General features: G+C 75.6%; 48 protein-coding genes and 1 riboswitch (2 of these 49 running past the window's edge). Of the genes, 23 read left to right on the forward strand and 25 right to left on the reverse strand.

Going from position 1 to position 57,671, the window contains the following annotated elements:
* Together FB586_RS10470 and FB586_RS10475 are read left to right on the forward strand one after the other, a co-directional pair.
* On the forward strand, window positions 1–650 hold the 3' portion of the coding sequence (locus FB586_RS10470; protein ID WP_136519259.1) for a malate dehydrogenase. 340 nt of this gene lie to the left of the window's left edge; 650 of the gene's 990 nt are visible here — the last part of the coding sequence; its start codon lies beyond the left edge, outside the window; the stop codon is at window positions 648–650.
* Between the two features lie 19 nt (window positions 651–669).
* Window positions 670–930 (forward strand): DUF167 domain-containing protein, encoded by a 261-nt coding sequence (locus FB586_RS10475; RefSeq protein WP_246036687.1) that lies wholly within the window; start codon window positions 670–672, stop codon window positions 928–930.
* A 30-nt stretch (window positions 931–960) separates the two neighbouring features.
* Here FB586_RS10475 and FB586_RS10480 read toward each other — a convergent pair whose 3' ends face one another.
* A complete protein-coding gene (locus FB586_RS10480; RefSeq protein WP_136519261.1) occupies window positions 961–2,292 on the reverse strand; it encodes an alkaline phosphatase in 1,332 nt (443 codons plus the stop codon).
* A 234-nt stretch (window positions 2,293–2,526) separates the two neighbouring features.
* Here FB586_RS10480 and pulA point away from each other — a divergent pair, with 234 nt between their 5' ends.
* The 6 genes from pulA to FB586_RS10510 all read left to right on the forward strand — a co-directional run bounded on the left by pulA (window position 2,527) and on the right by FB586_RS10510 (window position 15,021).
* Entirely contained in the window at window positions 2,527–8,457 is a 5,931-nt protein-coding gene (gene pulA, locus FB586_RS10485) for a pullulanase-type alpha-1,6-glucosidase (protein ID WP_136519262.1), read from the forward strand.
* A gap of 360 nt (window positions 8,458–8,817) precedes the next feature.
* Entirely contained in the window at window positions 8,818–9,954 is a 1,137-nt protein-coding gene (chvE, locus tag FB586_RS10490) for a multiple monosaccharide ABC transporter substrate-binding protein (protein ID WP_136519263.1), read from the forward strand.
* A gap of 109 nt (window positions 9,955–10,063) precedes the next feature.
* Window positions 10,064–11,611 (forward strand): multiple monosaccharide ABC transporter ATP-binding protein, encoded by a 1,548-nt coding sequence (gene mmsA, locus FB586_RS10495; RefSeq protein WP_136519264.1) that lies wholly within the window; start codon window positions 10,064–10,066, stop codon window positions 11,609–11,611.
* Window positions 11,608–12,843 carry a multiple monosaccharide ABC transporter permease gene (gene mmsB / locus FB586_RS10500; protein ID WP_136519265.1) on the forward strand — a complete coding sequence of 412 codons (1,236 nt, stop codon included), beginning with the start codon at window positions 11,608–11,610 and terminating at the stop codon, window positions 12,841–12,843. Before mmsA ends, mmsB begins: the two co-directional genes overlap by 4 nt.
* Window positions 12,844–12,883: 40 nt before the next feature.
* Entirely contained in the window at window positions 12,884–14,158 is a 1,275-nt protein-coding gene (locus tag FB586_RS10505) for an ROK family transcriptional regulator (RefSeq protein WP_136519266.1), read from the forward strand.
* Window positions 14,159–14,223: 65 nt separating this feature from the next.
* Complete coding sequence (locus tag FB586_RS10510) at window positions 14,224–15,021, forward strand: ATP-binding cassette domain-containing protein (RefSeq protein ID WP_136519267.1); 798 nt, start codon at window positions 14,224–14,226, stop codon at window positions 15,019–15,021.
* 24 nt (window positions 15,022–15,045) lie between these two features.
* Here FB586_RS10510 and FB586_RS10515 read toward each other — a convergent pair whose 3' ends face one another.
* Both FB586_RS10515 and purU read right to left on the reverse strand, forming a co-directional pair.
* Window positions 15,046–15,546: an aromatic ring-opening dioxygenase LigA gene (locus FB586_RS10515; protein ID WP_136519268.1), complete on the reverse strand. Its 501-nt coding sequence runs from the start codon at window positions 15,544–15,546 to the stop codon at window positions 15,046–15,048.
* A 260-nt stretch (window positions 15,547–15,806) separates the two neighbouring features.
* Window positions 15,807–16,673, reverse strand: coding sequence for a formyltetrahydrofolate deformylase (gene purU / locus FB586_RS10520; protein ID WP_136519269.1), 867 nt, complete (start codon window positions 16,671–16,673; stop codon window positions 15,807–15,809).
* A gap of 48 nt (window positions 16,674–16,721) precedes the next feature.
* On the opposite strand from purU, the gene FB586_RS10525 reads away from it, so the two are divergent.
* The 3 genes from FB586_RS10525 (at window position 16,722) to FB586_RS10535 (ending at window position 18,912) form a co-directional block, all read left to right on the forward strand.
* On the forward strand, window positions 16,722–17,228 hold the full coding sequence (locus FB586_RS10525) for a GNAT family N-acetyltransferase (RefSeq protein WP_136519270.1): 507 nt from the start codon (window positions 16,722–16,724) through the stop codon (window positions 17,226–17,228).
* 65 nt (window positions 17,229–17,293) lie between these two features.
* A complete protein-coding gene (locus FB586_RS10530; protein WP_136519271.1) occupies window positions 17,294–17,932 on the forward strand; it encodes a SigE family RNA polymerase sigma factor in 639 nt (212 codons plus the stop codon).
* Window positions 17,929–18,912, forward strand: coding sequence for a hypothetical protein (locus FB586_RS10535; RefSeq protein WP_136519272.1), 984 nt, complete (start codon window positions 17,929–17,931; stop codon window positions 18,910–18,912). Before FB586_RS10530 ends, FB586_RS10535 begins: the two co-directional genes overlap by 4 nt.
* A 57-nt stretch (window positions 18,913–18,969) precedes the next feature.
* Here FB586_RS10535 and FB586_RS10540 read toward each other — a convergent pair whose 3' ends face one another.
* A complete protein-coding gene (locus FB586_RS10540) occupies window positions 18,970–19,914 on the reverse strand; it encodes a DMT family transporter (RefSeq protein ID WP_136519273.1) in 945 nt (314 codons plus the stop codon).
* A gap of 39 nt (window positions 19,915–19,953) precedes the next feature.
* On the opposite strand from FB586_RS10540, the gene FB586_RS10545 reads away from it, so the two are divergent.
* The 6 genes from FB586_RS10545 (at window position 19,954) to FB586_RS10570 (ending at window position 24,993) form a co-directional block, all read left to right on the forward strand.
* A complete protein-coding gene (locus FB586_RS10545) occupies window positions 19,954–20,475 on the forward strand; it encodes a MarR family winged helix-turn-helix transcriptional regulator (RefSeq protein ID WP_136519274.1) in 522 nt (173 codons plus the stop codon).
* A 65-nt stretch (window positions 20,476–20,540) separates the two neighbouring features.
* Window positions 20,541–21,101 (forward strand): hypothetical protein, encoded by a 561-nt coding sequence (locus FB586_RS10550; protein ID WP_136519275.1) that lies wholly within the window; start codon window positions 20,541–20,543, stop codon window positions 21,099–21,101.
* Window positions 21,102–21,135: 34 nt separating this feature from the next.
* Window positions 21,136–21,225, forward strand: a riboswitch (ZMP/ZTP riboswitch).
* 76 nt (window positions 21,226–21,301) lie between these two features.
* Window positions 21,302–22,582, forward strand: a complete 1,281-nt coding sequence (gene glyA / locus FB586_RS10555) for a serine hydroxymethyltransferase (protein ID WP_136519276.1) — start codon at window positions 21,302–21,304, stop codon at window positions 22,580–22,582.
* A gap of 14 nt (window positions 22,583–22,596) precedes the next feature.
* Window positions 22,597–23,478, forward strand: coding sequence for a bifunctional methylenetetrahydrofolate dehydrogenase/methenyltetrahydrofolate cyclohydrolase (locus FB586_RS10560; RefSeq protein WP_136519277.1), 882 nt, complete (start codon window positions 22,597–22,599; stop codon window positions 23,476–23,478).
* 145 nt (window positions 23,479–23,623) lie between these two features.
* Entirely contained in the window at window positions 23,624–24,103 is a 480-nt protein-coding gene (locus tag FB586_RS10565) for a VOC family protein (protein ID WP_136519278.1), read from the forward strand.
* Between the two features lie 77 nt (window positions 24,104–24,180).
* A complete protein-coding gene (locus FB586_RS10570; RefSeq protein ID WP_246036688.1) occupies window positions 24,181–24,993 on the forward strand; it encodes an exodeoxyribonuclease III in 813 nt (270 codons plus the stop codon).
* A 51-nt stretch (window positions 24,994–25,044) separates the two neighbouring features.
* Here FB586_RS10570 and FB586_RS10575 read toward each other — a convergent pair whose 3' ends face one another.
* The 17 genes from FB586_RS10575 to FB586_RS10655 form a co-directional block, all read right to left on the reverse strand.
* The gene (locus tag FB586_RS10575) at window positions 25,045–26,250 is read right to left on the reverse strand and encodes an ABC transporter permease (RefSeq protein ID WP_136519280.1); all 1,206 of its coding nucleotides are present in this window, start codon (window positions 26,248–26,250) and stop codon (window positions 25,045–25,047) included.
* On the reverse strand, window positions 26,247–27,044 hold the full coding sequence (locus FB586_RS10580) for an ABC transporter ATP-binding protein (protein ID WP_136519281.1): 798 nt from the start codon (window positions 27,042–27,044) through the stop codon (window positions 26,247–26,249). The genes FB586_RS10575 and FB586_RS10580 overlap by 4 nt, the downstream gene beginning before the upstream one ends.
* Window positions 27,041–28,069: a permuted SH3 domain-containing protein gene (locus FB586_RS10585; RefSeq protein WP_136519282.1), complete on the reverse strand. Its 1,029-nt coding sequence runs from the start codon at window positions 28,067–28,069 to the stop codon at window positions 27,041–27,043. Before FB586_RS10585 ends, FB586_RS10580 begins: the two co-directional genes overlap by 4 nt.
* Window positions 28,070–28,160: 91 nt before the next feature.
* Complete coding sequence (locus FB586_RS10590; RefSeq protein WP_136519283.1) at window positions 28,161–29,408, reverse strand: ABC transporter permease; 1,248 nt, start codon at window positions 29,406–29,408, stop codon at window positions 28,161–28,163.
* Entirely contained in the window at window positions 29,405–30,124 is a 720-nt protein-coding gene (locus FB586_RS10595; protein WP_136519284.1) for an ABC transporter ATP-binding protein, read from the reverse strand. Before FB586_RS10595 ends, FB586_RS10590 begins: the two co-directional genes overlap by 4 nt.
* On the reverse strand, window positions 30,121–31,746 hold the full coding sequence (locus tag FB586_RS10600) for a hypothetical protein (RefSeq protein WP_246036689.1): 1,626 nt from the start codon (window positions 31,744–31,746) through the stop codon (window positions 30,121–30,123). The genes FB586_RS10595 and FB586_RS10600 overlap by 4 nt, the downstream gene beginning before the upstream one ends.
* 20 nt (window positions 31,747–31,766) lie before the next feature.
* Entirely contained in the window at window positions 31,767–32,765 is a 999-nt protein-coding gene (locus tag FB586_RS10605) for a hypothetical protein (RefSeq protein ID WP_136519285.1), read from the reverse strand.
* A 233-nt stretch (window positions 32,766–32,998) separates the two neighbouring features.
* Complete coding sequence (galK, locus tag FB586_RS10610) at window positions 32,999–34,255, reverse strand: galactokinase (protein ID WP_136519599.1); 1,257 nt, start codon at window positions 34,253–34,255, stop codon at window positions 32,999–33,001.
* A 32-nt stretch (window positions 34,256–34,287) separates the two neighbouring features.
* The gene (galT, locus tag FB586_RS10615) at window positions 34,288–35,493 is read right to left on the reverse strand and encodes a galactose-1-phosphate uridylyltransferase (RefSeq protein ID WP_136519286.1); all 1,206 of its coding nucleotides are present in this window, start codon (window positions 35,491–35,493) and stop codon (window positions 34,288–34,290) included.
* A complete protein-coding gene (locus FB586_RS10620) occupies window positions 35,490–36,323 on the reverse strand; it encodes a DeoR/GlpR family DNA-binding transcription regulator (RefSeq protein ID WP_136519287.1) in 834 nt (277 codons plus the stop codon). The genes galT and FB586_RS10620 overlap by 4 nt, the downstream gene beginning before the upstream one ends.
* 92 nt (window positions 36,324–36,415) lie before the next feature.
* Window positions 36,416–37,588 (reverse strand): Mrp/NBP35 family ATP-binding protein, encoded by a 1,173-nt coding sequence (locus FB586_RS10625; RefSeq protein WP_136519288.1) that lies wholly within the window; start codon window positions 37,586–37,588, stop codon window positions 36,416–36,418.
* Window positions 37,589–37,645: 57 nt separating this feature from the next.
* Window positions 37,646–38,182, reverse strand: a complete 537-nt coding sequence (locus FB586_RS10630; protein ID WP_136519289.1) for a DUF1003 domain-containing protein — start codon at window positions 38,180–38,182, stop codon at window positions 37,646–37,648.
* Window positions 38,175–39,479, reverse strand: coding sequence for a magnesium transporter MgtE N-terminal domain-containing protein (locus tag FB586_RS10635; RefSeq protein WP_136519290.1), 1,305 nt, complete (start codon window positions 39,477–39,479; stop codon window positions 38,175–38,177). The genes FB586_RS10630 and FB586_RS10635 overlap by 8 nt, the downstream gene beginning before the upstream one ends.
* Before the next feature lie 47 nt (window positions 39,480–39,526).
* A complete protein-coding gene (locus FB586_RS10640) occupies window positions 39,527–40,342 on the reverse strand; it encodes a siderophore-interacting protein (protein WP_136519291.1) in 816 nt (271 codons plus the stop codon).
* 61 nt (window positions 40,343–40,403) lie between these two features.
* Window positions 40,404–41,204, reverse strand: a complete 801-nt coding sequence (locus FB586_RS10645; protein WP_246036690.1) for an energy-coupling factor transporter transmembrane component T family protein — start codon at window positions 41,202–41,204, stop codon at window positions 40,404–40,406.
* Complete coding sequence (locus FB586_RS10650) at window positions 41,201–42,940, reverse strand: ABC transporter ATP-binding protein (protein ID WP_136519292.1); 1,740 nt, start codon at window positions 42,938–42,940, stop codon at window positions 41,201–41,203. The genes FB586_RS10645 and FB586_RS10650 overlap by 4 nt, the downstream gene beginning before the upstream one ends.
* On the reverse strand, window positions 42,937–43,566 hold the full coding sequence (locus FB586_RS10655; protein ID WP_168800523.1) for an ECF transporter S component: 630 nt from the start codon (window positions 43,564–43,566) through the stop codon (window positions 42,937–42,939). Before FB586_RS10655 ends, FB586_RS10650 begins: the two co-directional genes overlap by 4 nt.
* A 154-nt stretch (window positions 43,567–43,720) precedes the next feature.
* Between FB586_RS10655 and FB586_RS10660 the strand changes: the two genes are divergently transcribed.
* On the forward strand, window positions 43,721–44,419 hold the full coding sequence (locus FB586_RS10660; RefSeq protein WP_246036691.1) for a YflT domain-containing protein: 699 nt from the start codon (window positions 43,721–43,723) through the stop codon (window positions 44,417–44,419).
* A gap of 76 nt (window positions 44,420–44,495) precedes the next feature.
* On the opposite strand, the gene FB586_RS10665 is transcribed toward FB586_RS10660, so the two are convergent.
* Window positions 44,496–46,055, reverse strand: a complete 1,560-nt coding sequence (locus FB586_RS10665) for an aminopeptidase P family protein (protein WP_370741064.1) — start codon at window positions 46,053–46,055, stop codon at window positions 44,496–44,498.
* Between the two features lie 92 nt (window positions 46,056–46,147).
* Here FB586_RS10665 and FB586_RS10670 point away from each other — a divergent pair, with 92 nt between their 5' ends.
* Window positions 46,148–46,990, forward strand: coding sequence for a PHP domain-containing protein (locus FB586_RS10670; RefSeq protein WP_136519294.1), 843 nt, complete (start codon window positions 46,148–46,150; stop codon window positions 46,988–46,990).
* Entirely contained in the window at window positions 46,987–47,610 is a 624-nt protein-coding gene (locus FB586_RS10675; protein ID WP_136519295.1) for a MarC family protein, read from the forward strand. The genes FB586_RS10670 and FB586_RS10675 overlap by 4 nt, the downstream gene beginning before the upstream one ends.
* A gap of 125 nt (window positions 47,611–47,735) precedes the next feature.
* On the opposite strand, the gene FB586_RS10680 is transcribed toward FB586_RS10675, so the two are convergent.
* Entirely contained in the window at window positions 47,736–49,607 is a 1,872-nt protein-coding gene (locus FB586_RS10680; RefSeq protein ID WP_370741065.1) for a DEAD/DEAH box helicase, read from the reverse strand.
* Between the two features lie 308 nt (window positions 49,608–49,915).
* On the opposite strand from FB586_RS10680, the gene FB586_RS10685 reads away from it, so the two are divergent.
* Window positions 49,916–50,674, forward strand: a complete 759-nt coding sequence (locus FB586_RS10685) for a ferritin-like fold-containing protein (protein WP_136519296.1) — start codon at window positions 49,916–49,918, stop codon at window positions 50,672–50,674.
* 88 nt (window positions 50,675–50,762) lie between these two features.
* Here the strand turns inward: FB586_RS10685 and FB586_RS10690 are convergent, their stop codons facing one another.
* On the reverse strand, window positions 50,763–50,990 hold the full coding sequence (locus tag FB586_RS10690) for a DUF3107 domain-containing protein (protein ID WP_136519297.1): 228 nt from the start codon (window positions 50,988–50,990) through the stop codon (window positions 50,763–50,765).
* 59 nt (window positions 50,991–51,049) lie between these two features.
* The gene (locus FB586_RS10695) at window positions 51,050–51,760 is read right to left on the reverse strand and encodes a TetR/AcrR family transcriptional regulator (RefSeq protein WP_136519298.1); all 711 of its coding nucleotides are present in this window, start codon (window positions 51,758–51,760) and stop codon (window positions 51,050–51,052) included.
* A 136-nt stretch (window positions 51,761–51,896) separates the two neighbouring features.
* Here FB586_RS10695 and FB586_RS10700 point away from each other — a divergent pair, with 136 nt between their 5' ends.
* Together FB586_RS10700 and FB586_RS10705 are read left to right on the forward strand one after the other, a co-directional pair.
* On the forward strand, window positions 51,897–55,157 hold the full coding sequence (locus tag FB586_RS10700) for an ATP-dependent helicase (RefSeq protein ID WP_136519299.1): 3,261 nt from the start codon (window positions 51,897–51,899) through the stop codon (window positions 55,155–55,157).
* Window positions 55,154–57,671: the 5' portion of an ATP-dependent helicase gene (locus tag FB586_RS10705; protein WP_222928342.1), read on the forward strand. 842 nt of this gene lie beyond the right edge of the window; 2,518 of the gene's 3,360 nt are visible here — the first part of the coding sequence; its start codon is at window positions 55,154–55,156; the stop codon falls past the right edge of the window. The genes FB586_RS10700 and FB586_RS10705 overlap by 4 nt, the downstream gene beginning before the upstream one ends.

The following is a 57,671-nucleotide window of genomic DNA, read 5'->3' on the forward strand; positions in this document are numbered from 1 at the left end:
GCGCGGCGATCAACGCGGGCGCGGCGGACGACGTGCGTGTGCTGGTGGTCGGCAACCCCGCGAACACGAACGCGTACATCGCGGCCGCGCACGCCCCGGACGTGCCGAAGGACCGGTTCACGGCTATGACGCGTCTCGACCACAACCGTGCGCTCGCGCAGCTGCGGCAGCGCACCGGCGCGTCGATCGACGACATCCGCCGCGTGACGATCTGGGGCAACCACTCCGCGACGCAGTACCCGGACCTGACGCAGGCGACGATCGGCGGCCGGCCCGCCCTCGACGTGGTGGACGACCGCGCCTGGGTCGAGGGCACGTTCATCCCGACGGTCGCCAAGCGCGGCGCGGCGATCATCGAGGCGCGCGGTGCGTCGTCGGCGGCGTCGGCGGCGAACGCGGCGGTCGACCACGTGCACACGTGGGTGCACGGCACCCGCGAGGGCGACTGGACGTCGGCGGGTGTCGTCTCCACGGGGGAGTACGGGGTGCCCGAGGGGCTCGTCTCGTCCTTCCCGGTGACGGCGTCGGGCGGGTCCTTCACCGTCGTCCCCGACCTGGAGCTCGACGAGTTCTCCCGGGCCCGCATCGACGCGTCGGTCGCCGAGCTCGTCGAGGAGCGCGAGGCGGTGCACTCGCTCGGCCTCGTCTGAGGCTCCGGTGCGGCTCGCGGTGCGGGTGCGCCCCGGCGCCTCGCGCTCGCGCGTCGGCGGCACGTACGACGACCGGCTCGTCGTCGCCGTGACGGCGCGGGCGGTCGAGGGGGCGGCCACCGAGGCCGTGCTGCGCGCCGTGGCCGACGCGCTCGGCGTGCGGCCGCGGCACGTGCGCCTCGTCTCGGGCGCGACGAGCCGCGACAAGGTGCTCGACGTGGACGAGGACGCGGTGACCGCGCCGGTGCTCCACGCCCTGGCGCGCCTGCGGGCGGGCTGACCGGGAGCCCCCGGTCAGCCCGCCCGTGCGTCAGCGGCGCCCCCGCATCGCGTCGAGGACGACCCTGAACACGTCCGTGTTGTCCTGCGCGCGGGCGAGACGCTCCGCCCGCGGGCCCTCGGCCGACAGCGGCGTCGCGGCGCCCGTGTGCCCGCCCGTGGTCCAGTCCACCGTGAACTGCAGGTCGCTGCCGGCGATCGGGAACGGGCCGTCCTCGAGGCTCTGCAGGACGCCCGGGTCGGTGGCCGCGGGGTCGCCGGACTCGTCCTCCGCGTCGACGTTCTCGATCGCGAGGCCGCCCGTCTCGTGGTCGCCCACGACGACGACGAGGGTGTCGCGGTGCCGCGCCGCGAAGTCGCGCACCACCGCCACGGTCTCGTCGAACGCCTGCCCGGCCTCGATGGTGAGGGCCGCGTTGTTGGCGTGCGCCATCTCGTCGATGCCCTCCTCCTCGACGAGGAGGAAGAAGCCGTGCCGGTCGCGCGCGAGCACGTCGAGCGCCTTCGCGGTCATGGTCGCGAGCGGCACGACGGGCGCGTACTCGTCGCCCTGGCCCTCGGGCGCCTGCTCGAACATCTCCTCGTTGGCGAACAGCCCGAGCACGCGGTCGGCACGGGTCGCGGCGAGCTCCTCGGCGGTCGTGACGTAGTCGTACCCGATCGCCTCCGCGCGGGCCACGAGGTCGCCCTCGGTGCTGCGGCTGACCTCCGGCCGCGGGTCCGCGGGGTCGTCGGGGTACGCGCCCTCGTCGCCCTCGGGGTACCACCAGTCCTCGCCGCCGCCGAGGATCACGTCGGGGCGGGTGTCGTCGAGGTACTGGCGGGCGATCTCGCTCTGGTCGCCGCGGTCGGGCACGTGCGCGCCGAACGCCGCCGGTGTCGCGTCGGTGACCTGCGCGGTCGTGACGAGCCCGGTCGCCTTGCGCAGCCGCGCGGCGTGCTCGAGGAGCGTGGGGACCGGGTTGCCGTCGACGTCGACGGACACGGCGCCGTTGTACGTCCGCACACCGGTGGCGAACGCGGTCGCGCCGGCGGCCGAGTCGGTCACCGCGTCGTCGGGGTCCGCGGGGTCGGTGCGTGTCCACCCCGCGTACCGCAGACCGTCCATCGCGAGCTCGCCGTCGCGTCCGACCGTGGCGAGCCGGATCGCGTCGCGTGCGGCGATGCCGAGCCCGTCGCCGACCAGGAGGACGACGTTGCGGGCCGGCCGTGAGCCGCCGCCCCACCAGCCGCCGTCGGGGCCGGCGCCCCGCTCACCCGTCCCGTCCGCGGCCCCGGTGGCGCCGCTCGCCGCGAGCACCAGCGTGAGGGCCGTCGCCCCGACCGCCGTGACCCGTCCCCGTGCCGTACGCAGACCGCCCATCGTCCCGCCCCCGTCGTCGAACCTCGTCGTTCACCGTGACGTCGGCCGGGGGCACGCGGCCCCCCTGCCGCCATGCTCCGTCCGTCCTCCCCGGGCCGCAAGGGTCTGCGGGGCGTCCGGATCGACCGGTACGACGACTTCGCCGGAATCTCTTGCTGAAAGTTGACGCAAACGGTTACGGTCGCCGGACTGCCCACCTCCGGCACGACGTCGTGCCGTGACGAAGGAGTCCCGATGGTCGGCGCCCGCCCGCGTCCTGGCTCGTCCCTGCCCCCCGGCCGGCCCCGCCCGGCCCCGTCCCACCGTCCCCGCCTCGGCCGCCGGCTCTCGGCCGCGGGCACCGCGCTCGCCGTCGGCGCCGTCGGCGCGATCGCGGCGCTCGTGCCCACCGCCGCCTCGGCGGCGCCCGGCGGCGTCGCACTCGTCGGGAGCCTCCAGAGCGAGCTCGGCTGCGCGGCCGACTGGGACCCCGCCTGCCCCGCGACCGAGCTGGCCCCGACCGACGTCCCCGGCCGGTTCGCCGCCACCTTCGAGGTGCCCGAGGGCGCCCACGAGTGGAAGGTCGCGCTCGACGACGCCTGGGACGCGTCGTACGGCGCGGACGGCACCGACGCGAACACCCCGCTCGTGCTCGCGGGCCCGGCGCGCCTGACGTTCACGTACGACGACACGAGCCACCGCACGGTCGTCACCGTCACCGACCTGCGCGGCGGGTACACGGACGCCGACGCGGACCTCGTCGCGGAGCCGGTGCGCGACCCGGGCGCCGGCGAGCAGTTCTACTTCGTCATGACGGACCGGTTCGCCAACGCGGACCCGTCCAACGACACCGGCGGGCTCGAGGGCGACCGTCTCGTCACGGGGCTCGACCCGACCGACAAGGGCTTCTTCCACGGCGGCGACGTCGCGGGGCTGCGCGAGCGGCTCGACTACGTCGAGGGGCTCGGCACGACCGCGATCTGGCTGACGCCGTCGTTCCTCAACCGGCCGGTGCAGGGCGAGGGCGCGGACGCGTCCGCCGGCTACCACGGCTACTGGGTCACCGACTTCACGCGCATCGACCCGCACCTCGGCACGAACGAGGAGCTCGAGGCGCTGATCGACGAGGCCCACGCGCGCGGCATCAAGGTGTACTTCGACATCATCACGAACCACACCGCGGACGTGATCGACTACGCCGAGAAGCAGTACACGTACGTCGAGCAGTCCGCCGAGCCGTACCGCGACGCCGCCGGCGAGGCGTTCGACCCGGCCGACTTCGCCGGCACCGACGACTTCCCCGCGCTCGACCCGGCGACGTCCTTCCCGTACACCCCCGTCGTCGACCCGGCCGACGCCGACCTCAAGGTCCCGGCCTGGCTGAACGACCCGACGCTGTACCACAACCGCGGCAACTCGACGTGGACGGGGGAGTCCGTCACCTACGGGGACTTCGACGGGCTCGACGACCTCATGACCGAGCACCCCGACGTCGTCCAGGGCTTCGTGGACGTCTACGAGGCGTGGGTGGACCTCGGCATCGACGGCTTCCGCATCGACACCGTCAAGCACGTGAACGGCGAGTTCTGGGAGACGTTCACCGCGGGCATCGCGGAGCACGCGGCGTCGGTGGGCAACCCCGACTTCTTCATGTTCGGCGAGGTGTACGACGCCGACTCCGCGAAGACCGCGCCCTACGTCCGCGACACGGACATGAACGCCGTCCTCGACTTCTCGTTCCAGGCCGCCGCGGCGAACTACGCCAAGGGCCTGCCGGCCGCCGGCCTGCAGGCGCTGTACGCGAGCGACGACCGGTACACGACGCCGACGGGCAACGCGCAGGCGCTGCCGACCTTCCTCGGCAACCACGACATGGGCCGCATCGGGTACGCGGTCAAGGACGCCGGCAGCGCGCAGGACCGCTCCGGTCTCGCGCACACGCTCATGTACCTCACGCGCGGCCAGCCGGTCGTCTACTACGGCGACGAGCAGGGCTTCGTCGGCGCCGGCTCGCTCGGCGGGAAGGACAAGGACGCGCGGCAGTCGCTGTTCGCGACGCAGGTGCCGGAGTACGCCGACCAGGCGCTGCTCGACGGCACGACCGCCGGGTCCGTCGACCGGTTCGGGACCGACACGGCCCTCTACCGGCACATCGCGCGCCTCGCGGAGCTGCGCGCATCCACGCCGGCGCTGACGGAGGGCGCGCAGGTCGAGCGGTACGCCGACGGCCCGGTGTACGCGTTCTCCCGCGTCGGCGACGACGACGTCGAGCACCTCGTCGCGACGAACAACGCCACGACGGCCGCGACCGTCACGGTCGACACGCTCACCCCCGGTGCGACGTTCACGCCGCTGCTGGCGACCACCGGCACGACGACGGCGGACGGGCAGCCGGTCACCGCCGCGGCGGACGGCACGGTGGAGCTCGCCGTCCCGGCGCTCGGTGCGGTCGTGCTGCGTGCCGACGCCCCCGTCGCGGCGGGCGACGACGCGATCACGCTCACCGTGCCCGGTGCGGGCGCGGCGGTCACGGGCTCGGCCCCGGTCGTCGCCGACGTCGCCGACGACGTCCTCGCGACGACGTCGTTCGCGTACCGCGTCGTCGGCTCGGACGGGTGGACGCCGCTCGGCACCGCCGAGACGACGAGCCCGCGCGTCTACCACGACGTCGACGACCTGGCCCCGGGCACGCTCGTCGAGTACCGCGCGGTGCGCGAGGACGTCACGGGCGGGCGCAGCGCGGCGTCGACGTACGCGAGCGTCGGCGTGGCCGTCGACGGCGTCGTGCCGCCGACCGACCCGACGGACCTCGTCGTGAGCGTCCCCGGCAGCCACAACGCCGCGATGGGGTGCCCGGGCGACTGGCAGCCGGACTGCGAGGCCGCGCGCCTCGAGCAGGTCGCGGGCTCGGTCTACGCCGGCACGTTCACGCTCCCGCCCGGCTCCTACGAGTACAAGGTCGCGATCGGCGGCACGTGGGACGAGAACTACGGCGCCGGCGGTGCGCCCGGCGGCGCGAACATCACGTACACGGTGGCCGGCGACGCGCCGCAGCAGGTGACGTTCGTGTACGACCACGCCACGCACCAGGCGACGTCGTCCGCGCAGGGCGCGCTGATCACGCTTCCCGGCAGCGCGCAGAGCGAGCTCGGGTGCGCCGCGGACTGGGACCCCGCCTGCCTGGCGGCCGTCCTCATCGACGGCGACGGGGACGGCAGCGCCGTCTTCACCGCCCCCGACCTGCCCGCGGGCACCTACGAGGTCAAGGTCGCGCACGGCCTGAGCTGGGCCGAGAACTACGGCGCCGGCGGCGCGGCCGGTGGCGCGAACATCGCGTTCTCGACGCCCGGCGGGCAGCCGGTGACCTTCACGTACGACCTCGCGACGCACGTGCTCACCGTCGGCGTGGCCGACCCGCCGCTGCCCGGCACGGGGCAGGCCGCGGCGTACTGGGTCGAGCAGGACCTGCTCGCGTGGCCGACGTCGCTCGTCCCCGCGGGCACGGACGCCGCGGACCTGACGTTCACGCTGCACGGCGACCCCGCCGGTGCCCTCGAGGTCGTCGAGGGCGAGGTGACGGGCGGCGAGACGCACGCGCTCGCGGTCGACCCCGACGGGCTCGGGGCGGGCGTGCTCGCGCGCTTCCCGGCGCTCGAGGGGTACCTCGCCCTGCGCCTCGCCGACGCGGACCGGGCCACCGTCGAGCGCCTGCTCACCGGTGAGCTGCTGGTCCGCCAGGCCGGTGCCGACGGCGCCGGCCAGGCCGTGACCGGGGTGCAGGTGCCGGGTGTCCTCGACGACCTGTACGCGGACCGGGCGACGGACCGCACGCTGGGCACCACGTGGCGCAAGGGCGCCCCGAGCCTCGCGCTGTGGGCCCCGACCGCGCAGGACGTGGACCTGCTGGTCTGGCCCGCCGACCGCCGGGGACGCCTCGACACGTCGGCCGAGCCGACGCGGGTTCCCGCCGAGCGGCAGCGCGACGGCGCATGGACGGCCTCCGGCCCGAAGGCGTGGGCGGGCGCGGCCTACCTGTGGGAGGTCAGCGTCTACGCGCCCACCACGGGGAAGGTCGAGGTCAACCGGGTCACCGACCCGTACGCGGTGGCGCTGACGCTGAACAGCACGCACGGCGTCCTCGTCGACCTGGACGACCCCCGGTACCGGCCGAGGGAGTGGGAGCGCACGAGGCAGCCGGTGGTGCGGCCCGTGGACCAGACGATCTACGAGCTGCACGTGCGCGACTTCTCGATCTCGGACGCGACGGTGCCCGAGCGGCTGCGCGGCACGTACGGGGCGTTCGCGGTGCGCCGCAGCGACGGGCGCGACCACCTGCGCCGGCTCGCCGACGCCGGGCTCACGACCGTGCACCTGCTCCCGACGTTCGACATCGCGTCGATCGAGGAGGACCGTGCGCAGCAGGCGACGCCGCAGTGCGACCTCGCGTCGCTGCCGCCGGACTCGCCGGAGCAGCAGGCGTGCGTCACGGCCGTCGCCGGGCGGGACGCGTTCAACTGGGGCTACGACCCGTGGCACTGGACGGTCCCGGAGGGCTCGTACGCGGTCGACGCGACGGGCGGCGCGCGCATCGCCGAGTTCCGGTCCATGGTCGGCGCGCTGCACGCCGACGGCCTGCAGGTGGTCCTCGACCAGGTGTTCAACCACACCGCGGCGAGCGGCCAGGACGCGAAGAGCGTGCTGGACCGGGTCGTGCCGGGGTACTACCACCGGCTGAACGCGACGGGGCAGGTCGAGACGTCGACCTGCTGCCAGAACGTCGCGACCGAGCACGCGATGGCCGAGAAGATGATGGTCGACTCGGTCGTCACGTGGGCCCGGGACCACAAGGTCGACGGCTTCCGCTTCGACCTCATGGGCCACCACTCCCGGCAGACGATGGAGAAGGTGCGGGCCGCGCTGGACGACCTGACCCCGCGCCGCGACGGCGTCGACGGCTCGAAGGTGTACCTGTACGGCGAGGGCTGGAACTTCGGGGAGGTGGCCGACGACCGGCTGTTCGAGCAGGCCACGCAGGGGCAGCTCGGCGGCACCGGGATCGGCACGTTCTCCGACAGGCTGCGCGACGCCGTGCGCGGGGGCGGACCGTTCGACGAGAACCCCCGCGCGGTCCAGGGCTTCGGCTCCGGCGCGTACACCGACCCCAACGGCGACCCCGGCAACGGGACGCCGGAGGAGCAGCTCGCACGGGTGCGGCACCAGGCCGACCTCGTCCGCCTCGGCATGGCGGGCAACCTGCGGGACTACGGGTTCCTGACCAGCGCGGGCGAGGTCCAGCAGGGCGACGAGATCGACTACAACGGGCAGCCGGCCGGGTACGCCGACTCCCCGGAGGAGGTGGTCACGTACGTCGACGCGCACGACAACGAGACCCTGTTCGACAACCTGTACCTGAAGCTGCCGCAGGACACCCCGATGGCCGACCGGGTGCGCATGAACACCGTCTCGCTCGCGACGACCGCGCTCGCCCAGACGCCGTCGTTCTGGCACGCGGGCGCCGACCTGCTGCGCAGCAAGTCGCTCGACCGCAACAGCTACGACTCGGGCGACTGGTTCAACGTCCTCGACTGGTCGGGCCAGACCAACGGGTTCGCCCGCGGCCTGCCGCCGGCGGCCGACAACGAGGCCAAGTGGCCGTACCAGCAGCCCCTGCTGGCCGACCCGGCCCTCGTCCCGACGCCGCAGGACGTCGCGACGGCGAGCGAGGCCGCGGCCGAGCTGCTGGAGCTGCGCTCCTCGACCCGCCTGTTCCGCCTCGGGTCGTCGGACCTGATCCGGCAGAAGGTCACGTTCCCGGGCTCGGGTCCGGACGCCGACCCGGGCGTGGTGGTCATGCACGTGGACGACCGCGTGGGCTGGGACCGCGGGCAGCGGCGCTGGCGCACCGACGTCGACCGGCGCCTGGACGGCGTGCTCGTCGTCGTCAACGCGTCCGACGAGCCCACGACGCAGACGGTCGAGGCGCTCGCGGGCCGGCGGTACGCCCTGTCGCCGGTCCAGGCGCGCGGGCACGACCCGGTGGTCCGGACCACGACGTGGCAGCGGGGGACCGGCACGGTCACCGTGCCGCCGCGCACGGTGGCGGTGCTGGTGGAGCAGGCGCCGCACGGCTCGGTCCAGGACCTGTGGGACGGCCTGGGCGACTGGTGGCGCGGCCTGTTCGGCTGAGCACGACCGCCGCGCGCGGTGCGCGGCGCATCCGTCGAGCGCGGGCGTCCTCGGACGCCCGCGCTCGACGCGTGTCCCGGCTGCGGGTCGACCTGCGCGGTGACGCCAGTCAGGGACCCGCCTGAGTTCGCAGGTCGAACGCTCGGGCGTCCGTGGTGGCGCGAGGGACGTCCCGTTCGCCCTGGTCACGGCCGGGAAACGCCAGGACACGATGTGGTAACGAGAGTTGCCATCGTCGTGCCTTCAGGTCTTGAATCCAACCGAACGCCGCGTGGCGGTGCGGGCGGAGCCCGTCGCACGCCGGACGGACCGGGCAACGGGTGCTCGGACCGAGTGCGGCACGACAAGGAGCGGACAACGATGTCACTGGGTTGGAAGAAGACTGCAGCAGGTCTGGTCACCGCCGGTCTGCTCGTCGGCTCGCTGGCCGCGTGCAGCCAGGAGCGCGAGAGCGGCTCGGGCGGCGGCGAGGGCGGTGCGGCCGCGGCCGAGGACACGCTCGTGGGCATCGCGATGCCCACGAAGAGCCTCGAGCGGTGGAACCGTGACGGCCAGCACCTCGAGGAGCTCCTCCAGGGCTCGAGCTACGAGACGACGCTGCAGTACGCCGACAACAAGGTGGACCAGCAGATCACCCAGATCGAGAACATGATCAACCAGGGCGCCGACGTCCTCGTGATCGCCCCGATCGACGGCACCACGCTCGGCCCCGTGCTCGAGCAGGCCGCGTCGCAGGACATCACGGTCATCGCCTACGACCGCCTCATCAACGACACGCCGAACGTCGACTTCTACGCGACGTTCGACAACTACGAGGTCGGCAAGATGCAGGGCGAGTTCATCGTCGAGCAGCTCGACCTGGAGAACGCGGCCGGCCCGTTCAACCTCGAGCCGTTCGCCGGCTCGCCGGACGACAACAACGCCAAGTTCTTCTTCTCCGGCGCGTGGGACGTCCTCAAGCCGTACGTGGACGAGGGCAAGCTCGTCGTCCCGTCGGGCAAGGCCCCGGCCTCGAACGAGGAGTGGCAGAGCATCGGCATCCAGGGCTGGGGCTCCGACACCGCCCAGGCCGAGATGGAGAACCGCCTCAACTCGTTCTACGGCGGCGGCCAGAAGGTCGACGTCGTCCTGTCCCCGAACGACTCGCTGGCACTCGGCATCGCCCAGGCCCTCGAGGGCGCCGGCTACGCCCCGGGTGCGGAGTACCCGGTCCTGACCGGCCAGGACGCGGACCTCGCGAACGTGCAGAACATGCTCGCGGGCAAGCAGTCCATGACGGTCTGGAAGGACACCCGCACGCTGGGTGACCAGGTCGCCAAGATGGTCGAGCAGATCATCGAGGGCCAGGAGGTCCAGGTCAACGACGAGGAGACCTACGAGAACGGCGAGAAGGTCGTGCCGACCTTCCTCCTGCCGCCGGTGGTCGTGACCCCCGACACGGTCGAGTCCTCGCTGGTCGAGTCCGGCTTCTACGCCGCGGACGACCTCGGTCTCTGACGGGCACCCGCCCGTACCCATCGGAACCGCACGCTCGGCCGGTCCCGTCCCCGCCCGCAGGGGCGGGGACGGGACCGGCCGGCCCGCGGCGGACCCTAGCTGAGGACACATGGACACCGAGCACATCCTCGAGATGCGCGGCATCACCAAGAAGTTCCCCGGCGTCGTGGCGCTGTCCGACGTCAACCTGGCGGTGCGGCGCGGGGAGATCCACGCCATCTGCGGCGAGAACGGCGCCGGCAAGTCGACGCTGATGAAGGTGCTCTCGGGCATCTACCCGCACGGCTCGTACGAGGGCGACATCGTCCTCGACGGCGAGGTCCAGGAGTTCCGCGGCGTGCGCGACTCCGAGCGGCGCGGGATCGTCATCATCCACCAGGAGCTCGCGCTCTCGCCGTACCTGTCGATCGCCGAGAACATCTTCCTCGGCAACGAGCGCGTCGAGCGCGGCGTCATCGACTGGAACCGCACGAACGCCGAGGCGGCCAAGCTGCTCGCGCGCGTGGGCCTCGACGAGCGCCCCGACACCAAGATCGTCGACATCGGCGTCGGCAAGCAGCAGCTCGTCGAGATCGCGAAGGCGCTCTCGAAGGAGGTGCGCCTGCTCATCCTCGACGAGCCGACCGCCGCCCTGAACGACGAGGACAGCGCGCACCTGCTGGGGCTGATCCGCGACCTCAAGGCCGAGGGGATCACCTCGATCATCATCAGCCACAAGCTGAACGAGATCGAGGCGATCGCCGACACCACGACGATCATCCGCGACGGCCGCACGATCGAGTCGATGCCGATGCACGGCGCCGAGCCGGTCACCGAGGAGCGGATCATCCGCGGCATGGTCGGGCGCTCGCTCGACAACCGGTTCCCCGAGCACACGCCGACCATCGGCGACGAGGTGCTGCGCATCGAGGACTGGACCGTGCACCACCCGGTCGACCAGACGCGCAGGGTCGTGGACGGTGCGAACCTCACGATCCGCCGCGGCGAGATCGTCGGCCTCGCGGGCCTCATGGGCGCCGGCCGCACCGAGCTCGCGATGAGCGTGTTCGGCCGCTCCTACGGGTCGAACATCTCCGGCCGCCTGTACAAGGACGGCAAGGAGATCCACGCGAACACCGTCCAGCAGGCCATCGCGCACGGCATCGCGTACGCGACGGAGGACCGCAAGCGGTTCGGCCTCAACCTCATCGACACGATCGAGCGCAACGTCTCGGCCTCGGCGCTGAACAAGCTGGCCCGGCTGGGCGTGGTCGACCGCCGCGGCGAGGGCCGCGTCGCCGAGCGGTACCGCCGGGAGATGAACATCAAGGCGCCCAGCGTGGCGTCCGTGGTCGGCAAGCTCTCCGGCGGCAACCAGCAGAAGGTCGTGCTGAGCAAGTGGATCTACGCCGATCCCGACGTGCTCATCCTCGACGAGCCGACGCGCGGCATCGACGTCGGCGCCAAGTACGAGATCTACACGATCATCAACCGGCTCGCGGACGCCGGGAAGGGCGTGCTGGTCATCTCCTCGGAGCTGCCCGAGCTGCTCGGCATCTGCGACCGCATCTACGCGCTCAGCCAGGGCCGCGTGACGGGCGAGGTCGCCCGCGCGGAGGCCTCGCAGGAGCGACTCATGCAGTACATGACGATGGACAAGGACGGGATCGCCCGATGAGCACCAGGACCGAGGTCAACATCTCCTCACCGACGCCGCCGGACCTCCCGCGGCAGTCGATCGGGCAGCGCCTGCAGGGACTCGGCGGCAACGCCCGCCAGTACGGCATCTTCGGCGCGCTCATCGTCATCGTCCTGCTGTTCCAGGTCCTGACGGACGGCAAGCTCCTGCTCGCCAACAACGTCGCGGCCCTGTTCCAGCAGAACGCGTACGTCATGATCCTCGCGATCGGCATGGTCATGGTGATCGTCGCCGGGCACATCGACCTGTCCGTCGGGTCGGTGGTCGCGTTCGTCGGCGGCGTCGTCGCGGTGAGCATGCGCGACTTCGACCTGTCGTGGCCCGTCGCGGTGCTGCTCGGCATCGCGATCGGCGGCGTGGTCGGTGCGTGGCAGGGCTTCTGGGTCGCCTACGTCGGCATCCCAGCGTTCATCGTGACGCTCGCGGGCATGCTCGTCTTCCGCGGCCTCGCGCTCGTCGTCGTCGGCGAGACCGTCGCCGGCCTGCCGTCGTCGTTCATCGCCATCTCCAAGGGCTCGCTGCCCAACGTGCTCGGCTTCGCGTCGAACATGGACGTCGTCACGCTGCTCATCGGTGCGCTCGCGGTCGCCGCGATCGTCATCTCCCAGCTGCGCGCCCGCGCCTCGCTGCGCAAGCACGACCTGCACGTCGAGGCCGCCGGCCTGTTCGTCGCGAAGCTCGCGCTCATCGCGGTCGGCATCGGCATCCTCACGGTCATCCTGTCGTTCTCCGCGGGCGGCACCCCGATCGTGCTCGTCGTCGTCGGCGTCCTCGTCGTCGCGTACTCGTTCCTCATGGGCCGCACCGTCTTCGGCCGGCACATCTACGCGATCGGCGGCAACCGGCTCGCGGCCGGCCTGTCGGGCGTCAACACCCGTCGTGTCGACTTCTGGATCTTCGTCAACATGGGCCTGCTCGCGGGCGTCGCGGCGATCGTCACGACGGCACGTGCGGGTGCGGCCATCGCCGCGGCCGGCCAGAACTTCGAGCTCGACGCGATCGCGGCCTGCTTCATCGGCGGCGCCGCCGTCACCGGCGGCATCGGGCGCATCTCCGGGGCGATCATCGGCGCGCTCATCATGGGTGTGCTCAACATGGGCCTGTCGATCATGTCGGTCGACCCGGCCTGGCAGATGGCCATCAAGGGCCTGGTCCTCCTGCTCGCGGTCGCCTTCGACCTGCTGAACAAGCGCCGCGCAGGCACCCAGTAGCACCACGACCGGCCGGTACGGAAGCGGGTAGGTTCCCCCCGTGAGCAGGCGAGCGGCGTCAGCGGGCTCGCAGTCGTCCCTGCGTGAGGCCAACAAGGCGCTCGTGGTCACCACGGTGCAGCGCTACGGCGGCCTCACGCAGGTCGAGCTCGCGGCCGCCACCGGCCTGTCGGCGGCGACGGTGTCGACGATCGTCCGCGACCTGCTGGCCGCGGGGGTCGTCGACACCGCCGTCACCACCCGCAGCGGGCGGCGTGCCCAGATGGTCACGCTCGCCCGCCGCGTGGGTCTGGCCGTCGGCATCCAGATCGGCCACCGGCACCTGCGCGTCGTGCTCGGCGACTTCGCCCACGAGGTCGTCGCCGAGCAGAGCCTCCCGCTGCCGCACGAGCACCGCTCCGACACGAGCCTGGACCGTGCGGCCCTGCTCGTCGTCGACCTGCTCGAGCGCATCGGCAGCGAGCTCGACGAGGTGGTGGGCATCGGCGTCGGCGTGCCCGCGCCCGTCGACACCAGCACGGGCATGGTCTCGGTGCCCGGCGTCTTCCGCGGCTGGGAGGGCGAGCACCTGGCCCGCGTGCTGGACAAGCGGCTCGGCCGGCCCGTGCACGTCGACAACGACGCGAACCTCGGCGCCCTCGCGGAGTCGACCCTCGGCGCCGCCCGCGGCTACCGGGACGCCGTGTACGTGCGGGCGTCCTACGGGACCGGGGCGGGCATCGTCATCAACAGCCGCGTGCACCGCGGCTTCGCCGGCACGGCCGGGGAGATCGGGCACGTGCAGGTCGACCCGCAGGGGCACATCTGCCGCTGCGGGTCGCGCGGGTGCCTCGACACCGTCGTCGGGTCCGCCGCCCTGCTCGAGCCGCTGCGGGCGAGCCACGGACCGTTGACCCTGCGCGACGTCGTCGCCCGCGCCAGCGGCGGCGATCCCGGTACCGCGCAGGTCGTCGCGGACGCCGGCGCGACGATCGGCGCGGTCGTCGCCGGGCTCGGCATGGCCGTGAACCCGCAGTGCGTCGTCGTCGGCGGGGAGCTCGCCGAGACCGGCGAGGTGCTGCTCCGCCCGATGCGCGACGCGATCCGCCGGCGGGTGCTGCTCAACCAGATCGCGCCGCTGGAGGTCGTGCCCGCCGAGCTGGGTGCCCGGGCGGAGGTCATGGGCGCGCTCGTGCTCGCGCTGCAGTCCGCCGACGTGCCGGTGCGCGTCGACGACGTCGGCGACCTCGAGCCCGCCGAGCCGGCGCAGGTCGGCGACCGGAGAGACCGGGACGACCAGGACGACCAGGAAGACAGACGGGCGGCAGTCGGTTGACGCTGCCGGAGCCGAGGGATTCGCTGCACGTGACACGTGCCCGACGAGGAGCAGGTGGACCGGGGATGGTCGAGAGGACGCGCACGCCGCTGCTGACGATGCGCGGCATCACCAAGCGGTACAAGGCCGTCGAAGCGCTCGTGGACGTCAACTTCGAGGTGCACGCGCACGAGGTGGTCGCGCTCGTCGGCGACAACGGCGCCGGCAAGTCGACGTTGGCGAAGGTGGTCGCCGGCGTCGTCGTCCCCGACTCGGGCCTGGTGGAGATCGACGGCGAGCCGGTGTCGATCCCCAGCCCGAAGGCCGCCCAGCGCCTCGGCGTCGCCACGGTGTTCCAGGACCTGGCGCTGTGCGACAACCTCGACGTGACGGCGAACCTGTTCCTCGGCCGGGAGATGCGCAACGCGGGCGTGATGCAGGACGGCCGCATGGAGAACATCGCGCGCTCCGTGCTGCGCGACCTGTCGAGCCGCATCCCGTCCGTGCGCACGCCGCTGTCGCACCTGTCGGCGGGGCAGCGGCAGTCCGTCGCGATCGCCCGCACGCTGCTGGGCTCACCGCGGATCGTCGTGCTCGACGAGCCCACCGCGGCGCTGTCCGTCGCGCACACCGCCGAGGTGCTCACGCACATCGAGCGCCTGCGCGAGATGGGGCTCGGCGTCATCCTCATCAGCCACAACATGAACGACGTGCGCGCCGTGTCGGACCGCATCGAGGTGCTGCGGCACGGACGCAACAACGGGTCCTTCGACGCGCAGCGGTCCAGCTACGAGGAGATCATCGGCGCGATCACGGGTGCGTGGCAGATGGCCCCCGCGTCGCGCGCGTCGGCACCCGCGGACCGCGAGGCGGCCGGCCGCTGACGGCCGGCCGCCCCGCCGACGAGGTCACGCGCCGCGGGCGCTGAGCGAGCGCAGGCCGAGCCCGCCGAGCAGGAAGCCCACGCCGATGCCGACGAGAGCGGTCGCGACGCCGAACGCCACGACCGAGGTCAGCAGCGACGCGCGCAGGAACGTGCCGGTGGCGACCATGTCGCGCTGCGGGTCGTCCCGGTCCATGTCCGCGTAGGTGCGTCCGCCCGTCGCCTCGTGCAGGTCCGCACGGATGGCCTCCGTCTGGGCCCACGCCTCCCACGGCGTGTCGAGCGGGGCGCCGACGAAGGCGGGAGCGCTCTCGGCGACGGTCACGCCCTCGCTGGCGAGACCCGAGGCCGTGACGGCCCACGTGCCGGCGCCGCCGAGCACGAAGAGCGCGCCCAGGGCGAGCAGGAGCGTGGCGACGAGGCGGGTGGTGCGCGACCCGGGTCCGGCGGCCGGGTCGGCGGGTGCGACGCGATCGGCGGCGGGTGCGGGTGCGGCCGTGGTCGGTGTGGCGGGCGTGCTGGTCATGGTGCCCCCTGGGTGGTCGTCCGGTCGGCGGTGGTGCGGGGCCCACCCTGGCGCGCGGCGGGACCGCCCCGCACCCTCCCGAAACGGTTCGTGGAGGGCTGGGACGTGCGTCGGGGGTGCGGGCTCGGCCTCAGCCCGCCGAGCATCGGGGGCCGCGAGTGTGCACATCCGGTCGTCATGGACGACCACGTCGACAGGCTCACGCGCCGTCCCCGCAGCCGGGGACGCGTCCGCGGCCCCGGCTGGTGCCGGGGCAGGGGTCAGCGGAAGACGATCGTGCGGTGCCCGTCGAGCAGGACGCGGTGCTCGGCGTGCCAGCGGACCGCGCGGGCGAGCGCGCGCCGCTCGACGTCCTGGCCGAGGCGCACCATGTCCTCGACGGAGCGGGTGTGGTCGACGCGCTCGACGTCCTGCTCGATGATCGGCCCCTCGTCGAGGTCGCCGGTCACGTAGTGCGCGGTCGCGCCGATCAGCTTCACGCCGCGGTCGTGGGCCTGCGCGTAGGGGCGGGCGCCCTTGAACGACGGCAGGAACGAGTGGTGGATGTTGATGATCCGGCCCTCGAGCCGGCGGCACAGGTCGTCGGAGAGGATCTGCATGTACCGCGCGAGGACGACGAGCTCGACGTCGAGCTCCTCGACGAGCGCGAGCAGCCGTGCCTCGGCCTCGGCCTTCGTCTCCCGCGTCACGGGCACGTGGTGGAACGGGATCCCGTAGAACCCCGCCATCGGCGCGAGCACCTCGTGGTTCGAGACCACGGCGACCAGGTCGACCGGCAGGTCCTCCGAGCGCTGGCGGAACGCCAGGTCGTTCAGGCAGTGCGCGGCGGTCGAGACCATGACGAGCGTGCGCACCTTGCGGCCGGCGACGTCCAGGTGCCACTGCATCTCGAAGCGCGCGGCCAGCTCGCCGAGCGCGGCGGACAGCTCGTCCTGCGTCGCCCCGGAGGTGACCTGCACCCGCATGTGGAACAGGCCAGACAGCTCGTCGCCGAACTGCTGGGACTCGGTGATGTTCCCCCCGTGCTCGGCGAGCAGGCCCGCGACGGCCGCGACGATGCCCGGACGGTCGGGGCAGGACAGGGTCAGGACCCAGTGCGTGGTCGACTCTTCCGAGGTGTGGGACACGGGGGTCCAGAGTAGTGCGCCGCGCCGGGCGGCTGAGACGATGACCGCATGACGCAGTCCGACCAGCCCGGCCTCGAGATCCGCCCCGTCACCGCCGAGGACGCAGGCGAGCTGCTGACCCTGCGGCGCGCGGCGTTCGTCACCGAGGCCCAGCAGTACGGCGACCCGCGGATCCCGCCGCTCACGCAGACGCTCGAGGAGCTCGTCGCCGACCTCGGGGCGGACGGCGTCATCACCCTCGGTGCGTGGCAGGGGCACCGCCTCATCGGGTCGATCCGTGTGCTCGTCGAGGGGACGAAGGCCACGCTCGGCCGGTTCGCCGTCGCACCCGACCTGCAGGGCCGCGGCATCGGCACCGAGCTGCTCACCGCGATCCTCCCGTACCTGCCCGAGGGCATCGAGGAGGTCTGGGTGTTCACGGGCCGCGACTCGGTGCACAACATCGCGCTGTACAACAAGGCCGGCTACGAGCACCAGCACGACCAGACCGCCGGCGACCTCACCTACGCGTACCTGCGCAAGCTGCTCGGCGACGGGGAGCCGGCGCAGGCCTGACGTCGTCCGCTCGACCCGCACGCCCCGTGACGCAACCTGCACGGGGCGTGCGGCGTGTAGAGGGCATGGACATCACGACGTCGGCGCCCGGGCCGGGGCTGCGCCTCGCGTCCGGCCGGCCGGCCCTCCCCGAGCGGTCCGGGGCGATCGCCACGCCCGCGGACGAGCACGTCCCGCTCGTCCTGGCCGAGGGGCGCGACCGCGACGCGGAGTTCACCGCGTTCATGGCCCAGGCGGCCCCGGCCCTCGCCCGGACCGCCTGGCTGCTGTGCGGCGACACGCACCAGGCCGACGAGCTCGTGCAGCAGGCGCTGGTGCGGACGTACCTGGCGTGGCCGCGCGCCCGTGAGCGCGACCCCCTGGCCTACGCGCGGCGCACGCTCGCGAACCAGCGGATCTCGACGTGGCGGCGACGCCGGCGGGAGGTGCTGACGGAGCCCGCCGGGCTGCCCGACGGCGCGCACCCGCCGGGCGCCGACGCGCACGCCGACCGCGACCAGCTCGTGCGCGCGCTCGCGCTGCTCACACCGCGGCAGCGCCGCGTGGTCGTGCTCCGGCACCTGGAGGGGCTGTCCGAGCGCGAGGTCGCGGAGGACCTCGGCGTCTCGGTCGGCACCGTGAAGTCCACCGCGTCCCGGGCGCTCGCGCGGCTGCGCGCGGAGCTCGGCGACCTCGACGGCAGCGACGAGAGGGGTGCCCGATGAGCACGGACGAGGACTTCGCGACCCGGCTCCGGGCGCGGGCGGACGCGGTCGCGCCGCCGGTCCCGGTCGACCTCTCCGGCGTCGTGGGGCGCGGGCGGCGCCGGCGGGTGGCGCGGCACGGGGCGGTGGCCGCGCTCGCGGTCGTGGCCCTCGCGGGGGCCGGTCTGGGTGCGTCGACGCAGCTCGGGCTGGTGGAGCCGAGCGTGCTGCAGCCCGCCCTGCCGGAGCCGCCGCAGCTGCCGTGGGACGACGAGCCGCCGGCGTCCGCGCCGACGCCCTCGACGGCGCCCACCGTGCAGCCCGACGGCACGGTCGTCGGCGGGGTGGGGGACCCGTGGACGGGCGACGAGCCGTACTGGTACACGGTGTACGAGGCGACGCAGCGCGACCTGACGACGGGTACCACCGAGTCGTTCCGGCGTGAGCAGTGGACGAGCCGGGAGCGGCCGGGGCTGACCGTCACCGACGGCGACCTCGCGACCGCGAGCGGCTTCGGCCCGCGCGTGGTGATGGGGCGCTACCGGATCGACGGCGAGTGGGTCGACATGCTGGACGACCCGAACCGGCTGCCGACGGACCCCGCCGCGCTCGAGGCGGTCCTGCGCGACAGCGTCGAGCCCGACCGCCGCCAGGGCACACCGGACGACAAGGTCGTGGAGATGGCCACGGAGCTGGTCCTCGAGGGTGGGCTCCTGCCGGTCGAGCTGCGCCACGCGGCGTGGCAGGTGGCGGCAGCGGTGCCGGGGGCGGTGGTGACCGAGGGCACGGACTCGACCGGTCGGCCGGGGCAGGTGCTCCGCTGGGACCGCAGCGAGTGGGAGCCCGTGACGTACGTCCGCGACCCGTCGACCGGGCTGATGCTCGAGGTCGTGGACGAGATGGGCTGGCACGCCGTGTACCTCGAGCAGCGTCCGTCCGGTCCGCCGCCGGTCGCGCCCACGCTCGAGAACTCCGGGTGCGCGCAGTGGGTCACCTGCTGACGCGGAGCCCGGATCGGCACCGCGGCGATGCGAGACGTGTCGCCGCCGTGCCGGACGTCAGCGCGTGCCCGGCGCGACGGGGGCGTCGGCCCCGCCGGTTGCGACCGCGGCCGCCGGTGCCGATTCGGTGCGCCGTCCACGCGCGAGGACCCGCGCCGCCGCCGGCTGGCCGACGACGACGCCGGTGACCACGGCGACCACGCCCAGCACCTGCAGCGGCGTCAGGTGCTCGCCGCCGAGCAGCAGGCCCACGGCGACGCCGGTGAGCGGGTTCAGGAGCCCGACGAGTCCCACGGCGCCCGCGGGCAGGTGCCGCAGCGCGGTGAACCACGCGACGTACGCGAGCGCGGTCGCGACCAGCGACACGTAGGCGATGCCGAGCCAGCCGCGGGCGTCGAGCGCCGGGGGAGCGCCCTCGGCGAGCGCCGCGACGGGGACGAGCAGCAGGCCGCCCGCGACGAGCTGCCACGACGTCGAGGCGAGCACGTCGACGTCGTCCTTCCACCGCGTCGCGAGCACGAACCCGACGGACGACATCACCATCGCGGTCCCGCCGGCCAGCACGCCGAGCGGGTTCACCGCGACCGCACCGGTGACGAGCATCGCCACGACGCCGACCAGGCCGACGACGGCGCCGACGAGCCCGGCGACCCGGGGGCGCTGCCCCAGCACGGGCCACGCGACGAGCATGAGCACGAACGGCGAGACGGCCATGACCGTCGACGCGACCGACGACGGCAGCAGCTGCGCCGCGACGTACACGAGCACGAAGAACGCGCTCATGTTGAGCAGGCCGAGCACGAGCGAGCGCCACCACCACCGCCCGCGCGGCGCCTGGCGGGCGAGGGCGAGGAGCACGAGCCCGGCGGGCAGGGCGCGCAGCACCGAGCCCCACAGCGGCGCGTCCGCGGGCAGCGTGTGCCGGGTGACGTAGTAGGCGGCGCCCCACGAGATCGGCGCCAGCGCGGCGAGGAGCGACCAGCGGCCCGTGTTCTCTTCCACGGAAGACAAAGTATCTGACGCGGAAGGTAAGATCCACCCGTGAGCGACCGCGACCTCCCCCCGGACTTCGTCGACCAGGTCCACGACGCCTGGGTGCGCGAGCGGCCCGACCTCGACGTCAGTCCCCAGGGCGTGTTCGGGCGGCTGCGCCGCGTCACCCACCGCGTCACGGAGGAGCTGGTCGCGGTCTACCGCGAGCACGGGCTCGCCGAGGGCGACTTCGACGTGCTCGCGACGCTGCGCCGCGCGGGTGCGCCCTACGCCCACTCGTGCGGCGAGCTCGCCGAGCACACGCTCGTCACGAGCGGGGGCATGACCAAGCGGATCGACCGGCTCGAGGCGGCCGGCCTCGTGCGCCGCCGCGTCAGCGAGACCGACGGGCGCGGGCGGGTGGTGGAGCTGACGGAGCACGGCCGCGAGGTGATCGACGCGGCGTTCACGGACCACGTCGCGAACCAGCACCGGCTGCTGGCGGTGCTGGACGACGGCGACGCGGAGGTCCTCGACCGCGTCCTGCGCCGGTGGCTGTCCGCGCTCGAGGAGCCGCCCGCGCGGGACTGACCTCCCGGTCCGCCGTCGCCGGCCGGCCGTTACGCTGCGCCCAGCCCGGGAGGAAGGGGGCGGCGATGCGCCGTCGTGCCACGTTCGGCGCCGCCGCCGCCGCGGCCGCGCTGCTCGTCGCCGCGGTCGCGCCCGCCGGCGCGACGACGTCCGGGCGCGCGAGCTTCGACGAGGTCGTCACCGGCGCTCTGCCCGACGCCGGCCGGTGCGTCACGCTCCGGCTCACGGGGGACCTCACGTGGACCGCCCGCCGCGGCCCCGTCGTCACCCGGTACGCGGACCTCGCCGCCGAGGAGCCCGCGCTCGCGGTCGAGGTGCGTGACGGGTGCGGCGAGCCGCGCGGGACCGTCGAGCAGGTCGGCCTGGTGCAGGCGTGGCCCGACCAGCGGTGCGGCGACGCGTGCGCGGAGCCGGGCGTCGTCCTGGGGGCGCCCGCGGACGGGACGCAGCCCGTCGCCGGGGCCGGCGGCCCCGGTCGCGTCACGGGCGTCACGCCGCGGCGCACGCTGTTCGGCGCGCCGCTGTGCCTGCCCGTGGACGTCGCCGCGCGCGTGCGCTGGAGCGAGGGCGGGACCAGCGTCGAGGAGATCGTCGGGGACCGCGTCGAGGTGTGCGTCGAGGGCTGAGACGCCCCGGCGGCCGAGACCGCGGTTGGTAGGCTGACCCGGTCGTGACTGGCGCAACGGGTGGGTCACCACCGGGGAGCGACGCAGCAGCTGGACCAACGGGTCGGACGCCTGGGCCCCTCGGTCACCCTCCACACCGGCACTCCGCGTGTGCGGGTGCCGGGCGCGCCCGCACGGTTCACTGCGACAGGAGCACCCGCATGAGCGACAGCCTGCTCGACCAGAACATCTCCGACCTCGACCCCGAGATCGCCGCCGTCCTCGACGGCGAGCTCGCGCGCCAGCAGAACACGCTCGAGATGATCGCGAGCGAGAACTTCGTCCCGCGCGCCGTCCTGCAGGCGCAGGGCTCCGTGCTGACCAACAAGTACGCCGAGGGCTACCCCGGCCGCCGCTACTACGGCGGCTGCGAGCAGGTCGACATCGCCGAGACCATCGCGATCGACCGTGCCAAGGCCCTGTTCGGGGCCGAGCACGCCAACGTGCAGCCGCACTCCGGCGCCACCGCGAACGCGGCCGTGCTGCACGCGCTCATCAACGCGGGCGACAAGATCCTCGGTCTCGACCTCGCGCACGGCGGCCACCTGACGCACGGCATGCGCATCAACTTCTCGGGCAAGCTCTACGACGTCGCCGCGTACGGCGTCGACCCGCAGACGTTCCGCGTCGAGCCGGAGGCGGTCCGGGAGGCCGCGCTCGCGCACCGTCCCGACGTCATCATCGCCGGCTGGTCCGCCTACCCGCGCCACCTCGACTTCGCCGCGTTCCGCGCGATCGCCGACGAGGTCGGCGCGAAGCTGTGGGTCGACATGGCGCACTTCGCCGGCCTCGTCGCCGCGGACCTGCACCCGTCGCCCGTCCCGCACGCCGACGTCGTCTCGTCGACCGTGCACAAGACCATCGGCGGCCCCCGCTCCGGCTTCATCCTGAGCAAGGGCGAGTACGCCAAGAAGATCGACTCCGCGGTCTTCCCGGGCCAGCAGGGCGGCCCGCTGATGCACGTCGTCGCCGCGAAGGCCGTCGCGTTCAAGGTCGCCGGCTCCGACGAGTTCCAGGAGCGTCAGCAGCGCACGATCGACGGCGCGCGCCTCATCGCCGAGCGCCTCACCGCGCCCGACGTCGCCGCGGCCGGCGTCTCCGTCCTCACGGGCGGCACCGACGTGCACCTCGTGCTCGTCGACCTGCGGCACTCCGCCCTCGACGGCCAGCAGGCGGAGGACCTCCTGCACTCCGTGGGCGTCACGGTGAACCGCAACGCGGTGCCGTTCGACCCGCGCCCGCCGCGCGTTACGTCCGGCCTGCGCATCGGCACGCCCGCGCTCGCGACCCGCGGCTTCGGCGACGCGGAGTTCACCGAGGTGGCCGACATCATCGCGACCGCGCTCGTCGAGGGCACGGCGGCGGACGTCGATGCGCTGCGCGCACGGGTGCAGAAGCTGACCGAGGCGTTCCCGCTGTACGCCGGCCTGCAGCAGTACTGAGCGGGGGAGCGCACATGACGGCCCAGAAGCTCGACGGGACCGCGACGGCGGCCGCGATCAAGGCCGAGCTGACGCAGCGCGTCGCGGCCCTCGCGGACCGCGGCGTCGTGCCCGGCCTCGGCACGCTGCTCGTCGGCGACGACCCCGGCTCGCGCTGGTACGTCGCGGGCAAGCACAAGGACTGCGCGGAGGTCGGCATCGCCTCCCTCCGCGAGGACCTGCCGGCCGACGCCTCCCAGGAGGACATCGAGGCGGCGGTCCGCCGGCTCAACGAGGACCCGGCCTGCACCGGGTTCATCGTGCAGCTGCCGCTGCCGGCCGGCATCGACACGCACCGCGTGCTCGAGCTGATCGACCCGGCGAAGGACGCCGACGGCCTGCACCCGACGAACCTCGGGCGCCTCGTCCTGCGCGTCAACGAGCCGGTCACCTCGCCGCTGCCCTGCACGCCGGCCGGCATCGTCGAGCTGCTGCGCCGGCACGGCGTCGAGCTCAAGGGCGCGGACGTCGTGGTCGTGGGGCGCGGCGTGACGGTGGGCCGGTCGATCGGACTGCTGCTCACCCGCCGGGAGATCAACGCCACGGTGACGCTGACGCACACCGGCACGGTGGACCTCGCCGAGCACACCCGCCACGCGGACGTCGTCATCGCGGCGGCCGGCGTGCCGGGCATCGTCACGGCGGACCTCGTCAAGCCGGGCGCCGTGGTCGTCGACGTCGGTGTCTCGCGGGCGGTCGACGCCGAGACCGGCAAGAGCCGCGTCGTGGGGGACGTCGACCCGGGCGTGTGGGACGTCGCCTCCTGGGTGTCGCCGAACCCCGGCGGCGTCGGGCCGATGACCCGCGCGATGCTGCTGGCGAACGTCGTGGAGACCGCGGAGCGGCTCGCCGGCTGAGCGCCGTCGTGACGAGGGGCCCCGGGTGCGCACGCGTCCGGGGCCCCTCGTCGTCGTGGGCCCTCGTCGTCGTGCGCCGATGACTTCGCGCGGCCCCGCGGGTCTGCCCACGTGAACCTCCGCACGCACCCGAAGGAGCACGACGATGGGCATGGTCCGCACGCACCTGTGGTTCCCCGAGCGCGGGCACGAGGCCGCGCAGTTCTACGCCTCCGTGGTGCCGAACTCGCGCATCACGTCGGTCGTCACCTCACCGCCCGGCGTCCCCGACGTCCCCGAGGGCGTGCCCTTCATCGTCGAGATGGAGCTCGACGGCCACGCCGTGACGATCCTCACGGCCGGGCCCGAGTTCCGCCTCGACGAGGCGTTCTCGTTCTACCTGTCGGTCGACACCCAGGAGGAGGTCGACCACTACTGGGAGGCGCTGCAGGCCGGCGGCGGCGAGCCCAGTCAGTGCGGCTGGCTCAAGGACCGCTTCGGGGTGTCCTGGCAGGTCGTCCCGAAGGTGCTGGACGACATCATGACGCGGCCCGACGCCGAGGGCGTCGCCCGGGCGACCAAGGTCATGCTGACGATGACGAGGCTCGAGATCGCCCCGCTGGAGGCCGCCTACGCCGGGGAGTGACGCAGCCCGCGACCGCCGGCCGCGCAGGGGACGGCCGGCGGTCGGGCCTGTCGGTGCGGTGGGGGAGGATGGCACGCGTGCTGACCGTCGCCTCCGTCAACGTCAACGGGATCCGCGCCGCCTTCCGCCGGGGCATGCAGGAGTGGCTCGACGTCCGCAAGCCGGACGTGCTGCTGCTGCAGGAGGTCCGCGGATCGGACGAGATCCTCGCCGACCACCTGCCCGCCGACGCGTGGGACCTCGCGCACGAGGCCGCCGAGGCCAAGGGCCGCGCCGGCGTCGCGATCGCGTCCCGCGTGCCGATGACGGCCGTGCGCATCGGCCTGGGGACGGGTGTGACGGGCGACTCCGGCCGCTGGGTCGAGGCGGACCTCGAGCTGCCCGCCGAGGGCGACCGGCCCGCGCGGGCGGTCACCGTGGTGTCGGCGTACATCCACTCCGCCACCGCCGGCACGCCCTCCCTCGACGAGAAGTACGCGTTCCTCGAGCGGGTCACGGCGCGGATGCGCGAGCTGCAGCAGGACGACCGGCGGGTCGTCGTCGCGGGCGACGTGAACATCGCCCACCGCGAGGTCGACATCAAGAACTGGAAGGGCAACCTGACGAAGGCGGGGTTCCTGCCGCAGGAGCGGGCCTACCTGGACCGGTGGTTCGACGAGCTCGGCTGGCGCGACCTCGGCCGCGACCTCGGTGGCCCCGGCCCCGGGCCCTACACGTGGTGGTCGTGGCGCGGGAAGGCGTTCGACAACGACGCCGGGTGGCGCATCGACTACCAGATCGCCACGCCCGCCCTGGCGTCGCTCGCGCGGACGGCGACCGTCGACCGCGCTGCGACCTACGACGCGCGGTTCAGCGACCACGCGCCGCTCGTCGTCGAGTACGACCTCTGACGCGGGCGGGGGTGGGGCGCCGCGCGTCCCACCCCCGCCCGCGGACCGGCGTCAGTACCGGATCGCGTCGATGACCTTGACCCGCACGGCGACGGTCGCGGGCAGGATCCCGGCCAGCGCCCCCACGCCCGTCGCGCACGCCATGCCGATCAGCGCCGCGGACACCGGGAACGGCGGGCGGTCCTGCAGGCCGCCGAACATCACGTCGGCGGGGATCGCCTTGACCGCCGCGACCGCCAGCACGACCCCGACCAGGCCCGCCACGACGGTGGCCACCACCGACTCCAGCAGGACGCCGACGAACACGCGTCCCGACGTCGCCCCGAACGACCGACGGATCCCGATCTCGCGGATGCGGTACCGGACCGTCACGAGGGCGATGTTCACCAGGCCCAGCCCGCCGAGCAGCAGGGCGAAGGCGCCCACCCCGAGCGCCACCCACCGCGTCGCGCCGTCGAGCGCGGCGCCGCCGGTGCTGCGGTTGTCGTACGTGCCGACCTCCCAGCCCGGCACGGCCGCGCCGATCTCGCTGCGCAGGCGGGGGGTGAGGTCGTCGACGATCTCCGGCGGCACCCACATCTTCAGCGTGGGCGCCGGCTGGTAGAAGCCCGCCGCCGCGTCCGGCGTGTACCAGCGGGTGAGCTGGTCGTAGAGGACGTAGGCCTCGGGCGGGGCCCCCCGCCAGCGGTCCTCCACCAGGCCGACGACACGGCTGCGCACGGGCGTGACGTCGCCCAGCTGGACCGTCAGCGGCTCGGAGAGGTCACTCGCCCCCAACCGGTCGAGGAACGCGCGGTTCACCACCAGCAGGGGCGCGAGCGCGTCGACGTCGGCGTCGTCGAACCACCGGCCCTCGACCACCTGGATCCGCTGCATCGTGCCCAGGTCGGGGTCGACGGCACGGACCTCGGTGGGGCGGGTCCCGTCGGGGAACCGGAACGGGACCTGCGTCGCCAGGTCCCGGCTCGCCCACGTGATGTCGTAGCGCTCCAGCACGCGCGCGTACTCGGTCGCGAGCGCCGCCGGCGGCGCCGACTGCTCGCCCTGCGCCCACGCGTCGACGGCCACCGTCACCTGGCGGCCCATGTCCCGGTCGAACTGCTCCTGGTACGCCTGCGACAGCATCTGCACCGCGGCGGTCACGCCGGTGATCGCGGCGACCGCGACGGCCACGCCGATGAGCGCGAGCAGCACCCGCAGCTTGTGGATCCGCAGCTCGTCCCACGCCTCGACGAGCGCGCCGACGAACCCGGTCACGGCTGGACCGCCGCGGGCACCGACGGGCCGAGCTCGGGGACGTCGGCGCGGGCCGCGGGCAGGTGCGTCGGCACGTCGCCCACCCAGTCGGCCACGCGTGCGCCCGTGCCCACGTCGACGGGCACGAGCACCCCCTCCGCGAGGCGGTAGTGCCGCTGCGCGCGGGCCGCGACCGCCAGGTCGTGCGTGATCGTGACCAGCGCCGCCCCCGTCTCGGAGGCGACGTCGTCGAGCAGGTCCATGATCTGCTGCCCGGTCTCGACGTCGAGGGCACCGGTGGGCTCGTCCGCGAGGATGACCCGCGGCCCGCGGACCAGGGCCCGCGCCACGGCGACGCGCTGCTGCTCCCCGCCGGAGAGCTTGTCCGGCATCGTGTCCAGCCGGTCGCCGAGGCCGACGCGGTCGAGCATCGCCGCGGCCAGGTCGCGCCGGCGCCAGAACTGCCGCCCGCTCGCGTAGAGCAGCGGCGCGGTGACGTTCTCGAGCGCGGTGCGGCCCGGCAGGAGCTGGAACTGCTGGAACACGAACCCGAAGTCCCGCCCCCGCAGGCGCGTGCGGCGACGGTTCGACAGCGCCGTGACCGGCGTCCCCTCGAGCAGGTACTCGCCCGACGTGGGCCCGTCGAGCAGGCCGAGGATGTTGAGCAGCGTGGACTTGCCCGTCCCCGACCTGCCCACGACGGCCACGTGCTCGCCGGCGGCGACGCTCAGCGTCACCCCGCGCAGGATGTGCAGCACGCGGTCGTCCGGCAGCAGGACGTCCCGCGTCACGTCGCGGAGCTCGAGCATGCTCATCCGCCGCACACCGCCGGGTCGTACTGGGCCGGGTCGTCGCAGTCCACCTCGCCGGCGCCGCCGGGCACGGGGATGAACTCGAGCACGAGGTCGCCGAGCGCGAGGCCCTCGGTGACCTGGACGACCTCGCCGTCGGTGAGCCCGAGGCCGACGGCCCGCTCCTCCGGCTCGGCGCCCTCCTCCGCGACGACCCAGACGTTGCCCCGCTGGACCGTGCCCTGCACCGCCGTGACCGGGACGACGAGCGCGTCCGCGGCGGTGCCGTTGACGATCTCGAGGTCCGCGCCGAGGCCGGGGAACGCCGTGACCTCGCCGGGCACCGCGCACGTGAGGGTGCCGGAGGCCGGCGCGCCCTCCTCGGCGGCGGGCTCCGGCTCGGCCCCGGGGGCCCCCGCTGCGGCACCGATCCGCACCCCGGTGCACGTGAACGGCGCGGGGCCGCCCTTGAGCGTCACCGTCGCCTCCGCGGGCGCGCCGACGAGCCGGTACTGCTGGTCGGGCGTCAGCGTCCCGGACACGGAGAGGGTGCCCGGTGCGACCTGCCCGACGGTGTCGCCGACGGCGACGACCTGGTCCTTCAGCGTCGGCAGGGTGAGGGTCCCCGCGACCGGCGCCGTCACCTGCTCCACGACGACCTTGGGCCTGCGCTCGGTGACCGTGGTCTCGCCCGTGGTCGGGTCGGTGCGCGTCAGCGGCTCCTGGGGCGTCTCCTGCCGCACCTCCAGGAGGGGGGTGCCGGCCTCGACCCGCTGCCCCTCCGTGGCGAGCACCTTGGAGACGGTGCCGGCGAGGGTCGCGCGGACGGGCACCGACGGGTCGGCGACCACCGAGCCGCGCACGGTCACGGCGTTCGTCACCGTGCCGGTCGTGACCTCGACCGTCCGGTCGGTGACGGTGCCGGTCGGCTGGGCGCCGGTGGCCTGGGCGGTCACGTCGGTGCCGGCGAAGGCGAGCTTCACCAGGGCCACCGCGATCACCGCCCACACGATCAGGCGCAGGGCGGGGAAGACGTGGCGGCGGACCACGGGGGCTCCTCACGACGACGGGACGGCGACCGGTCGGTCGCCGGGGGCGGTGCCGGGACGCGGAGCCCGGCGGGACGAGGGGGCACGGGGGTCAGACGCCGCCGCGCAGAGCGGCGATCGGCTCGACCGACGCCGCCTTGAGCGCGGGGTACAGGCCCGCGAGCAGGCCGATCCCACCGCCGGCGAGCACGGCCAGCCCGACCATGCCCAGCTCGAGGATCGGCGTCCAGGACTGCGCCGCGGACACGACCACGACGACGGCGACACCGAGCGCGGCCCCGACCAGGCCGCCGAGCAGCCCGATCACGACGGACTCGACCACGAACTGCGCCGCGATCTGCCGACGCGTCGCGCCCAGGGCGCGCCGCAGCCCGATCTCCCCGACGCGCTCCAGCACAGACAGCAGCGTCACGTTCGCGATGCCGACGCCGCCGACGAGCAGGGCGACGCCGCCGAGCGCGAGGAAGATCGTGCTGACGTCCGCCTGCACGCTGTCCCGCACGCGGGACGTGGTCGGGGGCACGCCCACCGTGAACGTGTCGGGCTCGTTCGGGTCCAGCGCGAGCGGCAGCTGCTCGCCGACGACCGGGCCGGAGCCGATCGCGACGTGCAGGTGCAGCTCGTCGGCGGCGGCGAGACCGAGGTCGGCGCGCGCCGTCCCCGTCGGCAGGATCACCGCGCCGAGGAGGTCGGTGCGCCGCGCGACGTCGTCCACGATGCCGACGACCTGGTACGCGCGGTCGCCGACGAACACCGACGGCTGCCGGTCGACCCGTTGCACGCCGAGCCGGCGGGCGGCGTCGGCACCGAGCACCGCGACCCGGTCGCCGCGCGCGTCGTGCCCGGCGTCGAACCAGCGGCCCTGCTGCAGGCGCCCCTGCAGGGCCTCGAGCGCGTGGGGACCGGCGGCCAGCACGGGCGGGGCGGACGTGCGCGGCGCGGACGGGTCGTGCACCGGCACGGCCGAGACGTCGGCACCTGCGAGGTCGACCTCCGACACCAGCGCGGCGGCCTCGACGCCCGCGATCCGCTCCGCGCGCTCGGCGGCGTCCCACGGCAGCCGCGCGAGCGCCCGCTCCTGGCCGTCGCGGCCCGGGCTCGTCGCGGCCGACGCGACGGCCTGCGTCGCGGCCACCGCGTCGAACTGCTGGTTGATCTGCACGGCGGCGGTCTGCGCGAGGCCGACCGTCACCACGACCGACGCGATCCCGAGCACCGTCCCGAGGATCGTCAGCAGGAGCCGCCCGGGGCGCGCCCCCACGCCCGCGGCCGCCTCCGCGAGGAGGTCGCGCACGCCGTACCGGTCGCCCGGCGCGACCCGGTCGGTCACCGCGGTCACGCGATCTCCTGCAGGCGTCCGTCGGCGATGCGGACGCGACGCTGGGCGCGCGCCGACACCTCGTCGTCGTGGGTGATGACCAGGAGCGTCAGGCCCTCGGCGTGCAGCTCGTCGAAGAGGGCGAGCACGCTCTCGGAGCTCGCGGAGTCGAGGTTGCCCGTCGGCTCGTCGGCGAGCAGGACCGCCGGCCGCGCCACGACGGCCCGCGCCACGGCGGTGCGCTGGCGCTCGCCGCCGGACAGGACCGTCGGCAGGAAGTCCAGACGGTGCGCGAGCCCGACCCGCTCGAGCGCGGCGACGGCCCGCTCGCGGCGCTCGGCCCGCGGCACCCCGCTGTAGACGGTGGCGAGCAGCACGTTCTCCAGCACGGTGCGGTGGGGGAGCAGGTGGAAGGCCTGGAAGACGAAGCCGATGCGGGTGGCCCGCAGCGCGGCACGCTCGCGCTCCCCGGCGCCCGAGGTGGGGCGCCCGTCCAGCAGGTACTCGCCGTCCGTCGGGCTGTCGAGCAGGCCCAGCAGGTGCAGGAGCGTCGACTTGCCCGAGCCGGACGGGCCCACCACGGAGAGGTACTCGCCGGCCCGGACGGTCAGGTCCGTCGGGTGCAGCGCGTGCACGGGCGGGTCGCCGGGGAACTGCCGGGTCACGCCGCGCAGCTCGACGACCGGTGCGCGGTCGTGGACCTCCTCGGCGGCGCCGAGCAGGTCCAGGACCGTCACGCGTCCTCCGTCGCGTCGTCGGCCGGGGCCTCGTCGTCGGTGCCGGCCGCCCCGACCACGACCAGGTCGCCCGCCTCGAGCGGCTCGTCGGAGCCGGTGATCTCGACGAAGCCCTCGGCCGCGAGCCCGGTCGTCACCTCGACGAGCCGGGTCGACCCCGTCCCGTCGGCGACCTCGACGCGGCTCTCGCCGCCCGGTCCGGCGGTGAGGGCGGCCAGCGGCACGGCGAGGACCTCGCCGTCCGTCGAGCTGACCGGCACCCGCACCCGCACGTTCGTCCCCTGCAGGGCGGCGATCTGCTCGGGCGTGGCCGCCCCGACGGAGAAGGTGACCGTGCGGCGGTCGCCGGACGCCTGCGCGTCGCCGCCCTCGCCCTCGGCCTCCTGGCCGGCACCCGCGGCGTCGGCACCACCGCCCTCGGCGGAGGACGTGCCGGCGCCGGCCCGCCCGTCCGTCACCTCCGCGACGGTGACCGGGACCTCCTCGTCGTCCACGGTGATCGTGCCCGTCGTCCCGGGGGTGAGGAGCTCGGCGTCCGCGCGGCTCGCCGTCGCCGTCACCTGCACGGTAGCGCCCGACACCGTCATGAACGGCCCCGACACGGTGCCGCCGCGGCGCACCTCGACGGCGTCGACGCGCCGGGGCAGCGACGGCAGGTAGACGACCTCGGCGGCGGGCAGCGGCGTGAGGGTGTCCGCCTCGGCCTCGGTGAGCGCGGTGCGCGCCGCCGCGAGCTGGTCCTGGGCGGCGCGGACGGCGCCGCGCTCGGCGGCCGTGTCCACGGGGGCGTCGGCCGCCGTGCGCGCCGCGCGGGCGGTCTGCAGAGCGGCGTCGGCCTCGACCACGGCGGGCGGGGAGCAGTCGGCGGCCGAGGGGTCGCGCTGGTCCGCGGGCAGGACGCACTGGGCGGCCAGGAAGGCCACGCGCGCCTCGGCGACCCGGACGGCGCCGTCGAGCTCGGTCACGGACGCACCGCCCTCGCGCGCCCCCGCCGAGGCCAGGGCGGCCTGCGCCGACCGGACGGCCTCCTGCGCGGTGGTCACCGCCTCGCGGGCGCTCGCCACGGCCTCGGTCGCCTCGTCGCCCGCGGTGGGCGCCGCGTACCCGACGCGCTGGTACAGGGCGCGCACCCCGGCGGCCGCGGCCGCGTCGTACGTCGCGTCTGCGGGGTCGCCCGCGTCGATGCCCAGCGCCCGCAGCGCGGTGCGCAGCTGCTGCACGTCGGGCCCGGACACCCCGACGCGCAGGGACCGGTACGTCGGCAGCTCGCCCGGCAGGACGATGACGGGCCGGCCGACGACCTCGAGCGCGACCGCCGCGGCGTCGAGGGTGGCGCCGACCTCCTTGACCTGGCCGGTCACCACCGCGGGACCGCCCTCGGTGCCGCCCGTCTCGACGCGCAGCTCCACCGGGTCGTCGTAGCCGACGTCGCCCCGCAGGACCACCTCGTTGGCGATGACCCGTCGCTCCACCGGCACCGTGACCGGCCCCGCGCTGGGCGGTGCGGCGTCGGCCGCCGCGGCGCCCGGCGACACGATGAGCCGCGACAGCACCACGCCCGCCACCAGGCAGAGCACGGCCACGACGGCCATCGCGACGATCGTGCGGCGCCCGCCGCTCACGTGCGCCTCCACGCCCCCCGTCACTCCCCGTCGGCGGCGACGCCGTGCTCCTGCGCGGCGGCCTCGAGCTGCTCGCCGTACTTCTCCCACAGCCGCTCCTCCATGGCGACCTGCGCCGCCTGCTGGGCGCGGGCGAAGCCCGTCTCCTCCTGGCAGGTGCGGTCGGCCGTGGCGAGCGCGATCTCCTTCTCCCGCAGCGCGTCGAGGGCGGCCTGGTCGGGCTCCGGCGGCGCCTCGCCCTCGGCCGGGGGCTCCGCCGAGAAGCCCATCACGGTGTTGTACTCCTCGAAGATGCTGTTCTGGGCGTCCTGCGGGCTCGCGAAGTCGTAGCCGGCCTCGCCCAGGCACGCCGCCCACTCCTCGGTGGCCGCGCGCACGTCCTCGTCGTCGGCGAGGGTCTCGTACTCCCGGGTCATCTCGTCCATGGCCTCCTGGACGCCCGGGTCCTCCCACACCCGGGTGGCGGTGCTCACCTCGTGCGACGCCGCACCCGTGCAGCCCTGCTCGGTCCAGTCCGGGGACTGCACCTCGACCTCGGGGTCCTCAGGGTCCTCGACCATCTCGCCGTACAACGCCGTCCAGTACGCCTGCTGCTCGCTCTCGGACATCGCCTCGACGTACTCCTGGTTCGGGTCGACCCACTCCTCGCCCCCGCCCCACAACTCGTCGCCGGTGGTGGCGCCGTACCCGTAGGTCTTCGCGAACTCGAGCGTGTCCCAGGCGGGCACGTCCCCGTCGCCGGGCATCGGGCCGGAGTCCATCGGCTCGACCGGCGTGTACTCGAAGCCCTCGTCCGCCATGCACGCCGCGACGGCCTCCTCGACCCGGCGCTGCTGGGCCTGGGAGTCCTCGGAGTCCATGCTCCCGCCGACGCGCTCGAAGAAGGCGGTGAGCGGGCCCGTCTCGGTGTCCGAGGGGCCGTTCCCGCCACCGCCGCCGTCACCTCCCGTGCAGCCGGTGAGGAGCAGGGCGACGGCACCGGCGAGGGCGCCGACGGAGGCAGGGAGGTTCGAGCGCATGACGAGCCCTTTCGGCGGCACCAGGGGAAAAGAGCGAGTCGTCACGAATCCGGACGACTGGGGTCATCGAGGACCCTAGCCAAGGCCGCCTGCGCCGCGGGTCCGTCCCCGGGATGAGTTGCGCAGTCGTGACCTCGACCCGTCGTCGCAGGTGAGGCGCGCGCCCGCGGCCCTGCCCCGCCGCTCGCCCTGCCCGCCGCCCGTCCTGCCCGCCGCCCTGCCCCGCCCCGCCGTCAGCCCGCGGGGGGAGCCGCCACCGCCTCGGCGAACGCCGGCGCGCGCAGCCCCTCGCGGGCGAAGGCCGCCGCGACCGCCTCCGCGACGTGCTCGACCGCGTCGGCCGGGACGAGGGCGATCGCCGAGCCGCCGAAGCCGCCGCCGGTCATGCGTGCGCCGAGCGCGCCGGCCGCCCGCGCGGCGTCGACCGCCACGTCGAGCTCCCGGCAGGACACCTCGTAGTCGTCGCGCAGGGACGCGTGCGAGGCGTCCATGACCGGCCCGACGCCGTGCACGTCGCCGTCCTCCAGCCGGGTGACGAACTCGGTCACCCGGTCGATCTCGGTGACCACGTGCCGCACGCGGCGCACCAGCACGTCCCCGTCCGCCTCCGGGGCCAGCACGGCCTCGGCCTGCGCGCGGCGGTCCGCGTCCTGCGCCACCTCGCGCAGGTCGGGCACGCCGAGCAGGTCTGCCGCCCGGTCGCACGCCGCCCGCCGCTGCGCGTACTCGCCGTCCACGTGCGAGTGCGGCGCGCGCGTGTCGACGACCAGCAGCGCGAGCCCGTGCCCGGTCAGGTCGAACGGGACGTGCCGCACGGCGCCGTCGCGGCAGTCGAGCAGGAGGGCGTGACCGCCGCGGGCGCGCAGCGAGGCGGCCTGGTCCATGCCGCCGGTGGGGGCGCCGGCCATCTCGTTCTCCGCACGCACGCACAGCCCGGCGAGCGTGGCACGCCCGGCGTCGTCGTCCGCCGCCCCGTCGACGACCGCGCCCGCGAGCCCCACCGCGTACACCGCGTCGAGCGCGACCGCGACGGCCGCTTCCAGCGCGGCGGAGGAGGACAGGCCGGCCCCGAACGGCACGCACGAGTCGATCGCCAGGTCGAACCCGCCGACGGCGTGCCTGGCCTCGCGCAGCGCCCACGCGACGCCCACGACGTAGGCGGCCCAGCCGTCCACCGTGCCGGGTGCCACGTCGGCCAGGCGCACCTCGCGCACGCCCGAGGGCTCCTGGGCCGAGACGAGCCGCACGAGGTCGTCGTCCCGTCGCGCCACGGCCGCGTAGGTGCGGTGCGGCAGTGCGATCGGCAGCGCGAGCCCGCCGTTGTAGTCGGTGTGCTCGCCGATGAGGTTGACGCGGCCCGGTGCGGACCAGACCCCGTCGGGCCGGGCGTCGAACGTCGCGGTGAACAGCGCGCGGGCGCGCTCCTCGCCCTCGGCGCGGTCCCAGGCGGGGGTCCAGGTGGGCTGGGGGGCGGGGGCGTCGGTCGTCATGGCGGGCTCCGGTGCGGGGGTCGGGTCGGTGCTCACGCCAGCTCCTGCAGGCGGCGGGCGATGCGCTCGGGCGTCGTGTCGGAGATCCAGGCGCCCATGCCGGACTCGACGCCGGCGAGGTACTTCAGCTTGCCGGGGGCGCGCAGGACCGAGAACACCTGCAGGTGCAGGCGGGAGACGTCCCGCCCCTCGTGCACCGGGGCCTGGTGCCAGCCGGAGATGTACGGCAGCGGGATCGCCGCGCCGTCGCCGTCGACGAAGAACTGGTCGAGGCGGCGCAGCAGGGTCAGGTACGTGACCGCCAGGTCCGCCCGCTCCGCGTCGGTCAGCGCAGGCAGGTCCGGCACGTCGCGGCGGGGGGCGAGGTGCACCTCGACGGGCCAGCGCGCCGCGAACGGCACGTACGCCACCCAGTGCTCGGACTCCAGCACGACGCGCTCGCCGTGGCGCAGCTCGGCGTCGAGGACGTCGCGGCCGAGCAGGCGCCCCGTGCCCTCGGCGTGCTCCTGCGCCTGCACGAGCATCGAGCGCGTCCGCGGGGTGACGTACGGGAACGCGTAGATCTGCCCGTGCGGGTGGTGCAGCGTCACGCCGATCTCCTTGCCGCGGTTCTCGAAGCAGAAGACCTGCTCTATGCCCGGCAGCGCGGACAGCGCCTGCGTGCGGTCGACCCACGCCTCGACGATCGTGCGCATGCGGTGCGGCGTGACGCTCGACAGCGACGCGGTCGGGTCGGACGAGAAGCAGATGACCTCGCACCGCCCGGCCGCCGGCCGCCGGCGCCACAGCGCCTCGCCGTCGACGTCCTCGGTGGTGTCGTCCAGGCCGGGCACCGCGAGCAGGGAGGGGAAGCGGTTCTCGAACACGACGACGTCGTAGTCGGTGTCCGGGATCTCGCCGTCCTGGTACGTCGCGCCGGGCTTGGCGGGAGCGAGCGGGTTCGCGTCCGCGGGTGGCAGGAACGTGCGGTTCATGCGGTGCGCCGCCATGGGGATCCACTCGCCGGTGAGCGGGTCGCGCCGCAGCTCCGGACCGGTCACGGGCTGCGGCGTGCCGTCGGGGCCCGGCACCGGCGCGAACCGGTCGGGCAGCGGGCGCGGGTCGTCGAGGCGGCGCGTCGCGGCGCCGGACACGTACGGCTCGGAGTCGTCGAAGTAGATGAGCTCGCGCCCGTCGGCCAGGCGCGTGCTGGTGCGGCGGACGCGGGCGACCGGGTCGGTCTGCGGTGCGGTGGTCACGGCTGGGCTCCGGGGGTGGGTTCGGCGCCGGACGGGGCGGCGTGGGGGACGGGGGCGACGACGAGACGGTCGACGGCGGCGGACAGGTGCTCGCGCGCCTCGGGCGCCAGGCCGGCATCCGTCACGAGCGTGTCGACGTCGTCGTAGCCGCAGATGCGGGCGAGGCCGACGGTGCCCCACTTGGTGTGGTCCGCCAGCACCGTGGTGGCGGCCGCCGCCCGCACGAGCGCGCGGTCCGTCGCGGCCTCCGCCAGGTTGGGGGTCGTGGCGCCGTCCGCGTCGAGGCCGTGCACGCCGAGGAAGGTGCGGTCCACGCGCAGGTCGGCGAGGGTGGCGTCGGCGACCGGGCCGACGAGGGCGTCCGACGGCGTGCGGGTGCCGCCGGTGAGCACGACCTCGAGGCCGTCGTCACCGGCCGCGTGCAGCGCGTCGGCCACGCGCAGGCCGTTGGTGACGACGGTCAGCGGGCGCAGGGACGCGTCCTGCGCGATCGCGGTGGCGAGCAGCCACGTCGTGCTGCCGGCGGACAGCGCGATCGCCTGGCCGGGCTCGACGTCGGCGAGCGCGGCGGCGGCGACCGCCTCCTTCTCCGGCCCGGCCCACGCGCGCTTGGCCTCGAAGCCGGGCTCGTCGGTGGAGCGGGCGGGCGTGTCGGCGGCGACCGCGCCGCCGTGCACACGCCGCACGAGGCCCGCGCGGGCGAGCTCGGCGATGTCCCGCCGGACGGTCATGTCGGAGACGTCGAGCTGGGCGACGAGGTCGGCCACGCGGACGGCGCCGTGCGTGCGGACCCGGGCGAGGATCCGTTCCTGACGCTGCGACGCGAGCATGGTGAACAGTATCCATCAGGACCGAACAGAAACCAACAGGTCCGCGGGGTGCGCGTCGGGCTGCGCCGGCGCCGCGAGGCACCGGCCGGGCGTCAGCGCCCGACCGGCGAGAGCCCCAGCGGACGCCCCGCGAGGTTGCGCGGACGCGCTGCGAGCGTGCGCGCCACCGCGCGCAGGGCCTGGGCGCCGTCGGAGTCCGGGTCCGCGAGGACCACGGGGGTCCCCGTGTCGCCGGCCTCGCGCAGGCGCACGTCCAGGGGCACCTGCCCCAGCAGCGGCACGTCCGTGCCCGTCAGGCGCGTGAGGTTCTCCGCCACGCGCGCGCCGCCGCCGGAGCCGAACAGCTCCAGGCGCGACCCGTCGGGCTGCGTCAGCCACGCCATGTTCTCGACGACCCCGACGACGCGCTGGCGCGTCTGCACCGCCACCGAGCCGGCGCGCTCCGCGACCTCCGCCGCCGCGACCTGCGGGGTCGTCACCACGACGATCTCCGAGCCCGGCAGCAGCTGCGCCACCGAGATCGCGATGTCACCCGTCCCCGGCGGCAGGTCGAGCAGCAGGACGTCCAGGTCGCCCCAGAACACGTCCGCGAGGAACTGCTGCAGCGCGCGGTGCAGCATCGGGCCCCGCCACACCACCGGCTGCCCGGCGGGGACGAACATGCCGATCGACACGACCTTGACGTCGTGCGCCACCGGCGGCAGCAGCATGTCGTCGACCTTCGTCGGCGGCCGGTCGACGCCGAGCATGCGCGGGATCGAGAAGCCGTAGATGTCCGCGTCGACGACCCCGACCCGCAGGCCCTCCGCCGCCATCGCGACCGCCAGGTTCGCGGTGACCGAGGACTTGCCGACGCCGCCCTTGCCGGACGCCACCGCGATGACCTTCGTCAGCGAGCCGGGCTGCGCGAACGGGATCTGCGGCTCCGCGTCCGTGCCCCGCAGCTGCGCGCGCAGGGCCTGCCGCTGCTCGGCCGTCATGACGCCGAGGTCCACCCGGACGCCCGCCACGCCGTCCAGCGGCTGGACGGCGGCCGTGACGTCGCGGGTCAGGGTCTCCTTGAGCGGGCAGCCCGGGGTGGTGAGGTCCAGCCCGACGACGACGAGCGCGTCACCGCCCGCGACCGGCTCCAGGTGCACCGAGCGCACCATCCCGAGCTCCGTGATCGGGCGGCGGATCTCCGGGTCCTGCACGCCCGCGAGGGCGCCGCGGACCGCGTCGAGGAGCGCGTCCTGGGCGGACGGGGGCGTCACGGGGGCAGGCATGCCGCCATGGTAGGTCGGCCGGACCCGGGCCCGGTCGGGACGACCGGCCCGTGCGCCTCAGCGGTCCCCGGGCCGCCGCACGCCCTCGCCGCGCGACCGTTCGCCCTCGTCGCCGTCCGCGTCCTCGGCCTGCAGCTCCTCCAGCAGGTTGCGCAGCTCGGAGCGGACGAAGTCGCGCGTCGCGACCTCCGACAGCGCGATGCGCAGCGACGCCATCTCCCGCGCGAGGAACTCCGTGTCCGCGAGGTTCCGCTCGGCCCGCTGCCGGTCCTGCTCCGCCTGCACGCGGTCGCGGTCGGCCTGCCGGTTCTGCGCGAGCAGGATGAGGGGCGCGGCGTAGGACGCCTGCAGCGACAGCATCAGGGTGAGCGCCGTGAAGCCGAAGTCGGCGCGGTCGAACTGCAGGTCGGTGGGGCCCCACGCGTTCCACGCCATCCACGCGGCGCAGAAGACCGTCAGGTAGAAGATGAAGCGCGGCGTGCCCAGGAAGCGGGCGACGGACTCGGAGACCCGGCCCGACGCGTCCTCCCCGACCTGCACGCGCGGCAGGAACGACCGCCGGCTCTCGCGCGGCTGGTCCAGGCGCTCAGCCACGGCCGCCTCCCCGCCGCACGAGGGGGGTGGGCCGCCTCAGCGGTCCCGCGTTCTCGTCGTCGGTCTCCCGCCAGTCCGTCGGGAGCAGGTGGTCGAGGACGTCGTCCACGGACACCGCACCCAGCAGCCGCCGCTGCTCGTCGACGACGGGCAGCGCGAGCAGGTTGTAGGTGGCCAGCCGGCGGGTGATCGACAGCAGCGGCGCGTCCGCCCCGACCGGCTCGATGTCCGTGTCGACGATCTGCCCGATCGACTCGTGCGGTGCCTCGCGCAGCATGCGCTGCAGGTGCACGACCCCGATGAACCGGCCCGTCGGCGTCTCCAGCGGCGGGCGCGCGACGAACACCAGCGACGCGAGCGCCGGGTTGAGGTCCTGGCGGCGCACGTGCGCGAGCGCCGCCGCGATGGACGTCTCCGGGCCGAGGATGACCGGCTCGGTCGTCATGAGGCCGCCTGCGGTGTTGTCCTCGTACGCGAGCAGGCGGCGGACGTCCTTCGCCTCGTCCGGCTCCATGAGCTCGAGGAGCTGGGCGGCCTGCTCCTGCGGCAGCCCGCCGAGCAGGTCCGCGGCGTCGTCGGGCTGCATCGCCTCGAGCACGTCGGCCGCGCGCGGCAGCTCGAGCGCACGCAGGATCGCGACCTGGTCGTCCTCCGGCAGCTCCTCGAGGACGTCCGCCAGGCGCTCGTCGTCCAGGGCGCTGGCGACCTCGAGGCGGCGCCGCACGCCGAGCTCGTGCAGCACGTCGGCCAGGTCGGCGGCCTTGAGGTCCTCGTACTGCGCGAGCAGCAGCTCGGCGCCCTGGTCCGCGGTGGGGCGGCCCAGGCCCTGCACCTGCTCGACCGGGACGAGCAGCGTCTCGCCGCGGCGGCGCAGCAGCCCCGCCCGGTGGTCCGCGCGGCGCACGTACACCCGCGTGACCAGCCAGTCGCCGCTGCGCTGCTGCTCGAGCGCGACGTCCTCGACCCGGGCGGAGCCCGACCCGTCGAGCAGCTCGACCCTGCGGTCCAGCAGCTCGCCGACGACGAGCGTCTCCGACGCCCGCTGCTCGAAGCGGCGCATGTTCACCAGGCCGGTCGAGATGACCTGGCCGGCGTCGATGCTCGTCACGCGCGTGAGCGGCAGGAACACCCGACGCCGCCCCGGCACCTCGACGACCAGGCCCACGGCGCGCGGCGCGCCCTTGAGCCGGACGAGCACGACGACGTCGCGCACCCGCCCGACCTCGTCCCCGAGGGGGTCGAAGACCTTCGTGCCGGCGAGGCGCGCGACGAACACCCTGGTCCCGACGCTGCTCACGCCCGTCAGCCTAGTGCGGCGGGGCGTCGGCGACCCGTCGCGGCCGGTCAGCGACCCGGCCGGGCGCCGTGCTTCCAGTACCCGCAGAACGCGATGTCGGTCTTCGCGACGCCCTGCGCGACGAGGTGGCGGCGCACGCCCTGCGGCAGGGCCTGCTCGCCGACCACGAACGCGTACGGGCGGCCCGCCGGCAGCGTCGCGGCGGTCACGGTGCGCAGGGCGAGCGCGCCGGGCACCGCGTGCGGGTCGTCCCGCACCAGCCAGCGCACCTCCACCCCGTCGGGGGCGTCGAGCGGCTGGACGTCCTCGCGCGTCGGCACCTCCAGGAACGCCAGGCCGCGGGCGTCCCGGGGGAGTGCGGCGAGCACGCCGGCGGCGGCCGGGAGGCCGGACTCCTCGGCGACGACGAGCGTCCAGTCGTGCGTGCCGTCCGCGGCGAACGTCGTGCCCTCGTCGAGCAGCGCGACCGGGCTGCCGACCTCGCAGCGCGCCGCCCAGCCGGCCGCGCTGACCGTGCCGGGGTGCAGCTCGCCGTGCGCCACCAGGTCGATGTCCACCTCCCCGGGCCGGGTCGCCCGCACCGTGTAGTTGCGCAGCAGCGGACGCCGCGACTCCGGCATCGTCAGGTAGCGCGCGTAGCCCTTGAGGTCGACGCCCGGCGGCAGGTGCAGCGCGTCCTGCCCGGGCCGCGGCACGAACAGCCGGAACCACTGGTCGGCGCCGCGCGGCACGAACGCGTCGCCGAGCTCCCCGCCGCCGACGGTCACGCGCAGCATGTGCGGGGTGACGCGGGTGCGGGCGAGCACCTCGCCGCGCAGGAGGGTCTGGTCCACGGGCTTGAGCAGGGTGCTGGATCGGGTCACGGGAGGTCCTCGTCGTCGGGCCGGTGCCGTCGGGCGGCGGGAGCGGGTGGGGAGCGGCCGGTCAGCGCAGCAGCAGCCACGTGGCGAGCGTGACCGCCCACGTCGTGGCGACCAGCGCGGAGTCGCGGTGCCGCCACGGGACGCGGTACCGCTCGGTGCGGGTGGGATGGGCACCGAACGCGCGGGCGTCCATCGCGAGCGCGACCCGCTCCGCGTGCCGCAGCGCCCCGGCGAGCAGGGGGACCGCGTAGCCGACGTACCGGCGCAGGTCCGCCACCGGCCCGGTGCCGGTGTCGGTGCCGCGGACGCGGTGCGCGGCGCGGATGACCGCGAGCTCGTGCCCGAACCGCGGGACGAACCGGAACGCGGCGAGCGCCGTCCACCCCACCCGGTACGGCACGCGCAGCTGCTGCTGCGACGCACGCACCAGGTCCGGGCCGGTCGTGGTCAGACCGCCCACCGACGTCAGGAGCAGCACCGCGTAGAGCCGCGCGACCGTCCCGAGCCCCTCGACGAGCGCCGCCTGCGTGTACGTCCACGACCCCAGCCGGACCAGCACGGGCGAGCCCGTCGTCGTGCCGGGCGCGACCCACAGCCCGAGGGCCGCACCGACGACGGCCGCGGCGAGCGGTGCCGCCACGAGCAGGCCGGCCAGGACGCGCGGCCGCAGCCCCGCTCCGACGACGAGCAGCACCGCCGCCACCCCGCCCAGGACGAGGGCGGCGGCCGCCTCGTGCCAGACGACCAGCAGCACCGCCGCGGGCAGCGTCGCGGCGACCTTGGCCAGCGGGTTCAGCCGGCGCAGGAACCCGGGGCGCACGTCCGGCGCCCACGCCCGGGCGACCGCCACGGCCGCGCTCACGCGCCCGCCCCCACGGTCGCGCCCGCGCCACGGTCCGCCGCCGCCGGGGCCCCGGGGTGCGGGAGGTCCGCGAGCCGCGTCACCGCGCGCCACGCGGGGTGGCGCCGGACCTGGCGCGTCGCACGCGCGAGCGGGGGTGGCAGCAGGCCGGCGTCCTCGAGCGCGGTCCCCGCGAGCACCGCGGACGTCGGCCCGGTGGTGACCAGCCGTCCCTCGTGCAGCACCGCCACGTGCGTGGCGTGGTCCGCGACGAGCTGGAGGTCGTGGGTCACCAGCAGCACGGTCGTGCCCTCGGCGACCAGACGCTCGAGGAGGGCGAGCAGCTCCGCCGCGCGCTCCCGGTCCTGGCCGTACGTCGGCTCGTCGAGGACGAGCACGCGCGCGCCGGTCACGAGGGCCGTGCCGACGGAGAGGCGGCGCTTCTGCCCACCGGACAGCAGGAACGGGTGCACGTCGCGCTCGGCGGTCAGGTCGAGGCGGCGCAGGAGGTCCTCGACGGCGGCGGCGACCGTCGCGTCGTCCGCACCCTGCAGGCGCAGCCCGTGCGCGAGCTCGTCGGCGACGGTGCCGCGCACGAGCTGGTGCTCGGGGTTCTGGAACACGAACCCGACGTGCCGCACGAGCGTGCGGGGCGGGGTGCGCGCCGGGTCCACGCCGGCGACGCGCACCGTGCCGCGCGGCGGGGGCACCACGCCCGCGACCGCCTGCGCGAGGGTCGTCTTGCCGGCGCCGTTGACGCCCACCAGCGCGAGCACGGCACCCGCGGGGACGTCGAGGTGCACGTCGTCGAGCACCGTCCGTCCGCCGCGGCGCACCGTCAGCCCCCGGACCTGCACGACGGGGTCTGCGGCGGCGGCCGGGGTCGGGGCCGCCGCGGCCGGCGCGGGGAGCTCGTCGCACGCGTCGAGCGCCGTCGCGAGCTCGGCCGCCGTCAGGGGGAGCGGGTCCAGCGCGACGCCCGCGCCGCGCAGCCGCAGGGCCGCGAGCGTCGCGACGGGCAGCCACACCCCGAGCGCCGCCACCTCCTCCGCGCGGTCGGCGAGCACCTCGCGCGTCGTCCCGTCGAGCGCGTACCGGCCCGCGCGGTCGAGGACGACGACCCGGTCGACGAGGTCGACCGCCGCGTCGAGGTCGTGCTCGACGAGGACGACCGCCCGCGTGCCGTCCGCCACCACGGCGCGCAGCGCGGCGTACACCTCCTGCGTCCCGACCGGGTCGAGGTTGGCCGTCGGCTCGTCCAGCACGAGGACCGGCGAGCCGAGCGCGAGCGCGCACGCGATGGCCAGGCGCTGACGGCCCCCGCCGGACAGCGCGTCGGGCGCCTCCGTGCGCCGCTCCCACAGGCCCACCGCCCGCAGCGCGCGCTCGGCGCGGTCGAGCACCTCGTCCGCCGGGACGCGCAGGTTCTCGGGGCCGAAGCACACCTCGTCCAGCACGGTGCCGGTGACGACCTGGGCGTCGGGGTCCTGGAACACCATCGCCACGTGCTCCGACAGCCGCGCGACCGTCGTCGACGTCGTCGCCGTGCCGTCCACCACCACGCGGCCCTCGAGGTCCGCCGGCACCGCGTGCGGGACCAGCCCGTCGAGCGCCAGCGCGAGCGTGGACTTGCCCGAGCCGCTGGGGCCGAGCAGCAGCACGACCTCCCCGGGCCGCACCGCGAACGTCACGCCGTCGGGACGCCAGGCCGTGCGGCCCTCGTGCCGGATGCGGACGTCCTCGACGCGGACGCTCACGGGGCCGGCAGCGCGGGTGCGGCCTCGGCAGAGGTGGTCCCCGCGCGGTCGCCGGGGGCGGCCGCGGCCGTGCGGCGGCGGTCCTCCGGCAGGCGCAGCCCGCGCATGGCCCCCGTCTGGGCGAGGCGGGCGGCGACGACGCGCGCGAGCCACGTGAACAGCAGCATCGTGCCCAGCAGGAGCGTCGGCAGCGCCACCTGCGCCCACACCTGGTAGCCGCCGATGTCGTAGTAGGTCCACCACGTCCAGGTGTAGAACGCGGTGCCGACGAGCGGGGCGACGTAGAAGACGGGCGCGCGCCACCACCGGTACCCGAGCAGCGCGAACGGCACCTCGAGCAGCACCGCCACGTACAGCCAGCCGTAGAGGGTCGTGAAGCTGCCCGGCACGAACGGGGCGGCGGCCACGGCCGCGAGCATGGTCGACAGGAAGCCGACGCCCGGCCGGCGGAACGCCGCCAGCGCGATCGTGCCCGGCAGCAGGTAGAAGCCGGCGGCGAGCCCCATGAGGAAGGGCGCCGCGGTCGCGAGGGTCGTGAACAGGTAGAAGCTCGGGATGCCGACGAGCCCGCCGCCGACGCCGATCGCGGCGCAGGACAGCAGCAGGCGGGTGCTCCAGCGGGTCATCGCCGTTCCTCCGGTCGTGGCCGGCCGTGGCCGGGTCGGGCCTCCGCACGGTGCGGGCCCGCGCAAGTGTGAGGTAAGGCTCACCTCAGCGTCAACGGGCTGTCCGCGAGGCGCATCCCTGGCGGGGGTCCGCGCCCTGCGGGAGGATCGGCCCATGGCCTTCTCGCAGTCCGGTCGCATCCCCAGCACCCCGACGCTGCCCACGGGTGAACCGGTGGCGTCGTACCGCACCTACCTCGAGGCCCAGAAGGCGGTCGACCTGCTCGCCGACAAGGCCTTCCCGGTGCAGCACGTGACGATCGTCGGCACCGACCTGCGCATGGTCGAGCGCGTCCTGCGCCGCCTGTCGTACCCCAGCGCCGCCCTCGGCGGTTTCGCCTCGGGCGCGTGGTTCGGCCTGTTCGTCGGCCTGCTGCTCACGCTCTTCTCGCCGCCGAACAGCGCGAGCGTCCTGCTGCCCGCCATCCTCTTCGGCGGGGCGTTCGGCCTGCTGTTCTCCGTCATCACGTACGCGATGACGCGCAACCGCCGCGACTTCGCCTCGGCCAGCCAGATCGTCGCGTCCTCGTACACGGTGCTCTGCCACGAGGAGCACGCCCACCGCGCGCGGTCCATCCTCCAGGAGGTCGGCGGTGTCGTGGGCGGCGCCGCCGCGGCGCCGAGCGCGCCCGTCGGCCCGCCGCCGTCGGACCCGGCCGCCCACTACCCGGTCCCCGGGGGCGCGCAGACCGGTGGGGCCCCGCACCCCGGACCGACGCACCCCGGCCCGACGCACCCCGGACCGACGCACCCCGGCCCGACGCAGCCCGGCACGCCGCCGCCGAGCGGGCCGCAGCCGCCGCCGCAGGCCTGAGCCGCGACGCACCGACGGGCCGTCGCCCCCCGCGACCGGGGGACGGCGGCCCGTCGTCGTGCGAGGGCTCCGGCGCTCAGCCCTCGCGCAGCGCCGCCATCCACTCCTCGACGGCCGCGGGGTCGCGGGGGAGCGCCGCGGACAGGTTCTCGTTGCCGTCGGCCGTGACGAGCACGTCGTCCTCGATGCGCACGCCGATGCCCCGCAGCTCCTCGGGCACCAGCAGGTCGTCGGACTTGAAGTACAGGCCCGGCTCGATCGTGAACACCATGCCCGGCTCCAGCACGCCGTCCAGGTACAGCTCGCCGCGGGCCTGCGCGCAGTCGTGCACGTCGAGCCCCAGGTGGTGGCTGGTGCCGTGCACCATCCAGCGGCGGTGGTGCTGGTTCTCCGGCAGCAGCGACTCCTCGGCGCTCACCGGCAGCAGGCCCCAGTCGGCCAGCCGGGCGGCGAGCACGCGCATCGCCGCGTCGTGCACCTCGCGGAAGCGGGCGCCCGGCACCGCCGCGGCGAACCCCGCGTCGGCCGCGTCCAGCACCGCCTGGTAGACGCGGCGCTGCACGTCGGTGAACGTCCCGTCGACGGGCAGCGTCCGCGTCACGTCCGCGGTGTACAGCGAGTCCGCCTCGACCCCCGCGTCGATGAGCACGAGCTGACCCGGCACCACCCGGCCGTCGTTGTCGGTCCAGTGCAGCGTCGTCGCGTGCTCGCCCGCCGCGGCGATCGTCGTGTAGCCGACGTCGTTGCCCTCCTGCCGGGCGTGCCCGATGAACGTGCCCTCCAGCACCCGCTCACCCCGGCGGTGCGCGACCGCGTCCGGCAGGGCGCGGACCATCTTCGCGAAGCCCTCGACGGTCGCGTCCACCGCCTCGCGCAGCTGCTCGACCTCGTACGCGTCCTTGACGAGCCGCAGCTCCGACAGCGCCTCCGCCAGCCGCTCGTCGCGCTCGCCCGACGCCTCCTGCGCGCGGATCTCCTCGACGACCGCCTCGACCGTCGGGTCCGCCTCGGGCACGACGAGCAGCTCGACGCCGCCGGCGCCCACGTCCTTGGCGAGCGCGTCGCGCAGGTCGTCCAGGTGCGCGGTGCGGATCCCGGTGGTCGTGGCGACCTCGTCCAGCGTCGGCCGCGCGCCCACCCAGAACTCCCCGTAGCGCGAGTCGGAGAAGAACTCCGGGGTGTCACGGCCCGCGAGCGGGTTCATGTACAGCACGGCCCGGTGCGCCGAGCCGTCGTCGCCGGTGCCGTCGTCCACGGGGTGCAGGACGAGGACGGCGTCGGGCTCCTGCTCCGTGCCCAGGCCCGTCAGGTGCGTGAAGGCGGCGTGCGGCCGGAACCGGTAGTCCGTGTCGTTCGAGCGCACCTTGTACGTCCCCGCGGGCACGACCAGCCGGGCGCCGGGGAACTGCGCCGACAGGCGCGAGCGGCGCGCGGCGGTGAAGTCCGCCGCGGGGGAGCGCTCCGCACGCCCCGCGGGCCGCTCGCCCCACCCGGAGGAGATGAACTCGAGGAACCGCTCCGACCGCGGCCGGTGCGACCGGTTCGCGTTGCGCTCGGCCAGGTCCTGCTCGTCGGCCGACGCCGGAACGGACGTCTCGGGGGTCAGGGTCTCGGGGGTCACGTCGTCGGCGCTCACCCGTCCAGTCTGCACCGTCCGGGGCGTGGACCGGCAGGAGGGAGCGGCCAGGTCCCACGGTGCCCGCGCGCCGCACGACTAGCGTTCGGCTGGTGCGCATCGACCTCCACACGCACTCGTCCGCCTCCGACGGCACCGAGCGCCCCGCGGACCTCGTCGCCTCGGCGCGTGCCGCCGGGCTCGACGTCGTCGCCCTCACCGACCACGACACCACCGCGGGCTGGGACGAGGCCGCCGCCGCCGCCCGCGACCTCGGCATCGGGCTCGTCCGCGGCACCGAGGTCTCCGCGCGCTCCCGCGGCATCAGCGTCCACCTGCTCTGCTACCTGCAGGACCCGGCGCACCCCGCGCTCGCGGACGAGCTGGCCCGGGCGCGGGACTCGCGGGTGCACCGGGCCGAGCGCATGGTCGAGCTGCTCGCGCGCGACGTCCCGATCACCTGGGCCGACGTGCTCGAGCAGGCGCGCGACGCCGTCGTCGTCGGCCGCCCGCACATCGCCGACGCCCTCGTCGCCCGCGGGGTCGTGCCCGACCGGGACGCCGCCTTCGCGCACCTGCTGGCCACGGGCGGGCCGTACCACGTGGACCACTACGCCCCCGAGGCCCCCGACGCCGTCGCCGCGATCCGCGCCTCCGGCGGGGTGCCCGTCTTCGCGCACCCGGGCGCCGACGCGCGCGGCCGCATCGTGCCGGAGCGCGTGTTCGACGAGCTCGCCGAGGCCGGTCTGGCCGGGGTCGAGGTCCACCACCGCGACCACACGCCCGCCCAGCGGGAGCGGCTCGCCGGCATCGCCGCGCGCCTCGGCCTGCTCGTCACCGGCTCGAGCGACTACCACGGGGACGGGAAGGCCAACCGGCTGGGGGAGAATCTCACCGACCCGCAGGTGCTGACCGCGATCGCGGAGCAGGGGACGACGGAGGTGGTGGCCGCGTGAGCGGCGTGCTCGACGTACAGCTGTTCATCTCGGCCTTCGTGACCCTGTTCGTCATCATGGACCCGCCCGGGACCGTGCCGATCTTCCTCGCCCTGACCGGGTCGATGACCCGGCAGCAGCGGGCGCGCGCGGCGCGGCAGGCGATCCTCGTGGCGTTCGGCGTGATCGTCGGCTTCGCGCTGTTCGGGCGGTCGCTGCTCGACTACCTGCACGTGTCGCTGCCCGCGCTGCAGGCCGCGGGCGGTCTGCTCCTGCTGCTCGTCGCGATGGAGCTGCTGACCGGCAAGATGGACGGCTCCGACACCGAGCTCGGCACGCAGGGCAACGTCGCGCTCGTGCCGTTGGGGACGCCGCTGCTCGCCGGGCCCGGCGCGATCGTCGCGACGATGGTCTTCGTGCAGCAGGCGTCGGAGCCGCCGCACTGGGCGGCGATCGCGCTCGCGGTCGTGCTGGTGCACCTGTGCCTGTACCTGTCGATGCGGTTCGCGAACGCCATCCACCGGGTCCTCAAGGACTCCGGGACGATGCTCGTCAGCCGCATCGCCGGTCTGCTGCTCGCCGCGATCGCCGTGCAGCTCCTCGCGGACGCCGTGATGGCGTTCGTGCGCGGCGAGGCCTGAGCGCCGGCACGGACCGGCCCGTCGGGCTGCGGCCCCCGGCACGTCCGGCGGCGGACCACCGCCGGACGCAGCACGGCCCCGGTCGGGACTCCCGACCGGGGCCGTGCGTGCGTGCGCCGGACGCGTCAGGCGTCGGCGGGCGTCGCCTCGGGTGCCGTGCCCGCGCCGTCGCCCGAGCCGCCACGGCCACGGCGACGACGGCGGCGTCGGGGCTGGCCGCCCTCGCCCGTGCCCTCGCTCGTCGCGGCGTCGGCGGTCGCCGGGGCGCTGCTCGTGGTCGCGTCCGCCGCGCCCTCGCCGGCACCGCCCTGACCGCCCCGGCGGCGGCGCCGGGAACGGCCCTCGCCCGCGCCCTCGCCGGACGACCGCTCGCCGGACGGCTGCTCGCCGGACGGCTGCTCGCCGGACGACTGCTCGCCGGCCGGCTGCTCGTCGGACCGCCGCTCGCCGGCCGGACGCTCGCCGCGCCCGCGGCCCTCGCCGCGCTCGCGCCCCTGGCCCCGACCACGGCCGTCGCCGCCGTCGCGCGCCGGGCGGGCGCCGCCGCCGCGCTTGCCGGTCTCGCCGACGTCCTCGAGCGTCTCCGCCTGCAGGCCGGCACGCGTGCGCTGGTCGCGCGGCAGGCGGCCCGTGACGCCCTCGGGGATGTCGAGGTCGGTGTGGATGTGGTCGGACGACGAGTACGTCTCGACCGGCTCGGGGATGCCCAGGCCGAGCGCCTTGTCGATGAGGCCCCAGCGCGGCAGGTCGTCCCAGTCGACGAACGTCACCGCGGTGCCCTTGTTGCCCGCGCGGCCCGTGCGGCCGGTGCGGTGCAGGTAGGTCTTCTCGTCCTCGGGGCACTGGTAGTTCACGACGTGCGTGACGTCCTCGACGTCGATGCCGCGCGCCGCGACGTCGGTGGCGACGAGGACGTCGACCTTGCCGTTGCGGAACGCCCGCAGCGCCTGCTCGCGAGCGCCCTGGCCCAGGTCGCCGTGCAGCGCGCCGGCCGCGAAGCCGCGCTCGACGAGCTCGTCGGCCACCTTGGCGGCGGTGCGCTTGGTGCGGGCGAACACGATCGTGAGGCCGCGGTCGCGCGCCTGCAGGATGCGGGCGAGCAGCTCGACCTTGTCGAGCGCGTGCGCGCGGTACGCGACCTGCTTGATGTTCTTGACCGTCTGGCGGCCGTCGTCGTCGGGGTCCTGCGCGCGGATGTGCGTCGGCTGCGACATGTACCGGCGGGCCATCGCGACGACCGCGCCCGGCATCGTGGCCGAGAACAGCATCGTGTGGCGCGTCGGCGGGGTCGCCGCGAGCAGCTTCTCGACGTCGGGCAGGAAGCCCAGGTCGAGCATCTCGTCGGCCTCGTCGAGCACGACCTCCGAGACGTGCTTGAGGCGCAGGTGCCGCTGGTTGAGCAGGTCGATCATGCGGCCCGGCGTGCCGACGACGACGTCCGCGCCGCGCTGCAGCGCCTCGATCTGCGGCTCGTACGCGCGCCCGCCGTAGACCTGCACGATGCGGACCTTGCGCCGGGTCGAGGCCATCGCGAGGTCGCCGGCCACCTGGACGGCCAGCTCGCGCGTCGGCACCACGACGAGCGCCTGCGGCTCGCCGGGCGCGGCGAGGCGGTCGTAGCCCTCCTCGCCGGGGGCGACGACGCGGTGCAGCAGCGGGACGCCGAAGCCGAGCGTCTTGCCCGTGCCCGTCTTGGCCTGGCCGATGATGTCGTGGCCCGACATCGCGACCGGCAGCGTCATCGCCTGGATCGGGAACGGCTGGCTGATCCCGGCGGAGGCGAGCGCCTGCACGATCTCGGGGCGGATGCCGAAGTCGGCGAAGGAGGCGTCCACGGCCTGCACGGAGGCGGCGCGGCGGGTGCCGGTGGGTACGGCGGTGGGGACGGCGTCGGCGACGGTGCGGTGCTCGTCGGTCGTCTCGTCCGCGGTGTGGTCGGGGGTGGCGGCCGGGACCTGCTCGGCCGCGTCGTCGTTCACGGTGGTGTCGGTGCTCACGCGGGACTCTTCACTGGGCGGGCGGGGCGGCTCACGCACCGGGCGGGGCCGGCCGGGCGCGGGGCGTCACGGCGGCCCGGCGGCGGGCGGAACGGCGCCACGCGGGTTGGCCGGCAGCCGATCGTGGAGGTCTCCTCGCGAGCGCGGGCCGCGGCAGAGCCGCTGCGGCCGCGTCGTGCGAGGTGGTCCGCGAGGACCGGGGGAACAGGACGACCGGGCAACCGATGTACGGGTTGTACCCGGCCACTCTACAGGTCGGGTCCTCGGCCGCCCGGGTGGGCGCCCGGGCACGGCGTTAGGATCCGCGGATGACCTCCGACGCCGGCAACGCCGCCCCTGTGCCGTCCGACGCCCCGGCGCCCGCGCGCTCGTCGAACCGCGCCCCCGGCAAGGGCGCCGACGGCCCCGGTGAGGCGGCGCCCGAGACGGCGGACGCCGTCGAGGTCCTCGGCCTCGTCGCCGCCCTGGAGCACCAGGCGTTCGCGCGGCTCGCGGCGGACAGCGCCGAGGCCCCCGACCTCGAGCAGTCGCTCGCGCTCAGCCGGTTCGCCGCGCGCTGCGGCGAGCGGCGCGACCGTGTGCTCGCCCGCATCACCGAGCTCGGCGGCGACCCGGTGGCGGCGCTGGGCCGGTTCGACCGCGTGCTCGAGGACTTCGACACGCGCACGCCGCCGAGCTCGTGGTCCGAGCGGCTGCTCAAGGCCTACGTCGGCTACGGCGTCGCCGACGACTTCTGCCGCCTCGTCGCCCGCGGGCTCGACCCCCGCTCGCGCGAGCTGGTCGCGGAGGTCCTCGGCGACGCCTCGCACGCCGAGCTGGCCGTGCGCGAGCTCGACGCCGCGTGCGCGCAGGACACGGTGCTCTCGGCACGGCTCGCGCTGTGGGGGCGCCGCCTCGTCGGCGAGGCGCTCGGCGTCGTGCAGCGGCTCGTGCAGCGGCCCGGGGTCGCCCGGGTGCTCGACCGCGCCGAGGTGGCGGCACCCGAGCAGGAGACGCCGGCGACCGTGTTCAACGAGCTCACCGCCGAGCACACCCGGCGCATGTCCCGGCTGCACCTGACCGCCTGAGCGGCGCCGGCGAGCGCGGCCGGACGCCCCGCCGCGGACGTGACGACGCCCCGGCGGACAGGTCCGCCGGGGCGTCGTCGCGTCGTGGTCAGAGCGTGCCGAAGCCGACGCGCCCCTTCGTCTCGACGCCGATCTCGACGTAGCCGACCGCGGCGGACGGCACGATCACGCGCCGGCCGCGGGTGTCGGTCAGCTCGAGCGTCGTCGACGTGCCGGTCAGCGCGTCCTTCACCAGGGCCGCGATCTCGTCGGCGCCCCTGTCCGACTCGAGCGTGATCTCGCGCGGCAGGTTCTGCACGCCGATCGTGATCTCCACGGGTACTCCTCCGAACGCCGGGGCCCCGTCGCAGGTGGACGGGAGGGTCGCGCTCGATCCTAGGCGTCCTCGTAGACGAAGTCCGGCCGGACGAGCCCGGCGACCCCGCGCCACGCGAGGTCCGAGACCAGGTCGACGACGCGCTCCGTGCCGTCCTCGGGGCGGTGGCGCAGCCAGTAGGTCGCCGCCCCCTGCGCGGTCGCCACGAGCGCCGCGGCGAGGACGTCGGCGTCGGCGCGCTCGCGGCCGGTCACGTCCACGAGCACCTCGGCGATGCGGCGCGTCGTCTCCGCCGTGGCGTGCTGGACGCGGCCGCGCACCTGCGCGTCGTGCGTCACGTCCGACTCGAACAGCAGCGTCGAGGACTCGCCGGCCAGCTGCACGAACGCCAGGTAGGCCTGCACGATGGCGGCCACGACCGCGCGGCCGGCGCCGCGCTCGACCGGGCCGGCCTCGAGGGGCGCGACCGCGCGTTCCACCGCGGCGAGCAGGTCGGCGCCCTGGGCGTCGACGACGGCCAGGTACAGGTCCAGCTTCGAGGGGAAGTGCCGGTACAGGACCGGCTTGCTGACCTCGGCACGGTCCGCGATGTCGTCCATCGAGACGTGGTGGAAGCCCTCGGAGGCGAACAGGTCGCGTGCCACCTCGAGCAGCTGACCGCGCCGGTCCGCCCGGGACATGCGCGTGCCGCGCACCGCGCGAGGACGCGCCGTGCCGGGGGAGTCGGGCGCGGGGTCCGCGCCGACCGGCAGGTCCGGGGGCTCGGTCATGGCGGCGATCGTACTGACGCGTACCGACACGTTCCGGGCCGTCCACCATGCGCGACCCGTGGTCCCGCCGGGGTGTCGGCCGGCGCGACGGGGAGCCGCACGGGAGGTGTCGGTGGGCCGTGGTGGGATCGTCGCCGTGACGACAGCAGCGACCACGCGCCTCCTGCCGCCGCCCACCGTGCGCGCGCGGGCCGCCGGTGACGTCGTGCCGGACCTCGACCCGGTCCAGCGGGACGTGGTCGAGCGCGTCGCGGCGGGTCGCGACGCCGTCCTGCTCGTCACCGGCGCCCCCGGGACGGGCCGGACGACGGTCGCGCTCGAGGCCGCCGCCGCGGCGGTCGAGGCGGGGCTCGCGCCCGACGACGTCCTCGTCCTGGCGGCGTCGCGCCGCAGCGCGGGCGAGCTGCGCGACCGGCTCGCGGTCCGCCTCGGCCGGACGGCGGGGCGCCCGCTCGTCCAGACGCCCGCGGCCGTCGCCTTCGCGGTGCTGCGGGCGCGCGCCGGTGCGCTGGGCGAGCCGCCGCCCGTCCTCGTCTCCGGCCCGGAGCAGGACCTCGCGCTCGCGGAGCTGCTGGCCGGGCACGCGTCCGGCGAGGTGCCCGGGCCGGACTGGCCGGCGGGGGTCCCGGCGGAGGCCCGCACGGCGCGGGCCTTCCGCGACGAGCTGCGCGACCTGCTGATGCGCGCCGCCGAGCGGGGCCTGGCACCGGCGGACCTCGCGGCCCTCGGCCGCCGGCACGGTCGGCCCGCCTGGACCGCCGCGGCCGCCGTCTACGCGGAGTACCTCGACGTGATGGCGCTCGCGGCGGCCACGCCCGACGCGGGCGAGCGGCTCGACCCCGCCGTGGTCGTGGACGCCGCCGTCGCGGCGCTGCGCGGCTGGGACGACGAGGTCCCCGGCGTGCCGTGCCCGCAGCGGTCGCTCGTCGTCGTCGACGACCACCAGGAGAGCACCGCGGCGACCGCGCGCCTGCTGCGGGCCTTCGCCGACCGCGGTGCACGGCTGCTGCTGCTCGGCGACCCGGACGTCGCGGTCCAGACCTTCCGCGGTGCCGACCCCTCGCTCGTCGCGCGCGCGGCGGTCGCCGGCACCGGCACCGGTGAGCTCGGCGCGGCGCACGTCGTGCTGCCCACCGTGTGGCGGCAGACGCCGGCGCTGCGGGAGGTGACGTCGCGGGTCGTCGAGCGGATCGGGGCGGTCGGCACGGTCGCGCACCGGCGCGCGACGACGCCCGCGGGGGTCGACGACGGCCCCGCGCCCCGGGTCGCGGTGCTGCCCAGCGGGGCGCAGGAGGCCGCGTTCGTCGCGCACGAGCTGCGGACCGCGCACCTGCGCCGCGGGGTGCCGTGGGACGAGATGGCCGTGGTCGCCCGGTCGGGCGCGCGCGTGACCGTGCTGCGGCGGGCCCTCGCGCAGGCCGGCGTGCCCGTGCGGGTGGTGGGCTCGGACGTCCCGCTGCGCGACGAGCCCGCGGTGCGTCCCCTGCTCGACGCGGTGCGGGTCGCGGTCGGCGAGCCCCTCGAGGTGGACACCGCGGCGCGGCTGGCGTGCTCCCCGCTGGGCGGCCTCGACACGGTCGGCCTGCGCCGGGTCCGCCGTGCGCTGCGCGCGGAGGAGCTCGCGGGTGGCGGCGGCCGCTCGAGCGACGCGCTCCTCGTCGAGGTGCTCGAGGCCCCGGGCCGCGCGGCGACGCTGCCGCCGCACGTGGCGCGCCCCGTCGAGCGCCTGGCGGCCGTGCTGCAGGCCGGGCGGGACGCGGCCGCGGCGCCGGGCAGCGACGTCGAGTCGGTCCTCTGGGCCGTGTGGGACCGCGCGGGTCTCGCGGAGCCGTGGCGGCGCGTGGCGCTCGCGGGCGGGGCCGCGGGCGAGCGCGCGGACCGGGACCTCGACGCCGTGCTCGCGCTGTTCAAGGCCGCCGAGACGTTCGTCGACCGCAACCCGCAGGCCGCCCCGGCGACGTTCGTCGACTGGGTCCTCGCCCAGGACCTGCCGGCGGACTCGCTGGCCCCCAGCTCGCGTGCCGCGGGCGTCAGCGTGCTGACCCCGGCGGGCGCCGCGGGTCGCGCCTGGGACCTCGTCGCGGTGGTCGGGGTGCAGGACGGTGCGTGGCCGGACCTGCGGCTGCGCGACTCCCTGCTCGGCGCGCAGGCGCTCGTCGACGTCGTGGCCGGGCGCAGCGCGGCGCAGCCCGCGGGCGGCTCCGGCGCCGCGGCCGACGGCGCCGGCGCGCGGGCCGCCGTGCTGGCCGACGAGCTGCGCGCCTTCGCGCTGGCCTGCTCGCGCGCCCGCACACGCCTGCTCGTCACGGCCGTCGACGACCAGGACACGACGCCCTCGCCGTTCCTCGACCTCGTGGACCCGGCACCGGGCGACGGCCCGGACCCGCGGCGCACGTCCGCCCCCGCGCCGCTCGACCTGCGCGGCCTCGTCGCACGCCTGCGCGCCACGCTCGAGCGCACCGCGCGCGACACGGGCGTGCCCGACGCCGCGGCCGCCCGGACGCTCGCACGCCTCGCCCGCGCGGGCGTGCCCGGGGCGCACCCGGACGTGTGGTTCGGCCTCGCGGCGCCGTCGAGCACGGCACCGCTGTGGAGCCCGGAGGAGCGCGTACCCGTCTCGCCCTCCCGGCTGGAGACGGCGCAGCGGTGCACCCTGAGGTGGGCGCTCGAGTCGGCGGGCGGCACGCCCGCGTCCTCGGCGCTGCAGTCCCTCGGGACGCTCGTGCACGCCATCGCGCAGGAGCACCCCACCGCGGACCGCGAGACCCTCGCGGCGGAGCTGGACCGGCGCTGGCCCGAGCTCGGCCTGGGCGAGGGGTGGCCGGCCGTCGCCGCGCGCCGCCGCGCCGACGCCATGGTCGACCGGCTCGCGGCCTACCTGCGCTCGGCGGGCGAGCCCCTGCTCGTCGAGGCGCCGTTCACGCTCGAGACCGACCGTGCCGTCGTGCGCGGCTCCGTCGACCGGGTCGAGCTCGTCGGGCGCGCCGCGGGGGGCGAGGGAGAGGACGACGGGAACCAGGTCCCGGCCGTCCGCGTGGTCGACCTCAAGACCGGCTCGCGCGTGCCCACGACCACGCAGGCCGCGGAGCACCCGCAGCTCGGTGCCTACCAGCTCGCCGTGGACGCGGGTGCGGTGCCCGGGCTGCCCGACGGGACGGTCAGCACCGGCGCCCACCTGGTCTACCTCGCGCAGGGGTCCGGCAAGCCGACGGAGCGGCGGCAGTCGGCCCTCGGGCCCGAGACCGACGGCCCGAGCTGGGCACGCGCGCTCGTCGACGAGGTGGCCGCACGCATGGCCGCGTCGGCGTTCGAGGCCCGGGGCAACGAGCTGTGCGACCGGTGCCCCGTCCGGCGGGCGTGCCCGCTGCGCGCCGAGGGCGCGCAGGTGGTCGCGTGACGGGCGTCGAGGCCGCGGCCGCGTCCACGACGCCCGTCCTGTCGGCCGAGCGGATCGCCACCCTCGTGGGGCAGCACCCGCCGACCGAGGAGCAGCGGCGCGTCATCGAGGCGCCCCTGCGCCCGTCCCTCGTCGTCGCGGGCGCCGGCTCGGGCAAGACGGAGACGATGGCGGGCCGCGTCGTGTGGCTGGTGGCGAACGGGCTCGTGGCACCCGAGCAGGTGCTCGGACTGACGTTCACGCGCAAGGCGGCGGGGGAGCTGGCGGAGCGGGTCCGGCGGCGCCTGCGCGCGCTGGCCCGTGCCGCCGCCCGCGAGGGGGTCGCCCTGCCGACGGGTGCGGACGTGCTCGACGAGCTCGCGCGCCCGCACGTGTCGACCTACCACGCGTACGCCGCGAGCCTGGTGTCGGACCACGCGCTGCGCCTGGGGGTCGAGCCCGGTGCCCGCCTGCTCGGCGAGGCCGCCCAGTGGCAGCTCGCCGCGCAGGTCGTCGAGTCGTGGAGCGGGGACCTGGCGACCGCGGCGGCGACGTCGACCGTGGTGGACGCGGTGCTGTCCCTGTCGGGTGCGCTCGACGAGCACCTGCTGGACCCGGCGGACGCGCGCACCCGCGTCGAGCAGCTCGCCGCGGACCTCGCGGCGACGCCCGTCGGCGAGGACCGGCGGGCCCCGCGGGCGAAGGCACGGGACCTGGTCGCCTCCCTCGGCGAGCGGGCGCGGGTGCTCGACCTCGTCGCCGAGTACCGGGCGCGCAAGCGGGCGGCCGAGTCGCTGGACTTCGGCGACCAGGTCGCGCTCGCGGCGCGCATCGCGCGGGACGCGCCGGAGGTCGGCGCGGGGGAGCGGGCCCGCTACCGCGTGGTCCTGCTCGACGAGTACCAGGACACGTCCTACGCCCAGCTCGTGCTGCTGTCGGCGCTGTTCTCCGGCGGCCACCCCGTGACCGCGGTCGGGGACCCGCACCAGTCGATCTACGGCTGGCGCGGCGCCAGCCCGGGCGGCCTCGCGCGCTTCCCGGAGACGTTCCCCGTGGTGGAGCCCGCGGCGGGCCGGGGCGGCCGCGAGCGGCGACGCCCGGCGGACGTGGTGGAGCTGTCGACCTCGTGGCGCAACGACGTGGCGGTGCTCGCGGCCGCCAACGTCGTGGCCGCGCCCCTGCGCGCGGCGGGCAGCCGCGTCGACGTACCGGAGCTGCGACCGCGCCCCGGTGCCGGCACGGGCACGGTGCTGGCGGCCGTCGCCGAGACGGTCGAGGAGGAGGCGGCGACCGTCGCCGCGTTCGTCGCCGGGCAGTGGCGACCCGGCTCGCACCCGGACGGACGGCGCACGGCGGCCGTGCTGTGCCGCAAGCGGTCGCAGTTCGAGCCGCTGCGGCGGGCGCTGCGGGCCGAGGGGCTGCCGGTCGAGGTCGTCGGTCTCGGCGGGCTGCTCGCCGCACCGGAGGTCGTCGACCTCGTCGCCGTGCTCCAGGCCGCGCACGACCCCACCCGGGGGGACGCGCTCGTGCGGCTGCTCACCGGGGCGCGCACCCGGCTCGGCGCGGCCGACCTGCACGCCCTCGGCGACTGGGCCCGGCAGGGCGCCCGGACGCATGCGCGCGACCCGCGGGCGGGCGGTGTCGAGGCCGACGTCGTGGACGAGCGCAGCCTCGTCGACGCCCTCGACGACCTCCCTCCCGAGGGATGGCGCAGCCCTGCAGGCCGCTCCCTCACGCGTGTCGGCCGCGCACGCCTGCGGGAGCTCGCGCACGTCCTGCGCGCGGTGCGGGCGCAGCAGGGGCTCTCGCTGCCCGAGCTCGTCAACGAGGCCGAGCGCCTCCTGGGCCTCGACATCGAGGTGCAGGCGCGCGCGGACGTCGAGCCGGGCCGTGCGCGCGCCCACCTCGACGCGTTCGCCGACGTCGTCGCGGAGTTCGCCCGCGGCGCGGACCGCCCCAGCCTCGGTGCGCTGCTCGCCTGGCTCGAGGCGGCCGACGCGCGGGAGGACGGCCTCGAGCTGCCCGTCACCGAGCCTGACCCGGACGCGGTGCAGCTCATGACGGTGCACGCCGCCAAGGGCCTGGAGTGGGACGCCGTCGCGGTCGCCGGCATGGTCGACGGGGGACTGCCGGCGACGCCCGTGCTCGGCCCCGACGGCCCCAAGGACTCCGGCTGGCTCACCGGGCTGGGCGTGCTGCCGTACCCCTTGCGCGGCGACGCCGACGACCTGCCGCGGCTCGAGTGCGCCGGTGCCGCCGACGCGAAGGACCTCGCGGAGCGCATCACCCGGTTCACGCACGACGCGGGCGAGCACGAGGTCGCCGAGGAGCGCCGGCTCGCCTACGTCGCCGTCACCCGGGCCCGGGACCGCCTGCTGCTCACGGCGGCACGCTGGGCCGACGCGAAGGCGCCCCGCCGGGTCTCGCCGTTCCTGACCGAGCTCGTCGACGCGGGCCTCGTCGAGGTGACCGCCTGGGCGGACGAGCCCGCCCCGGACGCGACGAACCCCCGCGCCGAGCTCGTGCAGAGCGCCG

The sequence above is a fragment of the Cellulomonas telluris genome (assembly GCF_004886325.1).
GTDB classification, from domain to species: Bacteria; Actinomycetota; Actinomycetes; order Actinomycetales; family Cellulomonadaceae; genus Cellulomonas; species Cellulomonas telluris.

Excerpts from the sequence above, each read along its gene's own strand:
- FB586_RS10525 (WP_136519270.1), top strand. The coding sequence starts at position 16,722 with ATGACGCAGTCCGACCAGCCCGGCCTCGAGATCCGCCCCGTCACCGCC.
- FB586_RS10695 (WP_136519298.1), bottom strand. The coding sequence starts at position 51,760 with ATGACCGAGCCCCCGGACCTGCCGGTCGGCGCGGACCCCGCGCCCGAC.
- FB586_RS10480 (WP_136519261.1), bottom strand. The coding sequence starts at position 2,292 with ATGGGCGGTCTGCGTACGGCACGGGGACGGGTCACGGCGGTCGGGGCG.
- pulA (WP_136519262.1), top strand. The coding sequence starts at position 2,527 with ATGGTCGGCGCCCGCCCGCGTCCTGGCTCGTCCCTGCCCCCCGGCCGG.
- FB586_RS10580 (WP_136519281.1), bottom strand. The coding sequence starts at position 27,044 with ATGAGCATGCTCGAGCTCCGCGACGTGACGCGGGACGTCCTGCTGCCG.
- FB586_RS10655 (WP_168800523.1), bottom strand. The coding sequence starts at position 43,566 with ATGACCCGCTGGAGCACCCGCCTGCTGCTGTCCTGCGCCGCGATCGGC.
- FB586_RS10605 (WP_136519285.1), bottom strand. The coding sequence starts at position 32,765 with ATGCGCTCGAACCTCCCTGCCTCCGTCGGCGCCCTCGCCGGTGCCGTC.
- FB586_RS10660 (WP_246036691.1), top strand. The coding sequence starts at position 43,721 with ATGGCCTTCTCGCAGTCCGGTCGCATCCCCAGCACCCCGACGCTGCCC.
- FB586_RS10685 (WP_136519296.1), top strand. The coding sequence starts at position 49,916 with ATGACCTCCGACGCCGGCAACGCCGCCCCTGTGCCGTCCGACGCCCCG.
- FB586_RS10620 (WP_136519287.1), bottom strand. The coding sequence starts at position 36,323 with ATGCTCGCGTCGCAGCGTCAGGAACGGATCCTCGCCCGGGTCCGCACG.
- FB586_RS10515 (WP_136519268.1), bottom strand. The coding sequence starts at position 15,546 with ATGACCAGCACGCCCGCCACACCGACCACGGCCGCACCCGCACCCGCC.
- FB586_RS10550 (WP_136519275.1), top strand. The coding sequence starts at position 20,541 with ATGCGCCGTCGTGCCACGTTCGGCGCCGCCGCCGCCGCGGCCGCGCTG.
- glyA (WP_136519276.1), top strand. The coding sequence starts at position 21,302 with ATGAGCGACAGCCTGCTCGACCAGAACATCTCCGACCTCGACCCCGAG.
- mmsB (WP_136519265.1), top strand. The coding sequence starts at position 11,608 with ATGAGCACCAGGACCGAGGTCAACATCTCCTCACCGACGCCGCCGGAC.
- FB586_RS10625 (WP_136519288.1), bottom strand. The coding sequence starts at position 37,588 with ATGCCTGCCCCCGTGACGCCCCCGTCCGCCCAGGACGCGCTCCTCGAC.
- FB586_RS10535 (WP_136519272.1), top strand. The coding sequence starts at position 17,929 with ATGAGCACGGACGAGGACTTCGCGACCCGGCTCCGGGCGCGGGCGGAC.
- FB586_RS10530 (WP_136519271.1), top strand. The coding sequence starts at position 17,294 with ATGGACATCACGACGTCGGCGCCCGGGCCGGGGCTGCGCCTCGCGTCC.
- chvE (WP_136519263.1), top strand. The coding sequence starts at position 8,818 with ATGTCACTGGGTTGGAAGAAGACTGCAGCAGGTCTGGTCACCGCCGGT.
- FB586_RS10560 (WP_136519277.1), top strand. The coding sequence starts at position 22,597 with ATGACGGCCCAGAAGCTCGACGGGACCGCGACGGCGGCCGCGATCAAG.
- mmsA (WP_136519264.1), top strand. The coding sequence starts at position 10,064 with ATGGACACCGAGCACATCCTCGAGATGCGCGGCATCACCAAGAAGTTC.
- FB586_RS10565 (WP_136519278.1), top strand. The coding sequence starts at position 23,624 with ATGGGCATGGTCCGCACGCACCTGTGGTTCCCCGAGCGCGGGCACGAG.
- FB586_RS10510 (WP_136519267.1), top strand. The coding sequence starts at position 14,224 with ATGGTCGAGAGGACGCGCACGCCGCTGCTGACGATGCGCGGCATCACC.
- galK (WP_136519599.1), bottom strand. The coding sequence starts at position 34,255 with ATGACGACCGACGCCCCCGCCCCCCAGCCCACCTGGACCCCCGCCTGG.